General features: G+C 66.3%; 57 protein-coding genes (2 of these 57 cut by a window edge). 27 read left to right on the top strand and 30 right to left on the bottom strand.

What is annotated here, in order from left to right:
- Both HB677_RS06500 and HB677_RS06495 read right to left on the bottom strand, forming a co-directional pair.
- Positions 1-1,259, bottom strand: the beginning of a protein-coding gene (locus HB677_RS06500) for a TM0106 family RecB-like putative nuclease (protein ID WP_307852499.1). Its footprint begins 2,197 nt before the window's first position; the window shows 1,259 of its 3,456 coding nt (coding positions 1-1,259); its start codon is at positions 1,257-1,259; its stop codon lies off the left edge, out of view.
- 61 nt (positions 1,260-1,320) lie between these two features.
- Positions 1,321-2,436, bottom strand: a complete 1,116-nt coding sequence (locus tag HB677_RS06495) for an ABC transporter permease (protein ID WP_213814862.1) — start codon at positions 2,434-2,436, stop codon at positions 1,321-1,323.
- 96 nt (positions 2,437-2,532) lie between these two features.
- On the opposite strand from HB677_RS06495, the gene HB677_RS06490 reads away from it, so the two are divergent.
- Together HB677_RS06490 and HB677_RS06485 are read left to right on the top strand one after the other, a co-directional pair.
- Positions 2,533-3,126 carry a TetR/AcrR family transcriptional regulator gene (locus tag HB677_RS06490; protein ID WP_213814861.1) on the top strand — a complete coding sequence of 198 codons (594 nt, stop codon included), beginning with the start codon at positions 2,533-2,535 and terminating at the stop codon, positions 3,124-3,126.
- Positions 3,127-3,170: 44 nt separating this feature from the next.
- Positions 3,171-3,461 carry a GNAT family N-acetyltransferase gene (locus HB677_RS06485; protein WP_213814860.1) on the top strand — a complete coding sequence of 97 codons (291 nt, stop codon included), beginning with the start codon at positions 3,171-3,173 and terminating at the stop codon, positions 3,459-3,461.
- A 17-nt stretch (positions 3,462-3,478) separates the two neighbouring features.
- Here HB677_RS06485 and HB677_RS06480 read toward each other — a convergent pair whose 3' ends face one another.
- The 5 genes from HB677_RS06480 to HB677_RS06460 form a co-directional block, all read right to left on the bottom strand.
- Entirely contained in the window at positions 3,479-4,237 is a 759-nt protein-coding gene (locus tag HB677_RS06480; protein ID WP_213814859.1) for an SDR family NAD(P)-dependent oxidoreductase, read from the bottom strand.
- 192 nt (positions 4,238-4,429) lie between these two features.
- The gene (locus tag HB677_RS06475; protein ID WP_213814858.1) at positions 4,430-6,100 is read right to left on the bottom strand and encodes an MDR family MFS transporter; all 1,671 of its coding nucleotides are present in this window, start codon (positions 6,098-6,100) and stop codon (positions 4,430-4,432) included.
- A complete protein-coding gene (locus tag HB677_RS06470; protein WP_213814857.1) occupies positions 6,097-6,732 on the bottom strand; it encodes a TetR/AcrR family transcriptional regulator in 636 nt (211 codons plus the stop codon). Before HB677_RS06470 ends, HB677_RS06475 begins: the two co-directional genes overlap by 4 nt.
- Positions 6,733-6,795: 63 nt before the next feature.
- Entirely contained in the window at positions 6,796-7,680 is an 885-nt protein-coding gene (locus HB677_RS06465; protein WP_213814856.1) for an NAD(P)H-hydrate dehydratase, read from the bottom strand.
- Complete coding sequence (locus HB677_RS06460) at positions 7,664-8,404, bottom strand: histidine phosphatase family protein (protein ID WP_213814855.1); 741 nt, start codon at positions 8,402-8,404, stop codon at positions 7,664-7,666. Before HB677_RS06460 ends, HB677_RS06465 begins: the two co-directional genes overlap by 17 nt.
- 128 nt (positions 8,405-8,532) lie before the next feature.
- On the opposite strand from HB677_RS06460, the gene HB677_RS06455 reads away from it, so the two are divergent.
- Positions 8,533-9,423, top strand: coding sequence for an aldo/keto reductase (locus HB677_RS06455; RefSeq protein WP_255546276.1), 891 nt, complete (start codon positions 8,533-8,535; stop codon positions 9,421-9,423).
- On the opposite strand, the gene HB677_RS06450 is transcribed toward HB677_RS06455, so the two are convergent.
- A complete protein-coding gene (locus tag HB677_RS06450) occupies positions 9,420-10,304 on the bottom strand; it encodes a helix-turn-helix transcriptional regulator (protein ID WP_213814854.1) in 885 nt (294 codons plus the stop codon). The two genes, HB677_RS06455 and HB677_RS06450, sit on opposite strands and share 4 nt — an antisense overlap.
- A 126-nt stretch (positions 10,305-10,430) precedes the next feature.
- Here HB677_RS06450 and HB677_RS06445 point away from each other — a divergent pair, with 126 nt between their 5' ends.
- From HB677_RS06445 to HB677_RS06435, 3 genes are read left to right on the top strand one after another with little or no spacing between them, the layout of a single operon-like run.
- The gene (locus tag HB677_RS06445; protein WP_213814853.1) at positions 10,431-10,757 is read left to right on the top strand and encodes a hypothetical protein; all 327 of its coding nucleotides are present in this window, start codon (positions 10,431-10,433) and stop codon (positions 10,755-10,757) included.
- A gap of 9 nt (positions 10,758-10,766) precedes the next feature.
- Positions 10,767-11,030 (top strand): hypothetical protein, encoded by a 264-nt coding sequence (locus HB677_RS06440; RefSeq protein WP_213814852.1) that lies wholly within the window; start codon positions 10,767-10,769, stop codon positions 11,028-11,030.
- 16 nt (positions 11,031-11,046) lie between these two features.
- Positions 11,047-11,409: a hypothetical protein gene (locus HB677_RS06435; RefSeq protein ID WP_213814851.1), complete on the top strand. Its 363-nt coding sequence runs from the start codon at positions 11,047-11,049 to the stop codon at positions 11,407-11,409.
- A 39-nt stretch (positions 11,410-11,448) separates the two neighbouring features.
- Here HB677_RS06435 and HB677_RS06430 read toward each other — a convergent pair whose 3' ends face one another.
- Entirely contained in the window at positions 11,449-12,453 is a 1,005-nt protein-coding gene (locus HB677_RS06430; RefSeq protein ID WP_213814850.1) for a ScyD/ScyE family protein, read from the bottom strand.
- Between the two features lie 236 nt (positions 12,454-12,689).
- Between HB677_RS06430 and HB677_RS06425 the strand changes: the two genes are divergently transcribed.
- Positions 12,690-13,760 (top strand): PD40 domain-containing protein, encoded by a 1,071-nt coding sequence (locus HB677_RS06425; RefSeq protein ID WP_213814849.1) that lies wholly within the window; start codon positions 12,690-12,692, stop codon positions 13,758-13,760.
- A gap of 9 nt (positions 13,761-13,769) precedes the next feature.
- Here the strand turns inward: HB677_RS06425 and HB677_RS06420 are convergent, their stop codons facing one another.
- Positions 13,770-14,972, bottom strand: a complete 1,203-nt coding sequence (locus HB677_RS06420) for a 3'-5' exonuclease (protein WP_213814848.1) — start codon at positions 14,970-14,972, stop codon at positions 13,770-13,772.
- 102 nt (positions 14,973-15,074) lie between these two features.
- On the opposite strand from HB677_RS06420, the gene HB677_RS06415 reads away from it, so the two are divergent.
- Entirely contained in the window at positions 15,075-15,872 is a 798-nt protein-coding gene (locus HB677_RS06415; protein ID WP_213814847.1) for an EI24 domain-containing protein, read from the top strand.
- Positions 15,873-15,887: 15 nt separating this feature from the next.
- On the opposite strand, the gene HB677_RS06410 is transcribed toward HB677_RS06415, so the two are convergent.
- Positions 15,888-16,436, bottom strand: a complete 549-nt coding sequence (locus HB677_RS06410; RefSeq protein WP_213814846.1) for a hypothetical protein — start codon at positions 16,434-16,436, stop codon at positions 15,888-15,890.
- 153 nt (positions 16,437-16,589) lie between these two features.
- Here HB677_RS06410 and HB677_RS06405 point away from each other — a divergent pair, with 153 nt between their 5' ends.
- On the top strand, positions 16,590-17,216 hold the full coding sequence (locus HB677_RS06405) for a J domain-containing protein (RefSeq protein WP_213814845.1): 627 nt from the start codon (positions 16,590-16,592) through the stop codon (positions 17,214-17,216).
- A gap of 30 nt (positions 17,217-17,246) precedes the next feature.
- Here the strand turns inward: HB677_RS06405 and HB677_RS06400 are convergent, their stop codons facing one another.
- Positions 17,247-19,001 carry a pyruvate dehydrogenase gene (locus tag HB677_RS06400; protein ID WP_213814844.1) on the bottom strand — a complete coding sequence of 585 codons (1,755 nt, stop codon included), beginning with the start codon at positions 18,999-19,001 and terminating at the stop codon, positions 17,247-17,249.
- A 134-nt stretch (positions 19,002-19,135) separates the two neighbouring features.
- Between HB677_RS06400 and HB677_RS06395 the strand changes: the two genes are divergently transcribed.
- The 3 genes from HB677_RS06395 to HB677_RS06385 all read left to right on the top strand — a co-directional run bounded on the left by HB677_RS06395 (position 19,136) and on the right by HB677_RS06385 (position 22,327).
- Complete coding sequence (locus HB677_RS06395; protein WP_213814843.1) at positions 19,136-20,020, top strand: oxidoreductase; 885 nt, start codon at positions 19,136-19,138, stop codon at positions 20,018-20,020.
- A 101-nt stretch (positions 20,021-20,121) separates the two neighbouring features.
- On the top strand, positions 20,122-21,771 hold the full coding sequence (locus tag HB677_RS18790) for a PAS domain-containing sensor histidine kinase (RefSeq protein WP_213814842.1): 1,650 nt from the start codon (positions 20,122-20,124) through the stop codon (positions 21,769-21,771).
- A gap of 85 nt (positions 21,772-21,856) precedes the next feature.
- The gene (locus HB677_RS06385) at positions 21,857-22,327 is read left to right on the top strand and encodes a hypothetical protein (protein WP_213814841.1); all 471 of its coding nucleotides are present in this window, start codon (positions 21,857-21,859) and stop codon (positions 22,325-22,327) included.
- A gap of 13 nt (positions 22,328-22,340) precedes the next feature.
- Here the strand turns inward: HB677_RS06385 and HB677_RS06380 are convergent, their stop codons facing one another.
- From HB677_RS06380 to HB677_RS06360, 5 genes are all read right to left on the bottom strand, one after another.
- Entirely contained in the window at positions 22,341-22,895 is a 555-nt protein-coding gene (locus HB677_RS06380; RefSeq protein WP_213814840.1) for a DUF4287 domain-containing protein, read from the bottom strand.
- Positions 22,896-22,904: 9 nt separating this feature from the next.
- Positions 22,905-23,435: a hypothetical protein gene (locus HB677_RS06375; RefSeq protein ID WP_213814839.1), complete on the bottom strand. Its 531-nt coding sequence runs from the start codon at positions 23,433-23,435 to the stop codon at positions 22,905-22,907.
- Between the two features lie 61 nt (positions 23,436-23,496).
- On the bottom strand, positions 23,497-23,910 hold the full coding sequence (locus tag HB677_RS06370; protein ID WP_213814838.1) for a hypothetical protein: 414 nt from the start codon (positions 23,908-23,910) through the stop codon (positions 23,497-23,499).
- Positions 23,911-24,029: 119 nt separating this feature from the next.
- On the bottom strand, positions 24,030-25,877 hold the full coding sequence (locus tag HB677_RS18785; protein WP_213814837.1) for an alpha/beta hydrolase: 1,848 nt from the start codon (positions 25,875-25,877) through the stop codon (positions 24,030-24,032).
- Positions 25,874-26,155 (bottom strand): hypothetical protein, encoded by a 282-nt coding sequence (locus HB677_RS06360; protein WP_213814836.1) that lies wholly within the window; start codon positions 26,153-26,155, stop codon positions 25,874-25,876. Before HB677_RS06360 ends, HB677_RS18785 begins: the two co-directional genes overlap by 4 nt.
- 173 nt (positions 26,156-26,328) lie before the next feature.
- Here HB677_RS06360 and HB677_RS06355 point away from each other — a divergent pair, with 173 nt between their 5' ends.
- The gene (locus HB677_RS06355; RefSeq protein WP_213814835.1) at positions 26,329-29,832 is read left to right on the top strand and encodes a DEAD/DEAH box helicase; all 3,504 of its coding nucleotides are present in this window, start codon (positions 26,329-26,331) and stop codon (positions 29,830-29,832) included.
- Between the two features lie 14 nt (positions 29,833-29,846).
- On the opposite strand, the gene HB677_RS06350 is transcribed toward HB677_RS06355, so the two are convergent.
- Positions 29,847-30,305: a GNAT family N-acetyltransferase gene (locus HB677_RS06350; protein WP_213814834.1), complete on the bottom strand. Its 459-nt coding sequence runs from the start codon at positions 30,303-30,305 to the stop codon at positions 29,847-29,849.
- Positions 30,306-30,374: 69 nt separating this feature from the next.
- Here HB677_RS06350 and HB677_RS06345 point away from each other — a divergent pair, with 69 nt between their 5' ends.
- Entirely contained in the window at positions 30,375-31,697 is a 1,323-nt protein-coding gene (locus tag HB677_RS06345) for a GNAT family N-acetyltransferase (protein WP_213814833.1), read from the top strand.
- Positions 31,698-31,722: 25 nt separating this feature from the next.
- Here the strand turns inward: HB677_RS06345 and HB677_RS06340 are convergent, their stop codons facing one another.
- Entirely contained in the window at positions 31,723-32,367 is a 645-nt protein-coding gene (locus HB677_RS06340; protein ID WP_213814832.1) for a DUF6518 family protein, read from the bottom strand.
- Positions 32,364-32,927: an 8-oxo-dGTP diphosphatase gene (locus HB677_RS18665; RefSeq protein ID WP_213814831.1), complete on the bottom strand. Its 564-nt coding sequence runs from the start codon at positions 32,925-32,927 to the stop codon at positions 32,364-32,366. The genes HB677_RS06340 and HB677_RS18665 overlap by 4 nt, the downstream gene beginning before the upstream one ends.
- 40 nt (positions 32,928-32,967) lie before the next feature.
- Between HB677_RS18665 and HB677_RS06330 the strand changes: the two genes are divergently transcribed.
- A complete protein-coding gene (locus HB677_RS06330) occupies positions 32,968-33,567 on the top strand; it encodes an MOSC domain-containing protein (RefSeq protein ID WP_218624505.1) in 600 nt (199 codons plus the stop codon).
- 19 nt (positions 33,568-33,586) lie between these two features.
- Here HB677_RS06330 and HB677_RS06325 read toward each other — a convergent pair whose 3' ends face one another.
- Positions 33,587-34,333 (bottom strand): DarT ssDNA thymidine ADP-ribosyltransferase family protein, encoded by a 747-nt coding sequence (locus HB677_RS06325; protein ID WP_213814830.1) that lies wholly within the window; start codon positions 34,331-34,333, stop codon positions 33,587-33,589.
- Positions 34,334-34,647: 314 nt separating this feature from the next.
- On the opposite strand from HB677_RS06325, the gene HB677_RS06320 reads away from it, so the two are divergent.
- The gene (locus tag HB677_RS06320) at positions 34,648-36,048 is read left to right on the top strand and encodes an L-serine ammonia-lyase (protein WP_213814829.1); all 1,401 of its coding nucleotides are present in this window, start codon (positions 34,648-34,650) and stop codon (positions 36,046-36,048) included.
- 71 nt (positions 36,049-36,119) lie between these two features.
- Positions 36,120-37,556, top strand: coding sequence for an NAD(P)/FAD-dependent oxidoreductase (locus tag HB677_RS06315; protein ID WP_213814828.1), 1,437 nt, complete (start codon positions 36,120-36,122; stop codon positions 37,554-37,556).
- Here HB677_RS06315 and HB677_RS06310 read toward each other — a convergent pair.
- Positions 37,553-38,224, bottom strand: coding sequence for a Pr6Pr family membrane protein (locus HB677_RS06310; protein ID WP_307852498.1), 672 nt, complete (start codon positions 38,222-38,224; stop codon positions 37,553-37,555). The two genes, HB677_RS06315 and HB677_RS06310, sit on opposite strands and share 4 nt — an antisense overlap.
- 261 nt (positions 38,225-38,485) lie before the next feature.
- Between HB677_RS06310 and HB677_RS06305 the strand changes: the two genes are divergently transcribed.
- A complete protein-coding gene (locus HB677_RS06305; protein ID WP_213814826.1) occupies positions 38,486-38,977 on the top strand; it encodes a GNAT family N-acetyltransferase in 492 nt (163 codons plus the stop codon).
- Here the strand turns inward: HB677_RS06305 and HB677_RS06300 are convergent.
- On the bottom strand, positions 38,950-39,705 hold the full coding sequence (locus HB677_RS06300; protein WP_213814825.1) for a 3'-5' exonuclease: 756 nt from the start codon (positions 39,703-39,705) through the stop codon (positions 38,950-38,952). The genes HB677_RS06305 and HB677_RS06300 overlap by 28 nt on opposite strands.
- 265 nt (positions 39,706-39,970) lie before the next feature.
- On the opposite strand from HB677_RS06300, the gene HB677_RS06295 reads away from it, so the two are divergent.
- Positions 39,971-40,996: an SseB family protein gene (locus HB677_RS06295; protein WP_213814824.1), complete on the top strand. Its 1,026-nt coding sequence runs from the start codon at positions 39,971-39,973 to the stop codon at positions 40,994-40,996.
- Positions 40,997-41,026: 30 nt separating this feature from the next.
- On the opposite strand, the gene HB677_RS06290 is transcribed toward HB677_RS06295, so the two are convergent.
- From HB677_RS06290 to HB677_RS06280, 4 genes are all read right to left on the bottom strand, one after another.
- On the bottom strand, positions 41,027-41,362 hold the full coding sequence (locus tag HB677_RS06290) for a hypothetical protein (protein ID WP_213814823.1): 336 nt from the start codon (positions 41,360-41,362) through the stop codon (positions 41,027-41,029).
- An 82-nt stretch (positions 41,363-41,444) separates the two neighbouring features.
- Entirely contained in the window at positions 41,445-43,022 is a 1,578-nt protein-coding gene (locus HB677_RS06285; protein WP_213814822.1) for an HNH endonuclease signature motif containing protein, read from the bottom strand.
- Positions 43,023-43,492: 470 nt separating this feature from the next.
- Entirely contained in the window at positions 43,493-43,621 is a 129-nt protein-coding gene (locus HB677_RS18325) for a hypothetical protein (protein ID WP_255546275.1), read from the bottom strand.
- Between the two features lie 230 nt (positions 43,622-43,851).
- A complete protein-coding gene (locus HB677_RS06280) occupies positions 43,852-44,646 on the bottom strand; it encodes an SGNH/GDSL hydrolase family protein (RefSeq protein WP_213814821.1) in 795 nt (264 codons plus the stop codon).
- A 175-nt stretch (positions 44,647-44,821) separates the two neighbouring features.
- Here HB677_RS06280 and HB677_RS06275 point away from each other — a divergent pair, with 175 nt between their 5' ends.
- Together HB677_RS06275 and HB677_RS06270 are read left to right on the top strand one after the other, a co-directional pair.
- Positions 44,822-46,942, top strand: a complete 2,121-nt coding sequence (locus HB677_RS06275; protein WP_213814820.1) for a S9 family peptidase — start codon at positions 44,822-44,824, stop codon at positions 46,940-46,942.
- Positions 46,943-47,118: 176 nt separating this feature from the next.
- The gene (locus HB677_RS06270) at positions 47,119-47,292 is read left to right on the top strand and encodes a hypothetical protein (RefSeq protein WP_213814819.1); all 174 of its coding nucleotides are present in this window, start codon (positions 47,119-47,121) and stop codon (positions 47,290-47,292) included.
- Here HB677_RS06270 and HB677_RS06265 read toward each other — a convergent pair.
- Positions 47,282-47,569 (bottom strand): hypothetical protein, encoded by a 288-nt coding sequence (locus HB677_RS06265; protein ID WP_213814818.1) that lies wholly within the window; start codon positions 47,567-47,569, stop codon positions 47,282-47,284. The two genes, HB677_RS06270 and HB677_RS06265, sit on opposite strands and share 11 nt — an antisense overlap.
- Positions 47,570-47,649: 80 nt before the next feature.
- Between HB677_RS06265 and HB677_RS06260 the strand changes: the two genes are divergently transcribed.
- Both HB677_RS06260 and HB677_RS06255 read left to right on the top strand, forming a co-directional pair.
- Positions 47,650-48,651: a D-alanine--D-alanine ligase gene (locus HB677_RS06260; protein ID WP_213814817.1), complete on the top strand. Its 1,002-nt coding sequence runs from the start codon at positions 47,650-47,652 to the stop codon at positions 48,649-48,651.
- A 179-nt stretch (positions 48,652-48,830) separates the two neighbouring features.
- Complete coding sequence (locus tag HB677_RS06255; protein ID WP_213814816.1) at positions 48,831-51,170, top strand: HtaA domain-containing protein; 2,340 nt, start codon at positions 48,831-48,833, stop codon at positions 51,168-51,170.
- A 65-nt stretch (positions 51,171-51,235) separates the two neighbouring features.
- On the opposite strand, the gene HB677_RS06250 is transcribed toward HB677_RS06255, so the two are convergent.
- A complete protein-coding gene (locus tag HB677_RS06250; RefSeq protein WP_213814815.1) occupies positions 51,236-52,360 on the bottom strand; it encodes a DnaJ domain-containing protein in 1,125 nt (374 codons plus the stop codon).
- 164 nt (positions 52,361-52,524) lie between these two features.
- Between HB677_RS06250 and HB677_RS06245 the strand changes: the two genes are divergently transcribed.
- The 3 genes from HB677_RS06245 (at position 52,525) to yccX (ending at position 54,515) form a co-directional block, all read left to right on the top strand.
- Positions 52,525-52,746, top strand: coding sequence for a mycoredoxin (locus HB677_RS06245; RefSeq protein ID WP_213814940.1), 222 nt, complete (start codon positions 52,525-52,527; stop codon positions 52,744-52,746).
- A 147-nt stretch (positions 52,747-52,893) separates the two neighbouring features.
- Positions 52,894-54,150, top strand: a complete 1,257-nt coding sequence (locus HB677_RS06240) for a hypothetical protein (protein WP_213814814.1) — start codon at positions 52,894-52,896, stop codon at positions 54,148-54,150.
- 98 nt (positions 54,151-54,248) lie between these two features.
- Positions 54,249-54,515, top strand: coding sequence for an acylphosphatase (gene yccX, locus HB677_RS06235; RefSeq protein ID WP_213814813.1), 267 nt, complete (start codon positions 54,249-54,251; stop codon positions 54,513-54,515).
- Between the two features lie 26 nt (positions 54,516-54,541).
- On the opposite strand, the gene HB677_RS06230 is transcribed toward yccX, so the two are convergent.
- Positions 54,542-54,889 carry a hypothetical protein gene (locus tag HB677_RS06230; RefSeq protein ID WP_213814812.1) on the bottom strand — a complete coding sequence of 116 codons (348 nt, stop codon included), beginning with the start codon at positions 54,887-54,889 and terminating at the stop codon, positions 54,542-54,544.
- Between the two features lie 62 nt (positions 54,890-54,951).
- Here HB677_RS06230 and HB677_RS06225 point away from each other — a divergent pair, with 62 nt between their 5' ends.
- Positions 54,952-55,491, top strand: the 5' portion of a protein-coding gene (locus HB677_RS06225; RefSeq protein ID WP_213814811.1) for a type 1 glutamine amidotransferase. It continues 171 nt past the right edge of the window; 540 of the gene's 711 nt are visible here — the first part of the coding sequence; it begins with the start codon at positions 54,952-54,954; its stop codon lies beyond the right edge, outside the window.

Here is a 55,491-nt window from a genome sequence, read left to right as displayed (position 1 = left end):
TTATCGCGCAGCAGGTCGTCCACCTCGTTCTCGCACACCCCGTGGCGGGCGGCGAGCGAGAGCAGATGGGTGCGCTCGTACGAGGCGTAGTGGTAGATGTGCATCGCCGGGAATGTGCGCCTGCGGTCCCCCACGTACGCCATGAAGTCGATGAGGGCCTGGCGTTCCTCGGCATAGCTGTGCGCCCAGAACGGGCGGAACGTGCCGTCGTTCTCGATCAGTCCGAACAGGTAGTCGAGTCCCCACTCCGGTCCGTCGTCCTCGCTGTACAGCGGGTCTCCCTCGAAGTCGAAGAAGATGTCGCCGGCGTTGGGCTCGGGGATGGCACGGAGCGCCGAGGGATTGAACACGTCGTAGGCGGGAGCCGAGCCCGGGATGGTGCGGACCTGCAGGGCCGCCTGCGCGCGGAGACCTGCGAGCGTGGCATCCGCCATTCCGTCCACCGGTCCGGTCGACGCGGCCAGCTGATCGACGGAGGCAATGCCGGCGTCGGCGAGACGCTTGCGCTGGGTGAGCCTCATTCCCGCGACGAGCAGCACGTCGCGGTGCAGCTCGATCTGCTCGGCGCAGGCGGAGCATCGTCCACAGGCGGCGTAGCGCGGGTCGCCCCACTCGGTCGCCGTCGGCGAGGCGACACGCGCATCGATGAGCCGCTGTAGGCGCGCGCGTCGCTTGCGGTAGACGGGAAGGATGTCGCGAACGCGGTGGGTGCTCAGTCGAAGATCACCCAGGATCAGGTGAACCTCGTCGCCGATCGGGATACCGAGGCGCTGCAGCTGGTCGCTGTACGCGGCAAGCTGCAGCAGCGCGGTGATCTTCTCGTGGCGCGCGAGCTTGGTGTCGTACACCTCGTACACGCCGGCGTCGTTGAGCTGGATGAAGTCTGCGAAGCCCAGAAAACGACCGTCGAAAAAGGTGGCCTGGAAGAGGACATCGGCGCGGGCGATAAAGGCCGCCTCGGTAGCGGATGCCGCGGCGACGAGCTCCTCGAGTGCGATGCCCGGCCGGGGAAACTCCACGACGCTCCGGGTGCGCCGCAGCTCTTCGAGCACGCGCAGCTCGTGGGCGTCGCCCAGCTTGCCGGCGCGGGCGAGCATGGCGTCGGGCTCGTCGACGAACGCGGGGATGCGCCCCAGCTTGCCGTCGAGTTTGCGCATGAGCGCCCACTCGCAGGTGGCAGCCATCGTCAGGTCGCTGGCGCTGTACACGACGGTCGGGAGTGTCGAGGCGCCCGTGGTGCTGGTGTCGAGCAGGAACACGCGCGGCCTCCGTTCGGATCGGGTTATCCGAGGCTAACGGAGGCCGGCGACATCCCTGGTGCTACGCGGTGGGGCTGGGCTCCGGGGCAACGTGTGCTCCGACGTGCGGCGCCGTGGCAACGTGGGTGCCCTCGTGGTGGTGAGCCACCTCCGCCGCCTCGGCCTCGGCCAGCGCGGTGTGGGTCGCAGCGCCCGCAGACCGGAAGTGACCGGCGATCGACAACAGGAGTCCGAGAAGAGCCCAGCCACCGAGCACGAGCCACGGGAACATCATGTTCGAGTCGGGGAAGTAGGAGTGCTCGCGCAGCAGGGTCGCTGCCGCTCCCGGCGGAAGGAACTGACCGATGGCACCCCACGGCTGCGCGAGGAACTCCACCGGCTGGGCCGCCGACGACAGCGGATTGGCGATGAGGAGGAACAGCACCGGACCGACGGCGACGCCGGCGCGTCCGAGCAGGGCGACCGCACCGACGATGACGCCGGTGATCGACGCGATGCCCAGCGCGATGATGGCGACGTTGACGAGGTAATCGCTCTGCAGCGCGCCGAACCAGAACTGCAGGATGGCCGCCAGCGAGAAGCCGGCGATCACGGCGAAGATTCCCGCGACCGCGGCACGACGCCACACGCCGACAACGAGAAGCGACGTGATGATTCCGCCGAGCATGCCGCCGAGGACGAGCGGGAACGAGGATGCCACAAGGGCGGTGCCGCGCGCATCGGTCGATGCCAGCGGAACAACATCGGTGAGTACCACGACCGGCGCCGCAGCGCCCGTAACCGCATTCTGTGCCGCGGCACCGGCGGTCACCTGTGCCTGCAGTACGGGGGCGAGGGCGGATACCATCTGGCTGGCCACGGGGCTCGCGGCCGATGCTGTGAGCACCTCCGGCGCGTCACCGAGAACGATGGCTCCGTAGACATCGCGGGACTTGATGAGGTCGACCGCGGCATCCCGTGTACCAACGACGGTCACCGAGAAGGTGCCGGGCGCCTTCTTCTCGAGCGCCGCCGTGACCTGGTCGACGGCCTGCGAGTTACCCGCGACGGCAATGGGCACATCGTGCACGGACGACGTGATGGTCGGCCAGAGGAACGCCACCACGATGATGCTGACCACCACTCCGAGAATGACGCTGACCAGACCGACGCGGGGCCAGGGAGTGTGTGGACGCATGACAAATTCCTTTGCTACAAGACGAATGTTCGTTCTTTATTGTGAAGTGTCCGTAAACGGTTGTCAAGAATGATCATTCGTTTTTATACTGGAGGCATGCCAAAGGTGACCGATGAATACCGCTCTGCCCGCCGCGCCGAGATCGCGGAGGCGGCCCAGGCGGCGTTCCGGCGCAAGGGTTTTCAGGCAACATCGATGGCGGAGATCATGGCCGAGTCGGGCCTGTCGGCCGGCGCGATCTACAACCAGTACAAGGGCAAGGCCGACATTGTGCACGATGTCGCGAACCGCATCTCGCGGCAGCGGCTCGACGAACTGGACGAGCTGAAAGCGCAGAATCCCCTTCCCGCGCCCAGTGCGGTGGTGCGCGCGCTCATCACGGCGATGGCGAGCGATCTGACCGCGCCAGCGCAACTGCTGCAGGTGTGGGGCGAGGCCGCCACCGATCCCGACCTCGCCGAGATGTGCGGCAAGGTGTATCTGACCATGCGACAGGCGCACATCGAGTACATCTCGCTGTGGCACCAGCGCGAGCACGGACTCTCCCCCGAGGAGGCGGACGCGGTCGGCGTCGCCCAGGCGCCGCTGTTCCTCAGTGCGGTGCACGGGTACGTGGTGCAGAGCACCATCGTGCCCGACTTCGATGGCGCCGCATATCTCGACGCCATGGAGGCGCTGCTCCCCCGCTAGAACGATCCCGTGCGCGCGATTGATCGCCGACTTAGGCTGGAGACATGGCCCACGAACTCGCACATGAACCGGATGCCTCGCGCTACACGCTCACCATCGATGGCGAGCTTGCCGCGGTCGCCGACTACCGTCTGAACGGTAACCAGATCTCCTTCAACCACACCTACACGGCGCCGTCGAGGCGCGGACAGGGTCTTGCTGGCGAGGTGGTGACCTTCGCCATCGATGACGTCGAGGCCAACAGCACCCGCAAGGTGATTCCGATGTGCTGGTACGTCGGCGAGTGGTTCGACAAGCACCCGGAGCGCGCCGGGCTCCTCACCCGCGGCGAGTAGCCCGGCACCGTCTGCCGCTACGCCTGATGCGTCGGCCGGATCACGATCTCGCCGACGGCAATGCGGCGATGGTTGCTGACGATGTACGAGACGGCCTCCGCGATGTCGTCGGCCAGCAACACATCGCCGAGGGCAGCCTGCTCCGCGTACCAGGCGCGGGAGAACTCCTGCTCGTTGGCGATCTCCGTCGACACGGCTCCCGGCTCGATGGCGGAGAAACGCACCCCGCGGGTCGCGTACTCCTGGCGCCATGCCTCGGACGCCGCGGTCACCGCAAACTTGGTGGCGTTGTAAATCGCCGCGTACGGGTTGGCGACCCGGCCCGCCGTTGAACTGATCGTCACCACGTCGGTCACCCCGCGGTCGCTGGAGGTGACACCGTCGATCAGGTACGGAAGGGCGGCCTTGGTCAGGTACATGACGCCCTTGAGGTTCACGTCGACCATGCGGTTCCAGTGTTCCGTCGGCGAGCTCACGGAGTCCCCGATGAGCATCACCCCGGCCGCGTTGACCAGGGTGTCCAGCCGGCGGAGGGCGGCGATTGTGCGGGTGACGACAGCCGTGGCATCCGCTTCGCTCGAGACGTCCGCGTCGATGGCGAGGGCTCGTCCGCCTGCCGACTCGATGGTGGTGACGAGAGCGTCGAGGCGGTCGCGCCGGCGGGCGACAGCGACGACCGTCGCGCCGCGACTGGCGAGGGTGAGGGCGGTGGCGTGGCCGATGCCGCTGGATGCTCCGGTGACGATGGCGACGGTTCCGTCGAGGCGGTCTGACATGGTGATGCTTCTTTCGCTTGGGTGATTCTCACGCTAAGCGCGGCACCATCCCGGCGGCAGGGCGGCCTCATCCCCCGGTCTGCTGGACCCCCTCAGACGTAGACGGCGCCGGACAGACGGATGCCCCCGCCTCAGCTGATTGCTGGGGCGGGGGCATCCACTCGTCCTATCGGGCCGGAGCCGGTGAGCTCGCTACGACTTGGAGATCAGATCGTCGCGGTCACTGGTGTCGGGGTCGGACTTGGCGGTCGCGACCGGGGTGCCACGCTGCGCACTCTCGAGCGCCTCGGCCTCGTCGCCACCGATCGCCTCGCCGCGGGCAACGAGCCCGGCAACGTCGGAGAGCGGAATCTGCTTGAGGAGCAGCGACAGCACGAACGCGATCGCGATGAACGGCAGCAGGTACCAGAACACGGGAGCGAGGGCATCGGCGTACGCCGTCACCACTCCGTCACGCACCGCCGCGGGCAGCTGGGCCAGCGTCTGCGGGTCGAGCGATGACGTGGAGCTCGCGGCATCCCCCGCACTCGCACCGGCGCCGGTGAAGACATCGGTGAGGTTCGAGGTCAGGCGTGAGGTGAAGATGGTGCCGAACACTGCCACGCCGAGGGACGCTCCCACTTCGCGGAAGTAGTTGTTCGTGCTGGTTGCGGTACCGATCATCGACGGGTTCACCGAGTTCTGGGCGACGAGAACGCCGACCTGAAGGATCAGACCGAGGCCCGCGCCGAACACGAACAGGAAGACGCAGATGAGCCAGATCGGGGTGTCCGCGGTGAGGGTGGTCATGGCGACCATGGCGGCGGCCGTCAGCAGCGTTCCGATGATCGGGAACTGCTTGTAGCGACCGGTGCGCGTGATGAGGATTCCCGAGACGATCGAGGTGCCGATCAGGCCGACCATCATCGGGAGCATCAGGAGACCGGATGCCGCGGCCGAGGTTCCGGACGACATCTGCAGGAACGTGGGAACGAAGCCGATCGCCGAGAACATGCCGAGGCCGAGGGTGAGCCCGATCAGGGTCGCGTTGATGAACGTGCGGTTCTTGAACAGCGCGAGCGGGATGATCGGGTCCTTCGCCCGTGCTTCGACCATTACGAAGAGGATCGCTGCCAGCACCATGCCGACGCCGAACATCCACGTCTCGACGGCACCCCAGCCGTGGTCCGTGCTGCCGCCGAAGTCGGTAAAGAAGATGAGGCAGGTGGTGAACGCGGACAGAAGCAGAACGCCGAGGATGTCGATCGGCTGGGTCGCGCGCTTGTTGGGCAGCTTCAGGGTGAACCAGGCGATACCGAAGGCGATGATGCCGACCGGGATGTTGATGTAGAACGCCCACTGCCAGGTGAGGTGGTCAACGAAGAATCCGCCGAGGAGCGGTCCACCGACGGCAGACAGTCCGAAGATCGCGCCGAGGGGGCCGAGGTACTTTCCGCGCTGGGATGCGGGCACGATGTCCGCGATGATCGCCTGCGACAGGATCATCAGGCCACCGCCACCGAGACCCTGGAGGGCGCGGAAGACGATGAGCTGGGTGAAGTCACCGGCGAAGGCACAGCCGACGGAGGCGAGGGTGAACAGCGCGATCGCGATGAGGAACAGCCGACGTCGACCGAGCACGTCACCGAACTTGCCGTACACCGGCATGACGATCGTGGTAGCGAGCAGGTAGGCCGTGGTCAGCCAGACCTGGTGCTCGACGCCGCCCAGCTGTCCGACGATGGTGGGCATCGCGGTCGACACGATGGTCTGGTCGAGGCTGGACAGCAGCATGCCCGCGATGAGAGCGGCGAAGATGATCCAAATTCGCCGCTGGGTGAGGAGCAGTGGCCCCTCGGTTTTCGCCGTCGTCGTCGTTGTCACGGTGTTCCCTTTCGAGGAGCGGATGGGGCCAGCACTGCGCGCATCGCAGCAAGGCGGTCGTGAATAAGGGTGGAAAATTCCTGGGTGTTGTGGGGAGTCAGATAACGCTCGCCCACCGACTTGAGAAGGGCCGTGAGGATTTCAACGGATGCCTCGGCCCGGGGGTCATCGATCGGCACGTTCTCCCGGCGGGCCACCAGAGCGATCACCTGCTTGTCGCGCTCCCGGGACACGCCGATGAGGCGCAGCAGGAGCTTCGGTTCGCGCTCGAGGGCCGCCGCAAGTTCCGCGTGCCCCGTGGCATCCAGTCCCGCCGACTCGAAATGCTCGATGACGAGGTCGATCAGGTCGTCCATGACGGCGGTCCACGTGGAGGAGCCGCGTTCGAGGAATGCGCTTTCGATGCGCTCGAGGTCTTCGTCGGGGTGGGCGCCGATGATGGCGTCTTCCTTGGACGGATAGTAGTTGAAGAAGGTGCGCCGCGAAACGTTGACCTCGCTGCACACCTCTTCGACCGTGAAGCCGTTGAGGCCGCGCTCGGTGGTGAGGCGCCGCGACACGGACGTGAGTCGCGCCGCGGTTTGCTGCATCTTCCTCGACCTGTGGGTCTCAGAGATTGCACTAATTGTCATGAGTGCAATTATGCACGCAAATCCACAAGGTGCAAAATAGCTGAGCGTTGCTCGCCGAGAGCGCTAGTTCGTGCCGATCTCCACGAAGACCCGCGGTAGCTCCGGCAGGAGTTCGGACGCCAGGTATCCCAGCGGACCCACCGCGACCGAGAGCCGGTCTCCCGCTGCCGCGTGCGCGTGTGTGGCCCAGACGGCCGCCTGTGAGGGGGTCGCACCGCGGGCACAGAGACCGGCGATCGCGCCGGCAAGAACGTCGCCGCTGCCGGAGGTTGCGAGGCCGCTCCGGCCGGTCGCGATCTGCCAGGAGCCGCCGCCGGGTTCGCAGATCGTCCCCTGACAGCTGACGGTAGCCCCGTAGGTGTCGGCGATCTGGGCGATGTCGGACTCGCCAGCGAAGTCGTGACCGAGGAGGCGTGAGGCCTCGGTGGTGTTCGGGGTGAGCACGAGCCTGCCGCTCAGGGCGGCCGCGACATCCGCTTCCTCGGCAAGTACTCCGAGCGCATAGGCGTCCAGCACGACCACCGTGCGTGGCTCCAGCAAATCGGGCAGCGCGCGAAGGAGGTCGGCAGCCTCAGGCGCGTCGTCGAGGCCGGGGCCGACCACAACGACGTCGGCAGAACGCAGATCGCTCTCGGCAAATCGAATGCTCGACCCGAGCACGTGACGTTCGCTCGTCTCATCGAGGAAGACAACACCGCTCTCCGGGAGCGCGACGGCCACCTGTCCGGCGATCGACGAACCGACCGCGAGGGTGAGACGACCTGCACCGACGCGAAGCGAGGCGATACCCGCCAGCATCGCAGCGCCGGGCGACCGCGGGGCCCCTCCGACGACGACGACCTGTCCGCGGCCATATTTCGAATCGGCCACAGGGGGCAGGGGCCAGTCCCGCAGCAGCTCCGGCGTGACGGGCAGGCCCAGGGGTGCGTTGTCAGTGGCTTTTGTCATCGTCATCTCCCGAGTGTTCGGTTACCGGCGCCTCACTCGCCCGGACGTGGGCGTCATCGGAGAAGACGCCGAGCTGCCACGGTCCCTCGCCGCTGGGCCGTACCAGCCGGGTCACCGAGGCGTTCGTGACCGTATGAGTGAGCGCGAAGTCGAGAAGCTCGCGCTCCGACAGGCGGTTGCAGACGTAGAGGAAGATCATGATGACTGCGTCATGTGCCGCCACCAGCACTGTGCCCGGTTCGTCGTAGAGGTCGATATCCCGCAGGAATGAGCGCAGACGCAGGGCGACATCCGCCCACGACTCTCCCCCGGGCGGGCGGTAATAGAACTTGCCGAGCCAGGCACGGCGGGCCGCCTCCTCGGGGTAACGGTTTTTCACGCCGTCGCTGGTGAGGAGGTCGAGAATTCCGAGCTCCCTGTCGCGAAGCCGGTCATCCACTCGTAGCGGCAAGTCCAGGCCCGCGCGCTGCATCGCCAGGATCACCGTCTGCTGGGCACGCATATACGAGGACGACCACACCGCTCCGGGCCGCGCGTCGGTGGTATTCTCCGCCAGCCAGTCGCCGAGCGCCAGGGCCTGCCTTTCGCCCACCGGCGACAGCACCACGTCCGCGTCGCGCTGGTCGACCTCGATCACGTCCTCGCCCCGGGCCGCCGCCGCAGCGGCAGCCACGTTGGCCACGCTCTCTCCGTGTCGAACCAGCCACAACTCCGTTGCTCCCATGCCAACACGCTAATGAGCGTGTATCCGGTCTGCGGGCGGCTTGCTTCGATGGGCCTGGTGAGGTAGACCGTCGTACCACGTACTGACAGGGCCCCTCTCGGCCGTGCGTTCGGACGTAGCCTGACGGTATGACAGATTTCCTCACTCTCAACAACGGCGTGCAGATGCCCGCGCTCGGCCTCGGCGTCTTCCAAAGTTCGAAGGACGACACGGCGTCCGCCGTCGAGTCGGCCCTGCGCACCGGATACCGCCACATCGACACCGCTGCCGCCTATTACAACGAGCGTGAGGTCGGCGAGGGCATCCGCGCGTCGGGTGTCGACCGGGACGAGATCTTCATCGAGACCAAGGTGTGGATCAGTCAGTACGGCTACGACGAGACTCTTCACGCGTTCGATGTGTCAGCGGCGAAGCTCGGCGTTGATCGCATCGACCTGCTGATTTTGCACCAGCCGGCACCCTGGCAGTTCGAAATCACCCTCGAGGCCTACCGCGCGCTCGAGACCCTCCTGGCGGACGGCAAGGTGCGGTCCATCGGCGTCAGCAACTTCCGGCCCGTACACCTCGATCACCTGTTCGAAAACAGCACTGTGGTGCCTGCGGTCAACCAGATCGAGCTGCACCCCTACTTCACCCAGAAAGAGACGCAGCGAGCGGATGCCTCGCACGGCATCATCACGCAGGCATGGTCTCCCATCGGTGGAATCAACGTGTTCCCCGGCTACAACAACGAGGGTGCGAAGAACCCGTTGCACGACCCGACGATTGAGGCGATCGCGACGGCTCACGGAAAGAGCGCGGCCCAGGTGATGATTCGGTGGCACCTGCAGCAGGGCCGCAGCGCCATCCCGAAGTCAGTGCGTCCCGAGCGCATCGCCGAGAACTTCGCGGTCTTCGACTTCGAGCTGAGCGACGCCGAGCTCGAGGCCATCGACGGCCTGGACGTGGGCATCCGTCGCGGACCCGACCCCGACGAGGTGCGTCCGCCGTCGCGCTCGTTCGTCATTCCCGAGAGTTAGTGCGCGGAGGCTGTCGTGACGTCTGCGAGGGTCGCGCGGGCGGATGACTCGGGCGCATGCATTGACGCCAGCAGGCGCATCCGCTCCTCCGACACCGACCCGGGCTCTGCGCTGTAGACGCACAGTCGCTGCTCGTTGTCGCCGGGAAAGACCAGCGCCTCGTAGTTGAGGATCATCTCGCCGACCTGCGGGTGATTGCACGACTTGGTGCCGAAGGCGCGCGACCGCACGTCGTGCGCGGCCCAGAAGTGCACGAACTCGGGGCTCCTCAGCGAGAGATCGCCCACCAGGCGGCTCAGCTCCGGGTCGTCGGGGTGGCCGCCGGCGTAGAGCCGCAGCATGGCGACGGTCTCCTCGGCCACGGCGGACCACTCCGTGTGGATGTCCCGTGCCGACGGGTCGAGAAAGATAAACCGGGCGAGGTTTCGCTCGTTGGCTGGCACGTCCATGAACCCACCCATGAGGTCGTGGGCGATCGAGTTGATGGCGAGCACATCCATCCTGTCGCCCATGACGAAAGCCGGCTGCAGGTCCAGCGCGTCGAGCAGCATGGCAACCGCGGGGCGCACGCGTTGCCTGCGCGGGGATGCCCTGCGCTTCAGCGGTGCGGGCTGCGCCAAGTCAATGAGGTGCTGGCGCTCCGCCTCATCCAGTTGCAACGCCCGCGCGACCGCGTCGAGAACAGACAGCGACACGTTGCCGCCACGCCCCTGTTCGAGCCGCACGTAATAGTCGACGCTCACGCCCGCCAGCAGCGCGATTTCCTCGCGGCGAAGCCCGGGAACGCGACGGGATGCCCCGTCTGGCAGTCCCACGTCCGCCGGCTGCAATCGCGCCCGCCGCGTGCGCAGGTAATCGCGGAGCTCTTCTTTGGCGGGCATGTTCCCATTGTCCGGGAGTCCGCGTCAGCGCGGGAGGTCCTGTCACACCCCCGCAGACGCTGTGAGCGAAGCGGATGCCTCAGGCGGCTCCTTTCCCGAAGTCCCCGCACGGTCGTACCCTGAGGCATGACCACTCTTGATGACATCACCGACCTGCGCCCCGAGGGCATCGACTACGAGTTCGAGGGGCACACCATCACGATCATGCCGTCCGGCACCTCCCGCCGGCTGGGCATGGGCGAGCCGGACGTAGCGCTCGACTGGGACGTACTCTCCGACGGCTACACGGTGGGTTACCTCGAGCGCGGGCAGGACGAGCTGCTCGCGTGGAAGCCCACCCAGCTCGACGACGGAACCCCGGCCACCACGAACAACGTCGACGACGCCGTGCGCTTTCTCGTCGGAGACGTGCCCAAGCCGCAGCACCACCATGGCAAAAAGGGCCATCACTAGGCTCGAACCATGACTACTGCAGTTCAACGTCGAATGAGAGTAGAGCAGGAGCGCTCCTGGGCACCGTGGTTGATCATCTTCGGGGCCGTCTACTCCGCTCTGTGGATCGTCTTTCTGATCACCGAGAGATTCACCTGGTGGCGCGTCGCCTCCGTCGTGGTCGGGCTTGCTTTCATCGCCCGCGGTATCTACGGCTACGTGCGGGCACGCCGGTACTACGCGGAGGAAGACGCCCGCGTGGCACACGAGTCCGGGACATCCGCCCCGCAATAAATAAAGGGGACAGTGGATGACCCGGGCGGCGCCCACGACGGATGTGGGATGGTTGCTCGTGCTCTCGAATCGAATCTGGGTGATGCCGCAGCGCGACCGCGCGGCCGATCCCGCGGCCAGCGATGTTCTCTACCGGTGCGGAAGCCAGGCAGGAAAGGTTGCCGTGCAGTTGCCTGTGGACACCTCCGAACACGACTTTGACGCAGCGACGGCGGGTTTCGTCACGGCCCAGGTAGCCGAATACCGTGCGATGCGCCGGTCGAAGCAGAAGAATCCCGCACGGCTGCTGAAGAAGTATTTCGATCGTGAGCAGATCCAGCTGATTGACGATGGTCTCGACGCCCGTTCCGACGAGGAACTGGCCGCGTCACTGGTCTAACGCGGCCAGTCGCTCTGGTGCTGCCGCGCGGCGCGGCGGCTACCTCGTCGACACGTGGGTGACCTTCACTACCTCTCCGCCGAGGGTGACGATGTAGGCGGTGTCCCGCACGAAATCGACCGAGGTGGGAAGGTTCAGCCCGCTCGCGACGACGCTGAACGTGCCGTTGTGGGTGACCTTCAGCAGCTCACCGCTGGTGGGTAGCGCCGGCGATCCCGCGGGAACCTCACCCGGAGAATCTCCCTGCGACAGGGCGTACAACCCTCCCGGTCCGAACTCCACATCCACCAGCAGACTGTATCCGGCCGCGACGGTGCGGGCGGACGACGGGTGCTTCGCGGCGAAGGCGATGACCTTGCCGTCCGCGGGTGCGTGGGGAACGGGTCCGGCCTCGGCCAGGTACACCGTGCCGTTCCTGACGTCCAATCCCGTCGGCACAGTGTTGCCGAACGCAATCAGCTCGCTGATGACACCGCTCCGCGTTACGTGGAGAACCCGGTTGTGGTGGCCGTCCGTCACGAGAAATCCGCCGCGAACGGGCTGGAATGCGAACTGCACGCCGCGATCGAGGAAGAAATCGGTAGCAGGAGGATGGGTCCGGCTCCATTCACCCAGGTCCGCAACGAGGGTCGCGCTGTCCGGGTCATCCACCCGGTAAATTCCGTCGACGGCGGTGCCGCCGGCGTCCGGGCCAACGACGGAGACCAGGGCGTAGGCAGCTTTGCCGACGAACGCGACGTCGATGGCGCCAGCGATGTCGGCGACCCGGGTGGGCAGACCCGTGGTGAACGTGGTCTTCTCGCCGGTGGTCGTGTCGACGCGCGTGATGGAGCCGGTGATCGCCTCCGTCACGTACAGGGCGCCGTCGGGTCCTATCGTTCCGCCCGTGGCGCCCTGCAGTCCCGTTGTCAGAACGGTGGTGTGGCTGCCATGGCCCCGACCCGGATGGCCGCCGTGCGCTATGGCGGCGGAGGGAACGAGAAGCGCGGTCGCAACGAGAGCGGTTGTCGCCGTCGCGCTGAGCAGTAATTTTCTGAGTTTCATGACGAGATGTTCCTTTCGAATGACGTAACCGCGGCGGGAGGATCTCGCCGCAGGGGGTGCTGCACGTCGTCGGGTAACGGGTCGTCGTTAATCCGGTGGTTTGCGGCCATGTTTCTCTGCGTATTCGCGTGCGGTCAACCCGGAACACTACGTATTGCGCCGGGCGCCGGGGGCGAGGACTCTCCCTTGTGTCCGCCCGGACCCGGGCGGCTTACCCACTCGATGAGGAGTACGAAATGCGTAAATCACTGGTGATTTCCGTCGTTGTCTCGAGCCTCGTGGTGGTCCTTGGCGGAGTAGGTGCTTCGGCTGCCTCCGCGTCCGAGCACCCCACGACGGCCCACCATTCCGCTGGCCATGCCAGCTATCTCGCCTGGACCCGATTCGACGACTTCGAGACGGGTACCGCCCGCATCGTCGTGTCAGATCCCGCAGGGAAGCATGTTGTCCCGATCAGCCACCCACCGGCTGGCGTGCAGGACATCGACCCACGCATCTCCCCCGATGGACGACGCATTCTTTTCGAGCGTGACTTTCCCACCCGGTCGGCGGCGTTCATGATCAATGCCGATGGAACGGGTGAGCACGAGATCAATCTCGGTTGCACCGATCCCTGTGGCGGAACGAACACTCCGACATGGACGCCGGATGGAAAACACCTCCTCTATGACCGAGTGACGGGTCCGTTCGACGAGAACGGCAACGCCGTGTCGGCGCTTCTGTGGAAGTCGACGCTCGACGGCAGCCGCCAGGTGCGGTTCTCGGAGCCGGGCATCGATTCCCTGTACGAAGAGACGAATGCGAGTTTCTCACCGCACGGCTACGTGATTGTCACGCGGGTCAAGGCCGACGGCAGCGGGGTGGCAGTGTTCCGGCTCGATCTTTCGGGGCGCAACGCCCGGCAGCTGACACCGTGGTCGCTGCGGGCGGACCTTCCTGACATCTCTCCGGCAACGTCCGGGCCGTCGAGTGATCTGGTGGTCTTCGAGACGACCGAGCGCCAGGGGGCGGATGTCTCGCAGCCGGGTGCGGCGATCGCCACGGTGCCGGCTACCTGCCGGTCGCTCGCGGACTGCGCCTCGAAGGTGCGCTTCCTCACAGCACGATACTCGGCGACCGAGCACTTCAACCCCGCGTGGTCCCCGGACGGACGCAGGGTTGTCTACACCCAATTTGTCGCGGGAACCGAGACCTCGCTGCCGACGGGAGACATCTGGACGGCGCGCTACGACGGACGTCACCCGGTGGCGGTGTCGACTGACCCGCGATTCGAGTTCCGTCCGGATTGGGGTAGGCAGCGCCGTTAGCGCGGAGGGTTACAAGTCCAGTAGTCGGGTGAGCCACGCTTCGTCAACAACTGGAATCCCGTAGTCTCGCGCCTTTTTGGCTTTGCCGGAAAGCGAGTCTGGATCTGCTGCAGCAACGACCTTGACCTTCTTCGTGACGGCTCCCCAAGGCACGTATCCCCCAGCAATCAGGTGAACATGCCATTCATCCCGATTGCGATGCATGTCTCCCGTAAGAACGATGAGGTCCCCAGGCGCAAATGTGAACTGGTGAGCCGGGGGCGCCGACACCAAGGTCGCTGCTCGTGGCTCGAGTGCCACGGCGGCCACGGCATCGGGAATGCTGAGCAGCGCCGCCACTGCTTGGAGATCAGCTGCTTCGTGGGGGCTAAGAATTCCGTCTTCCCACGCCACGGCAGCGATCTCTTCGAAGTATCGAAGGTGAAGTGTTTCGCAAGTGTCTCTACTGATGCCGAGGTCTTCCGCCAGAGAAACAAGTGACGTTGCTTCATGAACGGACAACTGTCGATCAAGCAAACAGCGATCGAGCAAGGCGAGGTAGTCGAGCTGCTCGGTAGGGCCGCTGAACTCAGGGAGCTTGACAGTAATACGTTCCAAGAACGATTGGGCCTGGTGGAATCCTTCCTGCCGCGGCATCCAGGTGACAGCTGGTGCAACGAAACTCTGCCAAATCGGCGGTTCGCTGTACTTGAGCCATCCCGTCCAATTGGGCGAGTTGAGCAGATACGCCTCAAGCAGTCTTGCGGTCGCCATTGCGTCGGCAGCCGCTCGATGAGCGCCATCGATCTCAATGTCGAACGCAGCACAGCAGTCCGCCAGGGAACGTCCGGACCCGGGCAAGAGTTGCGACGCGATCTGCATAGTGCACAGCGCGGCAATGCCTTCCCACCTCTCGTACCCGGCTCGAGCAAGTTCCGCCACGAGAAACCGCACGTCAAAGCTTGCATTGTGCGCGACTATCGTGCGCCCGGAGAGAAGTTCGACTAGGCGAGATGCGATTTCAGGGAATGTCGGGGCGGCCAGAATCTCAGAGGAACGTATTCCGTGAATGTGTTGAGGTCCCAGGTCGCGTTGTGGATTGACGAGGGTGTCCCATGCGCCCTCGACCATGCCAGTTTCATCGACGTGAACCACCGCAAGTTCCACGACTCTGTCATGTCGACCGGGAAACAGTCCGGTAGTTTCAAAATCGATAACGGCGTACCCGCCCATGTGAGCCTCCTACAGAACAATTAGGCCAACGGTAGCAATCACTCGAGCAATCGTTGAATGAATCTCGATTTCTGGAGAGAGCGCTGCCGCTACTCTGATGCGATGCAGACGCCACCGACCGATACATCGCCAGCCGGCGTCTGGAGGCAGGTGTTCGCGGGCGCCGGGTACCTGGGCAAGGGGTTCGGCATGTGGATTACCTCGCCGCGGCTGATGTTCCTCGGCGCGCTGCCCGCACTCATCGTGGGGATCGTCTACGTCGCTGCGCTGGTGCTGCTCGCGGTTAACCTCGACTCGGTGGCGGTGTGGGCGACGCCGTTCGCGAACGACGTGAACGAGACATCCCGAACCGTCATCCGGGTCGCGGCGGGTATCGCCATCGTCATCACCGGCATTTTTCTCGCGGTCTACACCTATGCCGCCGTCACACTCGTGGTCGGCGATCCGTTCTACGAGCGCATCTGGCTGCGCGTCGAGCGCCAGCTGGGCGACGCCCCCGCGGAACGCGACCTCGGGGTGTGGCGGTCCATCCTGCGCGGCATCGGCGACGGGATCCGGCTGGTCATTCCGGCCGTCGGGGTTGGCATCCTGGTGTTCGCGTGTGGACTGATCCCGGTGGTCGGAACAGTGCTCGCGCCCGTGGTGGGTGCCCTGTTCGGAGGACGCCTCCTGGCCGTCGAACTGACCGGGCTGGCTTTTGACGCCCGCGGTTACACGGTGCGGCAGCGCCGGGCTGTGCTCCACCAACGCCGGGCCCTGACCGCCGGCTTCGGGACCCTCACCTACCTGCTGTTCCTCGTGCCGGTGCTTGCGGTGGTCGTGATGCCATCGGCGGTGGCGGGTGCGGCAATGCTCAGTCGCGATGTCCTGACGACCGCGAAGGCGCCACAGGTCTCCTGACGCTGCGCTGCGGCGTTATGGCTGCGCGAGCATCGCGTCGAGGTGTGCGCCAACCCACCGGTTTTGCCAGTCGAGGACTGCCTCGGTCTGCTCATTTGTGGACAACGGGATGAGCACCGTTGCGCAGAACGGCCGCTGGGTGGTCGTGTGTAGCTCGGCGAAGGCCGCGTCGACCCCCGCGGTGAGGTGCTTCACCAGGTCCGTCGCGAGCGTGCTGGTGAGGAACACGTCGAGGATGTCCGCGTCATCGTCCGGCTCGGCACCGGAAACGACCGCGGCCGAGGTGACGATCTTCCCCGCCGTCCAGATGGAGAGGATGACGCGCCCGCCCCTGGCCGTGGCATCCAGCGTGTATTCGTCCGTGCCAATCGTGAACGTCTCGTGGATCTTGCCCTGCGCGCCCACTCCGACAAGCGACGCGTCGGCGACGCCAACGCGTCCGTCGAAGATAATCGCACCGTCGGGGAAGAACACCGTCGAGTGAAATCCGCCGACAATGGGTGGCGCGGCCGGAGCCTCGGCAGCGGGCGCTGAACGCGTGGATTTCCGCCTGAAGATCGCCATGACTCCCCCATTTCGGTTGCTGAACACGCTAGCAGCGGGATGCCTCGCGGCGATGCGACCCCGCACCCGAAGGCCCCGTCGATGGTGCAGCCGTGCCGACGATTGTGCCGCACGCTCTAACTTTTTCACGCCGAAAGTGCTTACGATTCGTGGATGACCCCCGCCGAAGCCGCCTCGATTCTGCGCGTGTCTCCCGATGCCAGCGCAGCGGAGATCGAACACGCCTATCGCGTTCGGGCCCGGCAGTGTCATCCCGATCGCATCCCCAACGCGTCCCGGGCCGAGGCGTCTGCGGCGACCGCGGAATTCATCCGCGTCGCCGACGCCCGTGAGGTGCTCAGTCATCCGCATGACTACGCGGCGGCCGGGCCGGGCCGTGTGCCGTTCACCGCTGGCCCTGCTGCCGCGCGCCCCACCTCGTCGGCGCCGCCGTACGAGCCGTACTACTTTCCGCCGCCGCGCTGGTTCGCCATCGTCGCGTGGTCGGCGATCCTTCCACTCGCGATCGCCCTGTCGTTCACCGGTGGGCCGCTGCCGTATTCGGCCCTCGACCTGCTCCTCCGGCTGGTGCCTCTCGGGGTGGTGTCGGTCGCGTTCGCGATCACCGGGCGTCGCGGTCTGTTCTTCGTGCTCGCGTTTCTTGTCGCCGTGAGCGCCATTGTCACCTTCGTCGGCGCGTCGTTCGGCACGCTTCTCGTACTGGAACTGCTGCTCGTTCCCGTGATTGGGCTCGCGCTCATCGGTCGCCGCAAGGGGCGTCGGGCCACACCGGCCCGGTGACCGCGAAGGATGCGGGCGCGTGCGCCGTCGCTACAGTCCGGGCACGTGGCGGATGTTGGACCGCAGCATCTGCACTGCCTCGCCCACTCCACCGTTGAGCACGAGCTTGGAGACACCGAGCGCGAAGCCCTTCACCTGCTCGGCCGTGATGGACGCGGGAAGCGAGAGCGCGTTGGGGTCGGTGACGATGTCCACGAGCGCGGGACCCTCGTGTGCGAAAGCGGACGAGAGCGCACCCGCGAGCTCGCGGGGATCCTCGACGCGCTGCCCGAAGATGCCGAGGGCGTTGGCGACGGCGGCATAGTCGACCATCGGGACATCCACTCCAAAGTCCGGAATCCCGCCGACGAACATCTCGAGCTTCACGAGTCCCAGGGTGGAGTTGTTGAACACCACGATCTTGACCGGAAGCTTGTAGGCGGCGATGGTGACGAGCTCACCCATGAGCATGGAGAGCCCACCGTCGCCCGACATCGAGACGACCTGGCGTCCCGGATAGGCGATCTGGGCTCCCACGGCGTGCGGCATGGCGTTGGCCATCGACCCGTGAAGGTAGGAGCCGATCAGTCGGCGGCGACCGTTGGGCGTGATGTACCGGGCCTGCCAGACGTTGCTCATGCCGGTGTCGGCAGTGACGATCGCGTCGTCCGCCAGCGCCTCGTCGAGGACAGTCGCGGCGAACTCGGGGTGGATCGGCGTCATCCTGTCGACGTCCGTGTACGTGCCAACGACAGAAGTGAGCAGGTGTTCGTGGTGCTTGAGCGTCTTCTCGAGGAAGTGCCGGTTCGTCTTGCGCTCGACGAGAGAGGTCAGCGCCGCCAGCGTCGGCAGCACGTCGCCGTGGATCGGGTGAGCGACATTGGCGCGGCGACCCAGGTGGGATGCGTCGGAATCGACCTGCGCGATAACGACCTTGTCGTCCTCCGGAAGGAACTGCTCGTAGGGGAAGTCGGTGCCGAGCAGGATGAGCAGATCGGCATCGTGGATGCCCGCGTGCGCGGCGCCGTATCCGAGGAGCCCAGTCATTCCCACGTCGAATGGGTTGTCGTACTGGATCCACTGCTTGCCCCGCAGAGAGTGTCCGACGGGAGCGGCAATGAGGTCCGCGAAGGCGATGACCTCGTCGTGGGCACCCTCGACCCCCGCACCCGCGAAAATCGCGACGGTCTTCGCGGCATTGATCGCCTCGGCGAGGGACGTGAGGTCCGAGGCATCCGGCACCAGCGTCGCCCGCGATGGCACGACGAACGCGGGAGTTTCGCCGACGGCGTCGAGCTCGGCAATGTCGCCCGGGATGGTGATGACCGCGACCCCGCCAAGGCCGAGCGCGTGGCGCATGGCGGAATTGATCACGCGCGGGGCCTGCACGGGGGTCGAGATCAGCTCCGCGTAGTTCGAGCACTCGACGAAGAGACGGTCGGGGTGCGTCTCCTGGAAGTAGCTGCTGCCGATCTCCTTGCTGGGGATGTGGCTGGCGATGGCGAGCACCGGCGCACCGGAGCGGTGTGCGTCGTACAACCCGTTGATGAGGTGGAGGTTTCCCGGTCCGCACGAGCCCGCGCACACGGCGAGCTCGCCGGTCAGCTGGGCTTCCCCGCTGGCGGCGAAGGCGGCGGCTTCCTCGTTGCGCACGTGGATCCAGTCGATCCCGCCCTTGGCCGACCCGCCCGAGCGGCGCACCGAGTCGACGATGGGATTGAGGCTGTCGCCGACGATCCCGTAGATGCGGCGTACTCCCGCTTCGATGAGTTGGGCGATGAGCTGGTCTGCAACGGTCTTTGCCATGACTTCAGTAAACCTCCTCGCGACGCAGAGCGATACGAAAGGCGAGCCGTGATCGGTTTCATTGCGCGGATCCTCATAAACTTTGCACCACGCACTCAGCTTTGTGAGAAGAGCGCCGAGAGGATGACCCGTCCGTGACCGACTGGACCGCAGCAGACATTCCCGACCAGCGCGGGCGCGTGATCGTCGTCACCGGAGCCAGCAGCGGGCTCGGCCAGATCGCCGCACGCGAGCTCGCGGCCCACGGCGCCACAGTGATTCTCGCCTGCCGTGACATCCGCAAGGGACAGGACGTCGCCGCCGCGATGACCGGAGACGTCAGCGTTCGCCTCCTCGACCTGGCCGACCTGGCGTCCATCCGCGCCTTCGCTGACGGCACCGGTGACATCGACGTGCTCATCAACAACGCCGGGGTGATGGCAACGCCGCAAGCAACGACCGTCGATGGATTCGAACTGCAGCTGGGTACCAACTTCCTTGGCCCCTTTGCGCTGACGGGTCTGTTGCTGCCCCGCATTCGTCAGCGCGTCGTAGCCCTCGGATCCGTTGCTCACCGGGCCGGACACATCGATCTCGACGACCTCAACTGGCGACGCCGCCGGTACCGGCCGTGGGGCGCCTACGGCCAGTCCAAGCTCGCGGACGTAATGTTCGCCTACGAGCTCGACAGGCGCCTGGTGGCGGCGGGCTCCCCCGTGCTGTCGGTGGCAGCCCACCCCGGGTACTCGTTTACCCAGTTGCATACCCACATGGCCTCCGGCACCAACCCCGTTGTCACGGCTGCCATCAGGCTGACCGCGCAGAGTAGTGAGGTGGGGGCGTTGTCGGTTCTCTACGCGGCGACAGCTCCCGACGTGGTGGGTGGGGCGTACTACGGGCCGGGCGGGCTCGGAGGGCTTCGCGGGCACCCGCGCCGCGTGGCATCCACCTCCGCATCCCGCGACGACAAGGTTGCCAGCCGCCTGTGGGACAGCGCCAGCGAACTGACGGGCGTCGTGTTCCCCCTGCCGCCGCGGTAGTTCGCGGGATCGGCAGCGCCGGTCGCGCTTGGGCCGTTGGTACCCTGTAGTACCAATCAGTGTGTACTGGGACTTGGTTGCGACCGAATGAGGAGCGCCGCGTGTCACCAGCAACCCCGCACGTGAGCAAGTTCTGGGTCGCGCATCGTGCGAGCCTCTTGTTGTACGTGCAGGTGCCGATGATCGGCAGCATTGCCATCGTCATCACCATCGCGACCGCAACAAGCTCGGCCAGGGCCGTGAGCGACGCGTTCGTCGCCGCCGTCGTGTTGCTCGCCGTCTCGGTGATCGCGCTCATGGTCGGGTGGCGCGTCAATCACAACTGGTTGATCCTCGTTGCCGTTGCGGACATCCTCGTCATCACGTTCCTGCGCGGCGCGCTCACCGGCGAACAGCCGGGGCTGTCGGTGCTCGTGCTGATTCCCATGCTGTGGCTGTCGTATTCCTTCGGGGTGTGGGCGCTGTTTCTCGGTCTCGTCAGTCCCTTTTTTGTGGCGCTGTTTCCGTTCATTGTGGGGGGCGGATGGCCCGACAGCCCGACTGACTGGGGCAACGCCACGCTGCTTCCGGCCATTCTCAACGTCGTTGCCCTTGCCGTGTTCGCGGCCGCGCGCCAGCAACGCAGGGATCGCACGGCCCTGACGGTGTCGAACGAGCTGCTGCGCATCTCGGAGGCGCAGGGCCTCGACACCACCGCGACCACACTCGCCGTGGTCGACACCGTCGACGCGGGAATTACCTACTACAACACCCAGGGTGAGATCCTCATCAGCAATGCGGCGGCGCAGTCGGCCGCGGGAACTGGCGGAAGCCCCTCGCTCACGAACCTCGCCCCGTGGTCGATGGTGTTCGAGGCCGACCGGGTCACCCCGGTGCCGCGGGAAGACCAGACCGTCGCGCGCGCCGCCCGCGGTGAACTGACCACCCGCCACCTGTACTGGATTGGCGAGGCTGCCGACCAGCGGGCGATGCTGGTGACGTCCCGATTCGTGCGGCGAGCGTCCGGCGAGATTATCGGGACGGTGGTCGCCAGCAGCGACGTGACGTCGTTGGCCGAGGCCATTCGAGCCCGGGACCAGTTCCTCACCACGATCAGCCACGAACTGCGCACCCCGCTGACATCGATGATCGGCTATCTCGAACTCATCGAAGACGAGCTTGACCTCACCGGCCTCGGGGTCGATCGCGAATTTGCCGTTGTGCAACGCAACAGCCAGCGACTGCTGGCGCTCATCACGGACCTGCTGATGTCCGCCGGCGAACAGGCGTTGTCCCTCCGCATCCGGGTTGACCTGGGCGCTACAGTCCGCACCGCGCTCGACGCCGTCCGTGCGGGGGCTGCGGCCCGGGGCATCCGCATCATTGATCCCGCACTGCCCGAGCTCCATGTCGAGGGCGATGCAGACCTGTTGGCGTCGGCGTTCGACAAGGTGCTGTCCAACGCCGTGAAGTTCAGCCGATCGGGCGGGACGGTATCGGCCACGGGCGGTATCGAGGGACAGGACGTTGTCATCCGCATCACCGACACGGGAATCGGCATTGCGGAGGCGGACCAGCCCCACATTTTCGAGAGGTTCTACCGCGCGCCCTCGGTGCGGGACGACGAGATCCCGGGCACGGGGCTCGGCCTGTCGATCGTGAAAACCGTGGTCGAGGCGCACCGCGGCACCGCCTCCGTCAGCAGCGAGCTGGGAGTCGGCACCGTCATCGAGGTTCGTATCCCCCGACCGGTGGCCTCAACCGGAGTATGACGCGCGTGTGCAACCCCCGATGTGGGTCGGTGGCGAGCGCTACGCTCGACGGAGTCATCCGCCTTATAGATAAAGGACTACTCCATTGGCGACTCTCGCACTCCTCGGATATAACGACGAACCGTCCGCGCGTGCGGCCTTTGAGCGCATCCTGCACCTGCATTCGGTTGCACTGCTGACACTTGAGGGCGCGGCCCTGCTGGAGCGCATGCCCGGTGGCTCGCTCGAAATTGCCGACACCCCGCCCGAGACCGTGGGGCTTGAGCGCGTGGACTCGACCGAGCTCTTCGATGAGGTAATCAAGAACCTGACGCAGGATGTTCCGGTCGACGCGATCGCGGGCACCATCCTGGTCTCCCTCCGCCTGCCGGTAGCCGATCACCCCGCTGAGCTGGCGAACCTGACCGACGCTCTTGGATCGACCTGGGTCATCGCGAATCTGGCGGACGACGTCGCCGAGGCAGCCGTGGCGAAGCAGTTGGAAGACCTCGATGGCACCAGCGCTCTCATCAACTTCACCAGCGTGGCGGACGAGACGCCCATGTCGAAGGGCTGACCAGCCCCTGTGGCTATGCCGCGTCGTAGGCGCGGCGCAGCCAGTCGAGGACGTCGGCGTCGATCTGTGTGGGATCACTGATTCGCACGCGGTGGGTAACCATGGAGTTCCATGGTCCGGATGCCTCGAACCGCTCGATCGGTTCGACGCCCTTGAGCTTGATACCGATGTCGAGGCGGTCGGCGGTGACGGCAACAATCGCGAACTTCGCGGTGCCCTTGAGCAGGCTGATGTAGGTGTTCGTGGGCGCAATGTCGACGTGGCCGTTCTCGGCGAGTTTGAGGAGCAGGTCGTCGTACGTCGCGCGCCAGTGGGCTTTCGCGCCGGTGAACTGCTTATCGACCACATCAACGGGGTCGCGCCCACCGGCGCGGCTCTCACGGAACGTCGCCACGAGCGCCATCGCGTGGCCGCGTCCGAGGCCGTAGTCGTCGGCGAGCCAGGCGACGATCTGTGCCGGCTTTACGTCGTCGGCGAGGAGTCCCTTTTCGGCCGCGATGGCGCGAAAGTCACCCGGTCCGAGGCCGGTCTTTTCCTTGATGGTGTCGAGGTACGCCTGGAAACTCATGGCACGACTTTAGTCCTTGGCGGCGAGTTCCTTGTTGACGATATCGACCCATTCGCTGATGTCTCCGGCGCCGCACGCTCCCTGACCCTCGAGGTACATTGCGTTGTCGGAGAGGCCGAACGTCAGGGTGTTTTCCGGATCCGACGGGGACGTGGCGATGACCAGCCGGTAGGGGGCGACATCGTCTTTCATCCTGGTGGTGAACCCCATTCCTTCCCAGAGGGAAGCAACCTGTGCACGCATCTCTTCGGCGACGACGTCGTTCGACCCACGGTTTCCCGTAAACGTGACGCCGGAGCTGGAGCCGGCCGTGCATTCCATCGGACTCGGGTCATCCGCGTTGTCCCACGCGCCGCCCAGGAGAGCCTGAGCCTTGTCGAGCTGTTTGTAGAGGTCGGTTCGGACCTGAGCGGGATCCGCGATTGCGGTCTCCTGTGAGTTGCTCGACGAGGTGGTCGGCTGCGCAGCGCAGCCCGCGAGAACGACAAGCAGACTGATCACTGTCGCAACTCCGGCGATCGGGATCGCGGTGCGGCGCATGTCTGACTCCATCGTTGCTGGATATGAGCCGGCAGCTGACGGCGTCGGGCTAGGGCGAGGACTAGTCCTTCGCCGCGAGTTCCTTGTTGACGATATCGACCCATTCGCTGAGATCTCCATCGCCGCACGCGCCCTGGCCCTCGAGGTACATCGCCTTGTCAGCGAGCCCGAAGGTCAGAGTATTTTCGGGATCGACTTTCGACGTGGCGATGATCAGGCGGTAGGGCGCAACGTCGTCTTTGGTTTCCGTGGTGAACCCCATGCTTTCCCAGAGGGCGGCGACCTTCGCCCGGGTCTCTTCGGGCACCGTGTCGTTCGACCGGCGGGTGCCAGTGAACGTCACACCGGTGGTGGATCCGACGGTGCAATCCGTGGGACTCGGGTCGTCCGCGTTGTCCCACGTGCCGCCGATGAGCTCCTGTGCTTTGTCGAGCTGAGAATAAAGGTCCGTGCGGACCTGTGCTGGATCTGCCATTGCGGTCTCCTGAGTGACGCTTCCGGATGGACGGGGGGACGACGAGGTCGCGCACCCCGCGACGGCCGACACCAGGGTGAGGGCTAGCGCCACCATGGCGGACCGGGGCGATATGCGAATCACAGTGCTCCATCGTTGGGTGAAGAACCCAGTGGTCCCGGCGCGAGTGCCGGTCCCACGGGGGTGGAAATGAGTTCTGGCTTCCCGATCGTGACTGCTGCCATGTTGTGCAGCGACGCGGTGTCTTTGACCATGTAACCAGAGTGGGTGTGGGCGCTCTCCACATACTCCAGCTTGTGCGTGGAGGGGTTTTCCCAATAACCGGACTGGGAGTCCAGCGACTGCGAGGACGGATCCAGTGCCGGGGAAGGACGCCCGCCGGTGATCTGTCCTATCTTTGCCCACGGATCATCGGGTGATTCCGTCTGATACCACCCGTCGTTCAGCTCGGGGTGCGACCCAATGATCTCTCCCGCGGAACCGTAGGTCACGAGGGTGTCCACGTCCATGTCCTTCGACAGTGCCGCCATTGCGGTCGTAGACCCATAGGAGTGGGCGACCACTCCGAGAGTTCCGGACGGGTTGTGGATGTCTCGCTGCGCTGTAGTGCCCTCGATGGACGCCTGCAGCTTCTCAGCTCCGATGATTGCCTGAATGGGAGATCCAACGGTGAGCGGGTTGGGTGTGTCGTAACCAATCCAGGACACCACGGCGACCTGCTTCTGCGCCTCTGCCGCGTCCATTCCGTCGGCGATGAGGAGATTGACCTGCTCGTCGTAGAACCGCTTGGAGTCTTTTCCCCAGTTGGTCATGGAGTCATGAACGTTCGTGTTCATTCCGGGAACGTTGTACGAGGCATGGTCGGCGTTGTCGAGATCGCCGTACACCACGGAGGCCAGCACCTGGCCGCTGGTGTCGAGCGAGTGCAGGGAACGCGGCGGCTTCGCAGTCATTCCGGCTCCCAGGGAATCGACGATGTTGTTCAACGTCTCCAGCCGGGTTCGGAATCTCTCCTTATCCGCGGGAGTAGTGGCCGAGTCCAATCCGCGCTGTGCGCTTGCAAGTTCCCTGTCGAGCACAATCTTGTTGGCGATCCCCCGGTCGAACGACGACGCGCCCTCGAGGTTGCCGACAACGTCGGGATGGTCCTTGGCGACCTCGGTACCGCCCGCGCCCAGCGAGGTCCACAACTTCGCAATCGCGTCCGCGTTGTCCGGGTTGCCGTCGGCGAGGGCGTTCAGCAAGTCCGGATGACTGTTCAGATACAGGGTGGCCTCGGTGGGAGACATCCCGTCCAACAAGTCAAGGATCTCCTTCTGGGAGAGCCCATCGCTGGATTCGACAGTGCTGAAGGGTCCGCGGGCCTCGCTCGATGAGAGCGCATCGGCGCAGGTCTTGTCGGCTGCGGCGCGGTCGGCGACCAGCGCCTCCAGCGCGGCCTTGGCGGTGGCCATCGTCGCCTCCGCCTCGTCGATATATCCATCGAGGGCAACGGCGCGTTCCCAGTCGGCCTCCTCGTACAGGCCGGGAGGAGCACCGATGATGGGCGTGTACTCGCGCGGAGTGGGGTAGCCCACCTCGATGTAGTCACGCTGACTTCGCCAACCCACGATGTCATCCGAGGCGGACGTGTACGCGGCCGCCTGGGGAGCCGCCGCATCTCGAATGCGTTCCACCTCGGTGGCGTAGGTGGTGAGCGCCTCCGCGTGCTTCTCGTACGACGCCTTGAGCACTGTCAGGTCCGGCACGAGTGCCTGGGTCGCGTTGAGATTCATTGAGGCGGCGTACCCGGTCCAGTGTGACGGCAGGTCCCCGGTGATGGTGGATATCAGCGCGATCGCGTCGCCGACACGACCGGCGTTGGTGGTGCGGGACGTGGCGATGGCCCGCAGATGGGCGGTGTCGCCCTTGCCCGGATCGGGGACATCGTATCCGAGGGTGAACGGAGACGGATTGACGATCGTCACTTGTCTCCCGCCGCCTTGGCGAGGCTGGCGTCGAGCGCCGCAATTTCCACGCTCGTCGTTCCCGCGTGCTCGCTGAGCGCCATGGCGTTGAGCGAGGCGATCGATGCGCGGGACAGCTGCAGCGTTGCCGTCTGGTTGCCGGCCGTCGCGACGAGGTCGGAACCGCACGAGCTGTGATCCACAGCCGCATCGTCCTCGGTCGAGGTGAACGCCGCGAGAGCGGTGAATTGGGAGCGCAGTGAGTCGAGGTACTCCCCCGAGATCGATAGATCAGCCATTCGAGCCCCCTTGATGGTCTGTACCCCCACCCTAGGGGGTAGTGAGGAAATATCGTGAGGATTTTAGCCAAAGTGTTACCAAGAGCTGACGAGGGGGTGCCGCCGGACGCGCAGGGTGACGGAGGCCGCACACGGGGCACCCCCGTGTCATCCGCTCGTGGGACGATTGACCAATGTCCGCTGACGCTTACCCCCTCGTGGACTTCGGCGACATGGTGAGCCTTGTCGGTCCGGGCACCTACCAACGGGCGCGGGAGTATTCCCGCAGCGGGGCCGTGACCGCCGTCACGTGGGACGACTCCACCGGCATGCTCAGCGCTTCCGTGCAGGGATCAGCCGCGTGGCCCTACAACTGCAGCGTCAAGCTGGCGCCGGCCGTGGGCGAACACCGCAAGCCCATCAGCAGCTTCTGCACCTGTCCGGTCGGTGCCAATTGCAAGCACGTTGCGGCCGCGCTGCTCGAGAGCAACGCACTCCACATGGCCCGCCTCGGTGGCAATGACTTTTTCGGCGGCATCGGGGTGGGCAAGGCAAGTGGGCTCACCAAGGACGGCATCGCCACGGGCAGTCGGTCGGGTGGGGCACGGGGCGGGATGTCCCAGCCCGCCGTTCCCGAGCTGCCGGCGCAGCCCAGCTGGAAGACCGCGTTCTCCGGGTTGACTGCGCAGCCCGGGTCATCCGCTTCCGATGGGCGTCGTTTTCCCGGCAGCCCTCCCCCGACGGCGGGCACGCACACGCCGATGGCGCTGCTCTTCGAGCTCCGCGAGCAGACGCCGCGCAGCAGGGACCGCTGGCGGGGGCCGACGGCGAAACCCGCGGGACGTTCCACCGGCAGCGATGGTGAGCTCCGGCTCGGGGTGCGCCCGGCGCTGCTGAGCGCCACCGGCAACTGGGTGCGCGGCAACATCACGTGGAACTCGATGGCCTTCCAGTCGAATCGCCTCAGCCTCAGGCCCGATCAGCAGCGTTGGTTCGCGCAGTTTGCGGCGCTGCACAAGGCGACGCGCGTGCCGCACGGCGTGCAGGAGGCCGACTGGCTGTATCTCGATGACTTCCACAGCCCGCTGCTGTGGCGGTTGCTCGAGGACGCCCACACACTCGACATCCCGCTGGTCGGGGCGAAGAAGGGGTCCACGGTGGAAATCGCCGGCGAGGCACGGGTCAGTATCGACCTCACGTCCGATGACGAGCGTGGCCTGCTGCTGACGACGTTGCTCGCCATCGACGGCGAGGAGCGGCCCGTGGCATCCGCGTCCACCATCGGCGAGCACGGAATCTATGCCTGGCGCATGACCCCGCTCGCGCAATTCACGATTGCGCCCACGGCCGGGCCACTGACCCAAGAGCACAAGCGCCTGCTCGCCCAGGACCCCGTCGCGGTGCCCGCGGAGGACGCCGACGAGTTCATGGGCGAGTACTTCCCGCGCCTGCGGCGCACGGTGACGGTGACCAATTCGGATGACTCGGTGTCGATCCCCGACGTGGTGCCGCCGCAGCTCGTGCTGACCTGTACGTTCACGCCGAAGCAGAGCGTCAAGCTCGTGTGGGAGTGGGAGTACTCCGAGGGTGGCGCCGCCGAACGAAAGCGCCTGTGGATCGGTGACAACGCGGACGGTGACCGCGATCCGGCGCTCGAAGCGGCCGTCATCGCGAGCGTCGAGCGCGTGCTCGAGAGCGGTCCCCTGCAGTCGCAGACCACGCTGCAGGGGCTCGGGGCCGCCGAATTCACCGACAAGGTGCTTCCCGTCGTGCAGCAGCTCGCGAGTGTGCGGGTGGACATCATCGGCGAGAAGCCCGAGTACACGGAGCTCACGGAAGCACCCACCCTCGTCTTCACGACCGTCGAGACCGACCAGCGCGACTGGTTCGACCTCGGCGTGCTCGTGAGCATCGAGGGGCGCAAGGTTCCGTTCGCGCCGCTGTTCAAGGCGCTGACCAAGGGCGCAAAGAAGCTCCTGCTCGTCGACAACTCCTACCTGTCGCTGGATCACCCCGCGTTCGAACAGCTCAAGGACCTCATCGAGGAGGCGTCGGCGCTCTCCGAGTGGGAGACCGGGCTGCGCATCAGTCGCTACCAGGCGAGCCTCTGGGCAGAGTTCGAGGATCTCGCCGACGAGACCGAACAGGCGGTGTCCTGGCGCGCGGCCGTGCAGGGACTCCTCGAGCTCGAGCGCGTCAATCCGACTCCCCTGCCCGCCGGTCTCAACGCGACTCTGCGTCCCTACCAGCAGGATGGCTTCGACTGGCTCGCGTTCCTCTGGGCGCACGGGCTCGGCGGCGTTCTCGCCGACGACATGGGCCTCGGAAAGACGCTGCAGACGCTGGCGCTGATTGCTCACGCGGTCCAACAGCAAGACACCGCAGTACAGCACGACGCCGCAGTACAGCACGACGCGGCCCAGCAGGTTCCGGATGCCCCGGCCCGGGCTCCCTTCCTGGTGGTGGCTCCCACGTCCGTCGTTGGCAACTGGCTGGCCGAGGCCGAACGGTTCACCCCGTCGCTCGTGGTGCGAGGGATCACCACAACCGAGGGAAAGAGCGCCGGCTCCCTGCACCACGACATCGCGGGGGCCGACATCGTGGTGACCTCATATGCGCTGTTCCGCCTCGACGCCGCGGTGTACCAGGCCGAGTCGTGGTCGGGACTGATCCTCGATGAGGCGCAGTTCGTCAAGAACCCCGCGTCGAAGGCCCACGAGGTCGCCGTCGAGCTCGAGGCGCCGTTCAAGCTCGCCATCACCGGCACTCCGATGGAAAACAGCCTCACCGACCTGTGGTCCCTCTTCAAGATCGTGGCGCCGGGCCTGTTCCCCTCGCTGCGCAAATTCACCGAGGAGTACGTACGGCCCATCGCCCGCAACGTTGACGAGAAGAACAGCGCCCAGTTGGTGTCACGTCTGCGCAGGCGCATCCGCCCCCTCATGATGCGCCGCACGAAAGACCTGGTCGCCACCGAGCTGCCCGACAAGCAGGAGCAGGTGCTGCGCATCGACCTGTCGCCGCGGCACAAGAAGCTCTACGACGCGTACCTGCAGAAGGAGCGGCAGAAGCTGCTCGGGCTCATCGATGACATGGACAAGAACCGGTTCATCGTCTTCCGGTCGCTCACCCTGTTGCGCATGCTCGCGCTCGACGCGTCGCTGGTCGACGAGAAGTACTCCGACATCCCGTCGTCCAAGCTCGATGCGCTGTTCGAGCAGCTCGAAGACGTCGTGGCCGAGGGGCACCGGGCGCTCATCTTCAGCCAGTTCACCTCGTTCCTGAAGATCGCGGCAACCCGCCTCGACCTGGAGGGCGTCGAATACGAGTACCTGGACGGGTCGACGCTGCACCGCCCCGAGGTCATCAAACGCTTCAAGCAGGGGGATGCCCCGGTGTTCCTGATCTCCCTGAAGGCGGGTGGCTTCGGTCTGAACCTCACCGAGGCCGACTACGTGTTTATGCTCGATCCGTGGTGGAACCCGGCCAGCGAGGCGCAGGCGGTCGACCGCACGCACCGCATCGGGCAGACCAAGAACGTGTTGGTCTACCGCATGGTCGCGCGCGGCACGATCGAGGAGAAGGTGATGACGCTCAAGGAGCAGAAGTCAAAGCTCTTTGACGCGGTGATGGACGACGATGCCGTGTTCAGCAGTGCGTTGACCGCCGAGGACATTCGCGGGCTGCTCGAGGGCTGAGCGAGCCGTTACAGCTAGGCGGGCAGTCCGGCCGGGCGCCGCAGCAGGAAGTGCGTCTCGGTCTCGCCGGCAGGCTCGTAGCCCAGGCGCTCGTACAGACGTTTCGCTGCCGGGTTGAGCTTGTGTACCTGCAGGACCGTGCCGCGGCCTTCGCGCTGCGAATACTCGGCGACCCAGTTCAGAACGGATGTTCCGAGCCCCTGCCCCTGCTGACCTGGAGTGATTTCGACCAGCGCCACGAAGGTGTCCTCGTCGCGGGTGCCGAGGTACAGCGATCCGATGGGCTGGCCCGCGGATTCGACCACGTACGCGTCGTAGTCCGTGATCAGCGCCGCGAAGAAGTCACTTTGCTGCGCGTCATCCCAGGGTCCATACGCCTCCTCGACGAGCGCGCGGTGGGCGAGTTCGTGCAGCGTGTACAACCACTCGTGGTCGTTGTCGTCGGCGAGGCGGATGTCGGTCGCTGTCGTCATGCCGTCCACGGTACGGCACCTCCGAGACCCGCTGCCCGGCGCGTCGGTGCCGGACGGTACCCTCGATAGGTGAACCACGACTACCAGCACGCTCCCATTGACCCCCAGTCCGCCGCACTGCTCGCCACGCAGGGACTCGAATTCCGTGTCGTCGACTCGACGAACCGCGAGGAATTCGCGAACTGGGTACAGGCCGAGGCACGTGGGTTCCACGACGGCGTCGAGCCGGAAGACACCATTGCCGCGCAGTTCGAAGGACTCACCTACCGTCGGTCGACGGGAGTGTGGGATGCCACGGCCGCGGAGCCTCACATGCCGGTGGCCTCGGTCAGCTCGTTCCCCACGGACATCACCGTTCCCGGACGCCGCGCCGTCAACGCGTGGGCGATCTCCGCCGTGACCGTCTCCCCCACCCACCGCCGCAAGGGAATCGCGCGCGCGATGCTTGAGTCCGAGCTGCGCACCGCGGTGAGCCTCGGTCACTCCATTGCCGCGCTCACCGTGTCGGAAGCGACCATCTACGGCCGCTTCGGGTTCTCCCCCGCCGCGCTGGCCGCGAACTATTCGATCGACTCGCGCCGGGTGAGCTGGACCGGCGCCGAGGCATCCGGTCGCGTGCATTTTGTGTCTCTCGAGGAGATCCGTCGCACCGGCCCCGCGCTCATGGAGCAGACCCGGCTGGACACCCCCGGTGAGATCGCGCCGTGGCCCCTGCTCTGGGACCGCTGGCTCGGCGTCTTCGGCGACCCGGCCGTCGCCAAGAAGCTGCGCGCGGTGCGCTATGACGACGCCGATGGCGTGACCCAGGGCTTCGCCATCTACTCGATGCTTGAGTCCGAGACCGTGCCGTTCGGGTACTCCCTCGACCTCAAGTACCTGTCGGCGATCACGCCCGACGCGTACGCGGGCCTCTGGCAGTTCCTGCTCGCGATCGACCTCGTCAGCGAGATCCGCGCGCCGCTCCGCTCGACCGACGAGGCGTTCCGCTGGCAGGTTTCCGACTTCCGCGGCGTCGCCAAGACCCGGGAAACGGATCACCTGTGGACCCGCATCCTCGACGTACCCGCCGCCCTCACGGCGCGGGCCTACGCTGCGCCCGGCACGCTCGTGCTCCGGGTGTCCGACCCGCTCGGCTTTGCCGAGGGCGACTTCGTTGTGACCGTCGGTGCGGACGGCGAGGCGACGTCGGAGTCGCTGTCGGGCGACGTTCCGGATGACGCGGCGGTCGTATCCCTCTCGGTCAACGATCTCAGCTCGCTGTACCTCGGCGGTGTCTCCGCGGTGACGCTGGTGCGCGCGGGACGCATGACCGAGGAGACCCCCGGTGCCGCCGTCGCGGTGGATGCGGCGTTCCACTCCCCCGTCACGCCCTGGCTGAGCATCTGGTTCTAGGCCGGGTCCGGCTCTCGCAGCAGATTCAGCCCAGCCCGAAGCCCACGGCCGTCATGAGCGCCGGCGCGGCAGCCGCCACCAGGATGGCGAACCCGAACGCCCACAGTCGTGCCGACCGCGTGCGGGGAATCACGAAGATGATGAGCGTCGCGAACAGCACGTCGACGATGGCCTGCACCGGATGCATGGGGAAATCCGCGGGCAGTCCCCCGTTGATCAGCAGCCAGAACTGCCAGATGGGACCCTCCCCGAGGATCGCGCCCGCCATCGTTCCGAGCACGAGGCCGGCGAGCACACCGCGGCGACGGATCGCCTGCCAGGCGAGAGCCGTGAGCGCGGGACACAGGGTCACGGCGAGCAGGCCCCACGCGAACACATACAGCGTCGGGTCATACCCGAGCACCAGTACCGACCAGCCGTAGTACGCGACCACCATGGGCACGAAGAACGCGACCGCCCCCAGCGCGGCATCCGTCAGGGTGGATGCCACGAGCCCGACGACCGCCATCACCAGGATCCACAGGGCGGGGTAGGTGCCGAGGTCGCTCGCCCACCGCTCGCCCCAGTTGTCTGCCGCCTTGGCGAGGACGCCGAACAGGAAACCGACGACACCGACCGAGAACAGCCAGGCGGGAAGTGGCCGGCGTTCGGTGACGGCGAGGGCGGTCACGCCGATTCCCCCGGGAGTGCGGGTGTGTCCGGCAGGGCGGAAGTCTCCAGCAGCGCGGGTGTCTCTGGCAGGGCGATAACGAAGGCCGGATGATCGGATGCCGCGACCGTCGCCAGGTCTTCGCCGAACTCGAACGTGGCCGTCACATACCGTGACTCGAGCGCGTCGTGAAGCCAGTACTGCGCGTCATCCCACATCCGCTCGACGGGGACCGCCGACACCGGAAACCACTCGGGCACGAGTTCGTCCGACTCGACGGGCTCACCGGTCCAGGCACGCGTGAGGAACACCCAGGACTTCTGCGTCCACGCGGGCTTGAACGGGAAAGGATACGTGAGCTCCCCCACGAGGCGCAGGTCGGCCGGGGCTACGACGACGCCCGTCTCTTCCTCCACCTCGCGCACGATTGCCTGCAGCGGCGTCTCACCGGGCTCGAGCTTGCCGCCGGGACCGACGAGATTGCCCTCGCCCAGCCCGAACTTCTTGCGGCCGAGCAGAACTTCGTCGCCTGAGTCGCCCGACCTGATCAGGTAACAGACACAGACCTCGGGCATCGACATCCGACCAGCCTAGGGCGGGGCGCGTGTAACAATTCATCCCATGGAAAACCCCGGCGCGGCAGAGCAGGTTGTGGACGACGCGATCGAGGCAGACGGCGCCACGGGAACCATCACCTCGGTCAGTCGTAGCGCGACACACGACTTCAGCAAGGCGCCCGTGGCATCCATTCGTCTCATCACTGGATGGGGCATCGAGGGCGACGCGCACGCGGGCCACACCGCCCAGCACGTCTACATCGCGAAGAAGGATCCAACGCGGGCCAACCTCACCCAGGTGCACCTGCTGCCCGAGGAAGTCTTTGCTGAGGTCGCGGCCCTCGGTCACGACGTCACGGCGGGCGGTCTCGGCGAGAACGTGACAACGCGCGGTCTCGTGCTGCGCACGCTGCCGCTCGGCACACGCCTGCACCTGGGGGCCGACGCCATCGTCGAGGTCACCGGGCTGCGCAGCCCGTGCAGCCAGATAAACCGCTTTCAGAAAGGCCTGATGAAGGCCCTCATTGCGAAGGATGCCGCGGACAGGGTGATCCGCAAGGCGGGAATCATGTCCGTGGTTGTTGCCGACGGGGTGGTCTATCCCGACGACGAGGTGCGCGTGGAATTACCGGCGGGCGAGTTCATCCCGCTCGGCACGGTCTGACCGCACGCGCCCGAGGTGTCTACTCGTCGTCGTTCTCGACGCGGTGGAACCATGGCGGGTACACGGCCACCTTCGGGGTGTGCCAGTAGTCGCGCAGCAGCGGACGAACGACGTCGCGCGCCTTGTCGTTGGCGACGCCGATGAGGGTCACGAGTTCGATCGGGAAGGTGTCCTTGACGAGGAACTCGGCCTCGAGGATGGCGGGCGACTCGGAGTCCGCCCGCAGCCGACGCACGATGCGCTCGTAGTCCTCGCGGGTGGCGCCGAACGACGTCGTCGTGGCGGCGGCGTCCGCGTTCGTGGCGACGATTGCCGCGGGGTGGGCTTCCTCGGCGGCGGCGATGGCGTCGACGGCCTTCTTGATGGTGCTGACGAGCATGACGTAGTCGGCGGGGATGGCTCCCCGGACCGCGACCGAGAGGCGCGGGTCATCCGCTCCGCTCAGGATTCCGTCCCACACGCTCGCGTTCGGCGACAGGAAGAACGGCACGTAGGAGGCGACGGCCCCGTCAGCGGTGTCCGAGCCCTCGATGGTGCGGCTTCGGCGGGTTTCGCGGGTCTCGGCCGACGAGATGTCGACGGCGGGAGGCGCCGTGCGGCTCTCGCTGAGGTCGGCCAGGAGGGCGCCGGACTCGAGGATCGCCGCGAGGTTGTCGACGTGGGTGAGGTGGTAGATCCGCTGTTCGCCGATATCGGCGACGGGGCGGCGCAAAGAGCCGGTTGACGCGGCGCGAGTCGCGGCCGCGCGTGAGGAGGAAGCACGCATCGGTGCCACCTTAGTGGACAGACGTGACGCCGCGACCTTGCGGGCGGCAGGCACCTTGGGCGCGATCACGGGAGCGGGCTTCGGGCTGCAGGAATCGCAACGCGATAGTTCCAATCCGTGGATGCATTCGACGGCCAAGTCTGAACCTTTCGTTACGCGGCATCGCAGTCCATGAGCTCGAGTGCTCGGATGCCACCTGCCCACGTTACGTTGTTTTGGCCAGCCACATCGCTGTTGCACAACTTTGCAGTAGATAGTCGCGATACTGGAAGGAGTCGCTCACGAGGCGGCGCAACCGGAGGGAACTTCTCACCATGTCCGTAGGAGTGTTTGACCTCTTTTCCATTGGCATCGGGCCGTCGAGCTCGCATACCGTCGGTCCCATGCGTGCCGCGGCCGCCTTCGCCGACGAACTGAACGCCCGCGGTGACCTGGATGCGGTGCGGGGGCTCCGCGTCGACCTCTACGGTTCACTCGCGGCGACCGGACGTGGGCACGGCACCATGACCGCGATCCTGCTCGGTCTCGAGGGCCGTCACCCCGAACTCGTGCTTCCCGACGAGGTGGACGAGCGCCTCGCGGCCATTGCCACGTCGGGCATTGTCCAGCTCGGGGGCAGTGTGCCCGTGGCCTACGGGGTGAACGAGATGGTGCTGCACCCGCTCACGGTGCTCGCCCACCACACGAACGGCATGACCTTCGGTGCAGTGGATGCCTCGGGCGCCGTGCTGCACGAGGTAACCTTCTTTTCCGTGGGCGGTGGGTTCGTGGAGCGCCAGAGCGATGAACCGGGTCACGACGTGCTGCCGGCGACCGGGTCATCCGCCCCGCTCCCCCTGCCCTTCCGCACGGCCGCGGAGCTCTTGCAACACTGCTCAGAGCAGAACCTGGACTTCAGCGGCGTGATGCTGCGCAACGAGCTGGCGAGCCGGCCCGAGGCGGAGGTAGTTTCCGGCCTGCTGCACATCCGCGATGTGATGGACGCGTGCAAGGACTCCGGCGTCCGTCGCACGGGTGTGCTGCCCGGTGGCCTCAGCGTCAAGCGGCGGGCGCCCGCCTGGTACGCGCGGCTGCTCGCGGAAGACGTCACGCGCGATCCCGGCTACTGGCAGGAGTGGGTGAACCTCGTGGCCCTCGCGGTGAACGAAGAGAACGCGTCCGGTGGGCGGGTCGTCACGGCGCCGACGAATGGCGCGGCGGGCATCATCCCCGCGGTGCTGTTCTATGCGATGCACTATGCCCCGTCGATGATCGGCGCGACGGCGGAACAGAAGGATGCCGCGACGGTGCGCTTTCTGCTGGCCGCGGGTGCGGTCGGGGTGCTCTACAAGGAGCAGGCGTCCATCTCGGGTGCCGAGGTCGGGTGCCAGGGTGAGGTCGGATCGGCGTCGTCCATGGCGGCGGCCGGACTGGCTGAAATTCTCGGCGGAACCCCCGAGCAGGTCGAGAACGCGGCCGAGATCGCGATGGAGCACAACCTCGGACTGACGTGCGACCCGATCGGCGGGCTCGTGCAGATCCCGTGCATCGAACGCAACGCCATAGGTGCGGCCAAAGCCGTCAACGCGGCGAAAATGGCGCTGTGGGGCGACGGTACGCACCGGGTGTCGCTGGACGAGGTCATCCTGACGATGGCGGAGACCGGACGCGACATGAGCTCCAAGTACAAGGAGACCTCGATGGGCGGCCTCGCGGTGAACGTGGTGGAGTGCTGACGTGACGCGTGCTGACGTGCCGCGCAGCGCGTTGATGGCTGCCCGCCAGCCGAGTGTGGTTGAGTTCTGAGATGCCGTTCACTCGCCGCAACCTGATCGTCGGAGGTGGCGCCGGCCTGTCGCTGCTGGTGTTGAGCGCGTGCACGAGCCCCACTCCCGCTCCGACGAAGTCCGCGTCGGCCACGCCCACGGTGACGCCGACCGGCACGCCGACGCCCACCGGGGTTCCCACCCCGATCGCGATGCAGCGCAGCGAGTGGTCGAAGGATCCGTTCGCCCGCGGATCCCACAGCTTCATGGCGAATGGCTCGACCCCCGATCATCGCGCAGCCCTGCGCACACCGGTGCTCGACCGCGTGATCTTCGCCGGCGAAGCCACCGCCGTCGATAACGTCGGCACCGTTCTCGGTGCCCGCCAGTCGGGTGCCAGGGCCGCCGCGGCGATCACGGCGATCTCCTCCCCGGGTGAGCGTGTCGCCGTCATCGGTGCGGGCATCGCCGGTGCGGAAGCCGCCCGCTTGCTGGGCGACTTCGGCGCCGAGGTCATGGTGATCGAGGCACGCGACCGCGTCGGTGGACGCATCCACACGATCTCGGCCGACAACTTCAACGGACGGGTCGAGCTCGGTGCCTGGCGCCAGGGCACGAAGACCGACAAGGTCATCCTCGACGAGCTGCTGGAGCTGCACGTGACGACCTCGCCCCTCGCCACGACCGAGCTGCGTGCGTCCACCGGCACAACAAGCGCGACCGCGAGCAGAAATCGCACGGGCGCAGAAGCCCTCGCGTCGGCCACGTCGTGGGCGGCGAAGCAACTCACCGACAGCTCGCTGGAGGATTCACTTTCGGGTTCGGGTGCGACAAAGTCCGCGGCATCCGCCACCCAGGACGGCATCGCCGGCGACCAGCTCCTGGCCGCCGAGCTCGCCGCAGTGGCGACCATCGCCGGAGCCGATGCCGGGGCGATCTCGAGCTGGTACGGGGTGCCGGACCCGGCCGCCGCCACCAGTGTCGTGACCGGCGGCTTCAGCGAGCTGGTGACGAGCACCCTCAAGGGAACGAAGACCTTCCTGTCGACCACCGTCGTCGGGATCACGTACACCTCCACGGGCGTGAGCCTGCGCCTCGGAACCGGCGAATCGCTGAGCGTCGATCGCGTGATCCTGACGGTACCGCTCGGCGTGCTTCAGGACGGCAGCATCGAGTTCTCCCCCCTGTTGCCGTTCGAGCACCGCACCGCGATCGCCGAGCTCGGCTTCGGCGCCATCGAGACGGTCTGGCTCAAGTTCGACACCCATTTTTGGGGAACGGATGCCTCGCGCTGGCAGGTGGTCGGAACCGACGATCTCATCACCAACTGGATCAACCTCTCCCCCCTCACCGGAGAGAACGTGTTGGTCGGGCTCGTCGGCGGAGATGACGCCACGGCGTTCGCCGCGCTGGATGACGACGCGCTCGTGCAGTCCGCGATGGCGAGCCTCGCGCCGTTCGTCAGTGGTGCCGTCTAGCGCTGTGGTCTAGCTGACGCTTCGACCCGCGCCTGGATCCGGGTCGCGAGCGGTGTGGTGCGGCTGACCCCGACCACGCCGGAACACACGGCGCTGAACGTGGTCAGGGCGATGCCCGAGTACAGGGCGAACTGCGCGAAGCTGCCCACCTGCTGCGGGTCGAGGAAGAAGTATGGGTACCACCCGACGATCGATCCGCGGATCAGCGTGAAGACTCCCCACAGAACCGTGTAGGCGATGACGATGAGGATGATCCGCCACGGAACCCGGTGGCGCCCCGGTGCCGCGTACCACTCGAGCAGCGAGAACGCGGTCAGCCAGAAATGCAGGATCTGGTCGGACCACGGCACGTCGATGCGGAAGCCGCGCGCACCCGCCTGCTGGATGAGGAACCCGAAGACGACGCCGGCCGACAGGGTCATGCTGAGCACCGTTGCACGCGAGATGGACAGCCACCGCGGGTCATCCGCCGTCCGAAACGCCACGACGGCGGCGATCAGCGTGACGATCAGATACGCGATGTTGCTCTGGATCGTCAGGTACGAGAAGAAGTTCTCGGGCGTCGCCGTCACCGACCCGAGGCCCCAGCGCAGCCGGAAGACGAGGGAGACGGCGCACACGGCCGCAAAGATGATTCGGGCGATGCCGAAGGCTCTGCGGACCGTCACAGCGCGCTTCACCTCCGACGCGACGTGCACACGGGTGGGATGCGCGGCGCTGTAGGGAAGTCTACGAACGGTTCCTATGATCCGTCCGCTCCGGGTGCGCGCGGCGCGAATGGCGGCGCCGTCACCGCTGGCCCACAACACCGCATCCGCCATGCACGACGCCGGCCCCGTCCCGCGGTCCTGTCTCACCACCGCATGGGCTGGGCCCGTCCCACCCCGCGCATGGGCTGGCCCTGTCCCACCCCGCGGTATCGTGCTCGGATGGTAGACATCCTCACCCCGCGCATCGTTCTCCACCCGATCCGCCCCGCGGAGGCCGCCCGCATCATCGCGCGCGAACCGCTGCCCGACGACGCGTGGGCACCCGGCTACCCTTTCGAGGACGAGCTCGACGTCCTCCGCCCGCTCGCGGCATCGCCCGCGACCGCCGGTGCCGGGCCGTTCGCCACCTACATGATTCGTGAGCGGGAATCCGGGCTCGCGATCGGCGGTCTCGGGTTCGTTGGGGAACCGGATGCCACGGGCGCCGTCGAGATCGGATATGGCCTGATACCCGGCGCCCGGGGTCACGGTTTCGCGACCGAGGCCGTGCGCGGCGCGGTCGAACTCGCCCGGATGGCGGGCGCAACGTCGGTGACGGCCGACACCGCGGTGGACAACGGTGCCTCGCAGCGCGTGATGCAGCGCGCAGGTTTCAGTGAAACCGCGCGGGACGAGAAGCTCGTCTACTGGGCGATCCTGCTCGAGAGCTGATCCGCGGCTTCGGTCGTCTGCTCGGGCGTGCGTCCCGTTGGCTCGGCCACGGGGTGATCCTCGGTTCCCACCGGAAGCTCGGTGCCGTCGGGAAGGATGAGGGGAAGTTCCGAGGTGTGCAGCTGCGGGCGCGGCACCCAGTAAATGCCCGTGGGCGGGAGGTTGGGCCAGCGGGAGTCATCCGCTCGCTCTAATGCAGCCCGCCAGTCGTCGCAGCCGGGGTCCGCTGCGATGCACGTCGTCAGGATCCGCGCCGCGACCCAGGCGTTGGCGGCAGCGCGGTCCGTCGAGCCGAGGTCGATGCCGAAGGTGGCTGCGGACTGCGAAATGGTGCGTCCGGTGCCCGGAAGGTAGCGCTCGGTGAGGGCAATCGTGGACAGCCAGTGGTGCGGGATGCCGAGCTGGGGTTCGGTCATGCGGGCGAACTCGGCGCCGAGGAATCCGCGGTCGAAAGTCGCGCTATGGGCGACGACGGCTCGTCCCTCGAGGAGGCCGCACAGCTCGGGTGCGATCTGTTCGAAGGTGGGAGCGAGGCGCACATCCTGGGGGCGGATGCCGTGTGTTGGTTGCGCGCCGAGATCGCGTTCGGGGTTGACCAGCGTGGTCCAGTTGCCCGTGATCGTGCCTGCGGGATCGACGTGCACAACGGCGAGTTCGACGATTCTGTCGGCGCCAGCGGCGAACAATCCCGTCGTGACGAAGTCAACGACGGCGTACCCTCTGGCCACTGCTCCCCCGTCGATCGTGAATGAGATTTCATCACACTCTGGGCCGCGCGCCTACACCCCCGATCGGGAGGTACGCGTGGCTGTGCCAAGCGGAGTGCCCGTCGGGTGTGCCGGTCGCTGTGCCCGGCGCTGTGCCGGTCGCTGCGCCCGTCGTCGTGCCCGGCGGCGTGCCGGTCGCTGTGCCCGTCGTCGTACCCGGCGCGGTACCCGGCGCTGTGTTCGGCGGCGATGCGCCTTCGTGAAATTCCCTCGCTAGGCTCGGTGCATGGGACTGTTCTCTCGCGGACTCGGAAAAGACAAAGACGCCAACTCCACCTCGCCTGCCGAGGCGACCGGGCCGGTTGCTGCCGAGGCTGCGCCCGCTGCGGAGCCGGCACCGCCGAGCCGTCCGGCGCCGGAGAGTTATCTCGCACAGCGCCCACAGGCACCCGAGGTACCGCTGGCTGCTGATGTGACCGCCGCCCCGGGGCATCCACTCGTCGACAACACGGAGGTGGCCGAAGCTCTGCAGCGAATGGCTGAGGATCCGAGTGCCCATTCGTTCTACGACATCATGCGACGGTGTGCGACGGGCGAGTTGCTGTTCGACATCACCGCGTCGACGCTGAACCTCGATGGCGGCAGCATTCAGGCGGGCTCGACCTTGGCGCTGCGCACCCACCAGGTCGACGATGGCCGGGAGTTCCTGCTGGTGTTTACGTCCAACGCCGAAATCATAAAGGCGAACCCGCCCGGAACCGAGATCGCGTCGTTGGCGCAGCCCGCCCTCGACTCGCTGCGGATGGGGGCCGACAAGCCGTACGACGGCGTCATCTTCAACGCGGCTGCTGGGCCGGCCAGCTGCATCGTGGAGGCTGCCGAGATCTGGCGCGGGCTCCCAGCGGTTCCAGGTTCGAACGAAGGCTTCAAGACTCTGCTCGCTGCTCCCAGGGACGAAGAGTGGTCGAATGCTGCGCTGGCGGCCTTCGTCAATGCGCCGGTCGTGTACATCCCGATGGATCACCACACGACGGACACCGGCGAGGATGCGGGCGTTTCCGTGCCCGGTGCGCGGGGGCCCGACGGGCGTGCCTTCGCGGTGGCGTTCACGTCGCCGGCGGAAGCCTGGGCGTGGTCGGAGGGCAGTGAGGCGTATCCCACGGGTGCGTCGAACGTGATCTCGGTGACGCTCGATAATCCTGATCAGGCGGGAATCATCATCAACCCGATGGGGCCGTCACTGATCATCCCGCGGGAGCTGCTTGCGGTTATTGCTCCGGGCGCTCCGGGTGCTACGGATACAACTGCCTGAGTTGCGCGGCTGCGGACGCGGATGCCGCGTCTACAGTTCCAGTGACCGGGAGTGCTCGTAGGCACGCTCGACGTACTCGGCCCAGCGATGAGCTTCGTTTGAGTCGAATGGCACGAGCAGCCAGTCTGCCGATACGTGAGCTCCGCTGGAGTGATACGGGAGCCCATCCCCCACGATGATGGCCGCATCGACCGCGTCGCGTCCGAGCTTCACGACGAGGCCGTCGTCCGAGAAAAGCGCGAAGATGCTGCCGTGGAACGCGAGAGCGGGACTCTTCAATGAACGTCGAAGGTCGACGCCCTCTCGGGCGAGATAGCGCTCCTCGATGGAGGAGTAGTAGACGTCGGGAGTTTCGTGACTGGTCATCGGGCACCTTCCTCCTTCGGAGAGTATCAGCGGCACAAGTTACTGAACGGCATTGCACTCGTGGGTTGACGACTGACGATTTTCATCCCGTGTTCGGCGGGGAGGGCGGATGATCTGCCTCAGGTGGGACGGTGGGAGGATCGATGGTTGCGTCGCTGGGAGGATCGCAGAAGCTGTTGGATTCGTCGGGGGTACCGAACTCGGTGGGCCGTTGGGGTGTCGTTGGCTCGGCTGTTCCGTTCGGTCCATCTGCGCTTGGTTCATCTGCGCTCGGTCCATCTGGCCGAACTCCCCCGCGCGGTGCTTCGGGCGTCGGGCCCTGCTGCTCGGGTCCTTCCGCTCCGCTGGGCTCATCAGGCCAGGTGAAGGGCGTCGGCTCGATGAAGCTGTTGGGTTCGGTGATGTAGGAACGTCCGCTGGGCGAGGTCCATTCGAGGCGGCCGTCGGCGAGATGGCGATACGTCCACTCCGTGAACTGCTTGAAATTGTGGTGGCTCTGGCAGAGGTGAGCCAGATTCTCGGCGTCGGTTTCGCCACCGTACTGCCAGTCGACAGTGTGGTCGACGTCGCAGCGCTCGGCGATTGTGGCGCAACCTGGTCCACGACAGGTTCCGTCTCGCAGCTGGAGCCACCGACGCAAGTCCGCGGGCACCCGGTAGGTCTTTCGGCCGAGCGAGAGCACCGCACCGGTGTCGGGATCAGTGAGGATGCGCTGAAAACTGGGTGCCGTCGCGGCCAGCCTGCGCGCCGTCTCGGGATCGATGGGGCCGTAGCCCTGCATCATTCCGGGTTCGGCTCCCGTACCCATGGCAGTGAGCACGGGTACCGCAATCAGCACGGTGGGTTTCACGCCCTTGTCGTAGTCATCGCTCGGCTTGCCGTTCAAACCGAGGTCGGCGAGTGCGTCTGCCCTCAACTGGGGAAGGGTGCGGTTCTCTTTGGGGCCTTGTAGGAGGCGAGCCGTCTTATCAATCCGGTTGTAGATGGGTACGACCTTGTCCGCACCATCTGTGTACGTGAGAGTGGCCATGCCGTCGGGCGCAATATCGAGGATGACGCTCCGTTCTTTGAGGGCGTGCTGGTGGCGCTCTTCCAGTGGGACGGGGTGGAGCCTTTCCCGAATCTTCTTGATCCGCTCGCGGAACCGGGGCGGGGTCTTGGTCATCGCCTCGGGGACCACAGCCTCCTCGAACTCGGGGCGAATCGAATCAGGCAGGAACCAGACCTCATGCGTGATGGTTTGGGCGTTCTGATAGCTGATGTCTCCGTTGGCGAGAGCCGCGTGGGTGGCAGGGAGATCGTGGACCAGCGTCAGTGCCTGATCGATCATGATTCCGGCGGCCTTCTCGCTGATCTTCAGCGCGCAGGAGATTTCCATGGCGGTGTCGCGCTTTGCGCGAGTCGCCTGGTCCCACCTGTCGCCGTCCTTCGGGCGCAGGAGCCGGTAACGCTGGAGGACCAGCTGGCTCAGCTGGTCGATTCGATCAGCGCGCCGGGCAGCGATCCAGCGGGTGAGACGCTCGTCATCGACGATTTCGTCGACAAGGGAACCAACGCGCATGTCGATCTCTTCGACCTGGGCCATCCGTGCCCGAGCTGCGGGATCGCTGGACTCGCCGGCGTCACCGGTGGGCTCCACGGGGTCCTGGTCGAAGGTCATATGACTATTCAACGCCGCCCCGAAATGCCGGGACGGGTGTTCGACACATCTGTGGAACTGGGGATGAATCTGGCGCCTGTGGAGGGGAAGACGCGTTGCCACGTTCGACTACGACGAGTCTGCCCAGCGGTGTGGACGCGGGCACGCTGCGACGTCGTTAACGAGAAAGCGCCGCCGGATCCCCAGGGGGTAAGAATACGGCGGCGCTTGTCGGAGGGACGCTGCTCTAACCCAGCGTCCGTCTCGCGGAGCTATCCGATCACTCGGGTGGACCCAGTTCAGGAAAACTTCTGACGTTGCTGCGTTCGCAACCTCATGTCACTAACAATGCGCCCCGAACTTCGGAGCCAGCTAGCCAAGCGATGCACGTTCCATGCGAGCCAGCTATGAGACTGCCGAGGACGGCAGACAAACGCCGCCGGTCACGGGGAAGATGACCGACGGCGTTCGGGGTGGTGCGGACCGGTCCGCTAAATAATGGCGGACCTGTCGATGATGAGGGCGGATGCACCGTGCGGAGCGATGTCGATGATCCGCGCATCCCGGCGGAGCGACGAACGGTTCGCAATCATTGCCTCTGGAGTGATGATCTCGATCATGAGTTTCTCTTTTCCTTCGGTGGCATCTGCTCGGTGCGCGATGCCATGTCTCAAGGATCGGTTCGCTCCGTAGCAGCAGGCCATGACCGCGGTCCACGAACACCGCGAAGTGGGTGTGAGGACGCTATGGATGATCGAATGAGCGAATCAGCGAACGGGTGGCAGCCGAGAAATGCGCGGCGTTCGGGCGGGGCGGCCGTCAGGTGCGTGGCGTCCGGGCGGAGCGGCCGTCAGGTGACGTCTGCGTCCGGTGAGGCGGGCGCAGAGGCATCCACTTCCACCGACCCTGTCGTACCGGGCGCGACTCTGGGAACCCGCGACGGGAAGGTCACCGACCTCTGGTGCACTGCAGAGACGATCATGTTCGCCCAGTGCGAGTAAGTGTGCCGGGTCCAGTAGCTGTTGCGGTGCCGAGGCGTACTGCGATCAGAACGTTCCTCGATGGTTCGCGAGATGGGCGCGTAGACGACGCCACAGTGAAGGGCAGCGACCGCATGGGATGCCTCGTTGAGCGCGAGCGCGTGACGGTTGGCCAGCTGCGACAGAACTTCCGGAAAGGCGGTGATCGCCTGCATGGGCGGAACCGAGATCAGGATCGTGACGAACCCCTTCGGTTTCTTGCGGTCCACGTAGTCGAGCAGCGCCGTCAGTTTCTTGCGCCAAGCCCGGAGGGACGACAGTCGGTGTGCCTCGTTCAGGCCGATCGCGAGCACGAGCGCGTCGAAGTCACTCAGCCGCACCCGCTCCACGAGGCGCAGCGCTCCCTGGGCCGTCATGTCGGGGTCGGTGAGGATGTCGATCTGCACGCCCCGCCCAGTCTCCGACGACAGCTGCCGCGCGATGTGGCCGGCGAGCGAGAGGTCGTGGGTGAGCACGCCGTACCCCATGGCAACGCCGTACCCGATGAGAAGCACGCGCAGCGGATCCGGGCCCGGTGCGGTGGCGTGCGGGCTGTCCAGCGGCTGCGGAATCCGTCGCCACGATGGTGCCCGGTATCGCACCCAGAAACTGGCAAACGGGCGCATCGAGGCAGTAAACAGATTTACTCCCACAGCGGCCTCCTGACCAGGTGGCGCGAACTGCGGGGTCTGGGCAGGTCAGCTTCCTACGAGAATTCTATGCGGTCCCCGAGGGTTACGCCACGAGCGGCATTCGTCCCCAGCACAGCGACCGGTGATGCCCCGGCGATACCCTGAACGCATGACTCTGCTACCCCCGGTCGCCGCACAAATCCCCAGCACACGAACCCACCACGGAGATGTTGTCATCGACAACTACGAGTGGCTTCGCGAGAAGGAGAGTCCGGCGGTCGTCGCCCATCTCGAGGCGGAAAACGCCTACACCGATCAGCAGACCGACGATCTCGAGCTCCTGCGCGAGCAGCTGTTCGAAGAGATCAAGGGACACACCCTCGAGACCGATCTGTCGGTGCCCGTGCGCCAGGGCGAGTGGTGGTACTATTCCCGCACCGTCGAGGGCCAGCAGTACGCCATTCACTGCCGCGTGCCGATTTCCGGAGCGGATGACTGGACGCCGCCGGTCCTCGGAGACGCCGGGGCAGCCCTTCCAGGCGAAGAGATCGTGCTCGATGACAACGTCGAAGCGGAGGGCACGGAGTTCTTCTCCCTGGGCAGCTTCGACATCAACGGCGACGGCACCCAGCTGCTGTACGCCGTCGACACCATCGGGGACGAGCGCTACACCCTGCGCATCCGCGACATCGCGACGGGAGAGGACCTCGCCGATGAGGTATCCAACACCTCGGGTGGCGCACTGTTCGATGCCACGGGCCAGTTCGCTTTTTACACAACGGTGGATGACTCGTGGCGACCCGACACCGTCTGGCGCCACGAGATCGGCACCCCCTCGACGGACGACGTGACGGTCTTCCACGAACCCGATGAGGCGTTCTGGACCGGAATCGGACTCACCCGCAGCCGCCGGTACCTCGTCATCGAGGCCGGTTCCAGCGTCACGAGCGAGGCGTGGATTCTCGACGCCGCAACACCGACCCAGGAATTCCGCGTGGTCTGGCCGCGTCGCGATGGCATCGAGTACTCGATCGAGCACGCGGTTCTCGGCGGCGAGGACCGTCTGCTCATCGTTCACAACTACAACGCGATCGATTTTGAGATAGCGGATGTCCCGGCCGACGACCCCACGTCCGACCCCCGCGTGCTCGTGCCGCACAACCCCGGCACGCGCATCGAGAGCGTCGACGCGTTCGCGAACCACCTGGTGCTGGCGTATCGCCGCGACGCGCTCTCGCGGGTGGCGGTAGCGAAGGTGGACGGCTCGGCGGAACCCGTGTTCGAGGAGGTCCACTTCGAGGAGGAGCTGTTCTCCGTGGGCGCCGGCGGTAACCCCGAGTGGACGCAGCCGACCGTGCGCATGTACTACGGAAGCTTCGTGACCCCGTCGACCGTGTTCGACTACTCCGTGGCATCCGCGTCCCTGACGCTTCTCAAGCAGCAGCCGGTGCTCGGTCACTACGACCCGGCTCTGCTGTCGCAGCGCCGCGAGTGGGCAACGGCCGAGGACGGCACCCGCATCCCGATCTCGCTCGTCTACCGCCACGATCTCGTCGTGCCCGGAGAGGTCGCGCCGACGCTGCTCTATGGCTACGGGTCGTACGAGCACAGCATCGATCCTGGGTTCTCCATCGCGCGCATCAGCCTGCTCGATCGCGGGGTCGTCTTCGCCGTCGCTCACGTGCGCGGAGGCGGGGAGCTCGGCCGGGCCTGGTACGAGAACGGCAAGACACTCACCAAGAAGAACACCTTCACCGACTTCGTTGCCGTCGCACGTCACCTGATTGACGAGGGCTGGACCACCCCCGAGCGTCTCGTCGCCGAGGGCGGCAGCGCCGGCGGACTGCTGATGGGCGCCGTTGCCAACCTCGCGCCCGATACGTTCGCGGGGATTCTCGCCGCGGTGCCGTTCGTCGACCCGCTGACGAGCATTCTCGATCCGTCGCTGCCGCTGACGGTCATCGAGTGGGACGAGTGGGGTGACCCGCTGCACGACCCCGAGGTGTACGCGCTGATGAAGTCGTACTCGCCCTACGAGAACGTGGCCGAGGTTGCGTATCCGCAGATCCTGGCGGTGACCAGCATCAACGACACTCGCGTGCTGTACGTCGAGCCGGCGAAGTGGGTCGCGCGTCTGCGGGAAGTGGGCGCTCCAGTGCTCCTGCGCACCGAGATGAGTGCCGGGCACGGCGGCGTCAGCGGTCGCTACGAGGCGTGGCGCAAGAAGGCCTTCGAGTACGCCTGGGTGCTCCGGGTGCTCGGACTGCACTGGTCGCCCACCGACGTCTGAGCTGCGCCGAGTTCAGATGCGCGGAGTTCGGGTGCGGGCAGCCGGCGATAGCGTACGTCGGCTCCCCGGCCCCGGCCAGCCCTTGCCGGGCGGCGGTGGCCGTCGTTGAGTGGGACGAGCGCGAACGGCCCCGTTCGCGACCGAGTCTCGAGCACTGTTCTTCAGGAGGGCACCCCATGAGCGACACAACACCCGCATCGACACCCAGCTTTGATGAAGTACCGGCCGTTCAGACCGACGACGGGTTGGGCGACGAGTCAGCGCTGCCCGAAAACTACGAAGACGCCAGGGTGGTGGATGACCCGGGCGCCGATGCCGACCCGGACGTCGAACCCACCCTCAGACCCTGATCCATCGGCCCTGCACACGCTCGGTGACCGCCCAGGTGTCGACCCGCGCGAGTGAGGCGGTGACGGAGGTGACGTGTTCGCCGATCTGAAGCGCCAGCTCCGGGTCATCCGCCATGAATCGCACCGTCAGACGGGCCGCGCCGGCCACTACCGCGACGTCTGACGCCTCGACGATGGTGAATTCCGCGGCGGCAGCAGCAGCGGCGGGGAGGACCACGGCTGGAGACACTCCCGGACGCATGGCGCCGACGGTCATCATCACGCGGTACGAGGGCACCCCTCCAGCGTAGGGTCTGGGGTCGGCGTGTCCGAAATCATTGTGAGCGCCACTCACGCAAAACCTCCTACGCTGGCCACATGCGAATTGCTGTGCTATTTGGTGGGGAGTCCGAAGAGCGGGATGTCTCCATCGCAAGTGCCGCCCAGGTGACGCCCGCGTTGCGGTCCCTCGGCCACGACGTCGTGCTGGTCGATGCGGCCCGCGGTGTTGTGCTTGCAGATCGCGAAGAACGCATCCTGGGCGCGAGCGTGAGCATTGCGCCGCCCACCGAGCTCGAGCTGGTGACGATCCGCGGCACGTCCCGCATCATGGACCTGTCGGCGAGCCTCGTCGATTTTGACGTCGTGTTCATGGCCCTGCACGGCGGGCGGGGTGAAAACGGACGGGTGCAATCCCTCCTCGAGATCGCCGGCATTCCGTACACCGGGTCTGGTCCGCTCGGCAGTGCTCTCGCCATGGACAAGGACATCTCCAAGAGGCTGTTTCGCGTGGCGGGCATTCCCACCCCGCACTGGATCATGGGATCCCCCGATGCCGAGACCGTGGAGACCCACCTCGGCATTCCGGTGATCGTGAAGCCGGCCTCCCAGGGGTCGACGGTGGGACTGACCCTCGTGCGCAATAGCGCGGATCTCGCCGCCGCCTACGCCGTCGCCGGACAGTACGGCGAGGTCATTGTCGAGCGGTACATCGCCGGACGGGAAATCACCGTCGGTGTTCTCGATGGCGGCGCTTTGGCCGTCGGGGAGATCCTGCTCGGAGGCGATGAGCCCTTCTCCTACGAGGACAAGTACCTCCCGGGTACCGTGCATGAGGTTTTTCCGGCCGATCTGCCGAGCGAGGTGGCCGAGGAGGCCCGCCGGATCGCGGTCGCCGCCCATCGCACCCTCAAGCTCGATTCCTACAGCAGGTCGGACTTTCGACTGGATGACTCGGGGCAGCTGTGGCTCATCGAGGTCAACACCCTGCCGGGCATGACCGCCACGAGCCTACTCCCCCAGTCGGCGGCCGCCGTGGGCGTGGATTTCCCCGCCCTGTGCCAGCGCATCTGCGAACTCGCGCTCCGGGGACACCGCTAGCACCCCAAGCTTGGACTTCTCCTCAATTAAGGTTAGGCTAACCTCACCTGCTCCTGTGAGTCCCCCAATGACCGGCGCCCGCGCCACCTGTCATACACGCGGCGTGGACCGGTGCATCCAACCGCCCGGCGGTGCTTTTTGCGCGCCCGGACGCGGCTCATCCATCCCCCGGAGAACCAGTGAAATCACGTTTCATCCCGCGTATCGTCGCCACGGCGTCGGTCACCGCGGTCATCGCAGCAGGACTGCTTGCCGCAGCCCCGACGTACGCGGCGGACTCGCCCGCCTATGCGATCGGCGGCACGACGCCCGCGGGCGCGCTCGTCCGCAGCCAGGCCCTCGACGGTGCCGCCAACCGGCTGTACTTCCCGTTCGACCGCGGCTCGTCGAAGACCGGCGCCATCGGCTGGATGAACACCGAGACCGGCGAAGTCTCCCCCACTACCATCGAGCTGGCCGACTCCGAGCCCGCACTGCTCGCGGTGAGTTCCGCGGCTCACGAGCTCTACGTGCTCGGCTACCGCTCCGGTGATCTCACGGTGATCAACACCCAGACCAACGCGGTGAAGAAGGTCATCGAGGGCGCTCCGACGCTTGCCGGTCGCATGAACCTCGACACCGACACCGGTGAGCTCTACGTCACCGACGCCGGCATCACCACCATCGATCCCGCTGCCGGCACCGTTTCCGCCGAGGTGAGCATCACCACGGAGACCTACCCGCTCATCAAGGACACGGTCTACGACTCGAAGAACCGCATGCTGTGGATCGCGGAGGGCCGCGCCGGCGTCATCACCGGGTACAACACCGTGACCAACTCGTGGATGTCGAGCATCGCCACCCCGATCACGACCTTCAAGGTCGATGGCGTCGCCTCGAGCGGTCGCCCGACGAACCTCGCCGTGGACGAAAGCCTCGGTCACCTCTACGTGGGCGTCGCCCCGAAGCTCGCCGACACCTGGGTCAACACCAAGCTCATGGTGCTCGACACCGCCACCATGCTGCACGTGGGTACCCCGATCGAATTGGGAAGCACCACGCGCGAGCTGTCGGTAAACCCCGTCACCCACGAGATCTACGCGGGCAACGGATTCTCCATCACGCTCTCGGTCGTGAGCCCCGCCACCTGGACTGTCAGCACCACGATCGACTTTTCCGCGGCGGGCGTCACCAGCGGAACCGGCACCGCCAACGCGAACGTCTGGGCCGTGACAGCGGATGACTCGGGCACGCGCGTCTTCGTCAGCCACCCCTACAACACCGCGCGCATCAGCTACATCGACCGCACCGGTGCGATTGCCGCTCCCACGACGCTTCCGGTCGCCCCGGGACAGACGGTGACCGAGCCTGAGGTTCCCCCGACCACACCGTGGGTGGGACCTGCCACGAAGGCCGTCGCCGCAGCTCCGGCCGGCGCTGTCGCGACATCCGCCACCACCCTGCGCTGGTCGGTATCCAACTACGCGAAGGAGTGGACGCGCGACCTGTTCGGCGCCGTCACGCTCGATGCGACGAAGCAGTTCGTCTTCGCCAACGGCACGGGCTGGACGGATCCGGCCACCGGCGAGACCCAGGTCTCGTGGGCCGACGGCTTCCGCCTGCGTCCGTACCCGGGACTGGCTCCCGACGTGCAGATGACCTTCGGTAACCCGTACCTGACGGTCTCCGCCGCCGGTGCTGGCACCCTGAGCTTCGATGTTTCATGGGGACTGAGCTCCACCTCCACGAGCGCGGGTTACACGCGGGTCGTTGTTGCGACCTTCGGCAAGGGCGCCGCACAGGACGTCGACGGCGTGCGCACACTGACCTGGACGCCCGACTACACGGGCCGGGCGTACACCCTGCCGAACGACGGTCGCACGATGCCGGACTCCTTCCCCGCCGAGTACATCGACTACCTCGACTCCGGCATCCGCGCCTGGTGGTACTCGAGCGGATCGACCCTCGACCCGACGAAGAAGCCGAACCCGGTGAGCGTCTCCTACTCGCTCGCCGCGACGGGAGCTGCGACGAACGAGCCCACGCCACCGCCCACGAGCGTGCCGACCGAGACGCCGACTCCGGTCGCGACGGATGACCCGGCAGCGCCCGTCATCGCCCTGTCGACCGACACCGTCGAGGCCGGTTCCACCGTGAGCATGCACGCGACAGGGTTCGCTCCCGGCGAGACGGGCGAGATCTGGCTGCACTCGACTCCCCTGTTGCTCGACAGCGCCCTCGCGGACGCCGCAGGAACCGTCGACTCAGTCGTCACGATCCCGGACGGCACAACGGCCGGTGCCCACCGCATCGAGCTGCGCATGGCCGAGTCGGGTTCCGTCTTTGCTGACATCACCGTCGCGGCGGCTGGCGACGGCACCGACGAAACCGGAACCGGTGCTGACGACGACGCCGCGGGATCAGGCGACCTCGCCTCGACCGGAGTCGCGGTCGCCGTACCGCTCGGAATCGCGCTGACGGTGCTGCTCGCCGGTGCGGTCCTCGTGATCGCGCGTCGTCGCCGGGCGGCCCAGCACTAGCGCCAGGCACTGATTGCACTCCGAAACCCCCGGTGGCCACACGGCTGCCGGGGGTTTCGCACGCGTCAGACGAAGCGGATGGTCTTCTGCAGCCGCTCGCGGTAGTCGAAGATTCTCGTGGCGGTCAACTGCGCCTTCTCGCTGACTCCCGTGCGAATGAGGTCGAGCAGTGCAGAGCGGCGCACAAGAAGAATCGGGATGCCCCGGGACTTGCCGATCAGTGTGACCGGTTCGGGATATGCCTCATCCTCGATCACCATCAGATACGCCCCGAAGTCGACCTTGGAGGCACGGGAGATCCACCGCGCGCGACGGGTCAGCGAGTGCACGGGACGCTCCCCCACGCCGAGTCCGACGCCGGTGAGTTCACCCTTGCGGATCTCGACGGGACGTCCCCAGTCCTCGGACAGCAGGGCGAAGAGACCGGATGGACCCAGCACGATGTGGTCAAGCTTTTTCTCGGGACCCGGCTCCGAGACATCCGTCGCGACATCGTGCCAGAGCGTATAGGTGATCCCGAGCGTCGACAGCGCCTTCGCGGTCTCCTCCTCGGCGACGGCGTCGGCAAGCAGGTGGCGGATCTCCCGCGGCGCCGCGCGCACCATCGCCCCATCGAACGGGTTGTCGAGGGGGGACCCGCGTCCCATCCACTCACGCATGAGCAGGAAGTACTGTTCGCGATACCACCCACCCGGATGTCCGTAGGCGCGCGCCGGCGCCGGACCCGTGCGGTTGACGTGCGGCGCGGGCTCGGGCTCGGGAAAACGCGCCGACCCGGTGGGAGGAGGCGGGGCGGATGACCCGGAGCGGGCTTCCTCGCGCGGTGCACCGGTCGCGCTCCCGGTGGCTCCCGCCGCCCGGGTTCCGGTCGGGAACGTTCCCCCGGCCGACGCCCCCGGCGCCGAAGAGCCCGCGGCGGCGGCGGACGGAGCTCCGGCCTCCGGCGAGGCATAGCTCGTGCGGAACTTCTCGAATGGTGTGCGCTGGTTGTCGTAGCTCGCGCGATCTTCGGGGGTCCCGACCCGCTGCCATGCCAGCTGCACGGCGTGGAACTCGACGGCGAGACCGCCCGTATCGGGGTGGGTCTCGCGCAGGCGCTTGCGATAGGCGCGGCGGAGTTCGTCCATTGTGGAGGTGGGACTCACACCGAGCACGTCGTACGGCGAGGCCGGGGCAGGACTGTCGGGCATCCGGTCGCTTTCGTCATGGACAAGTGAGATGAAGAATACTGGATCACCGTAAGAGGAACCTTCACGCGGGCCAGCGGCGCGGCACGGGGAATAAATCACGGTGTTTCGGGGTCAGTACTGGTGTGAACTCGTCGACCTACACGCCAGAAGCTGGATCCGTTGTGATGTTCAGCACCAGTTGGTGCGGCTATTGCCGGAATCTGAAGGGTCAGCTGGATCGCGCCGGCGTTCCGTACACCGAGGTCAATATCGAAGAGGTCGAGGGCACCGCGGAGCTCGTCGCGCGGGTCAACGGTGGCAACCAGACGGTGCCGACCCTGATCTTCCCCGACGGCAGCACGGCAACAAACCCCTCTCTCGCCGAAGTGCAGCGCCGCCTGGCCTAACAGGGGTTGTGGGCGTGATCAGACCGTTACTCCACACATGAGTTTTTAACGACAGTTGTGACGTAGTCTGCGAAAGCGGCCACGGCTATCGACCACCTCGGGATCCCCGTCGCATCATTTCTGCCCCTGATCCCAAGGAGTCCCCGCTTGTCCACGAACCCTCGCGCGCGAAAGCTCGCCCCGTTCCTCACCGTCGCCACGGTCGCGGCCCTTCTCGTGGGTGGCCTCGCCACCCCCGCGTTCGCGTCGCCCGTTGTCCCGGTGGATCCCACCTCCGCGGTCCCGAGCAGTGACCCGACGGTCACCGCCGACCCGACAGAGTCCCCGGCGCCGATCCCCTCGACGGAACCCACCACTGCGCCGGTGCCGACCGTTGAGCCGACGCTCACTCCGGACCCGACTGCCTCCCCCGCGCCCACCGTCGCTCCGGATCCCGCCGTCACGACCGCGCCGACCACGGTCCCCGACCCGGCAGTGACGAGCGACCCGACCGTCGTTCCCGACCCCGCCGTAACTACAGCGCCGCCAGTTGTGCCCGCGCCGACGAACTCGGTCGACCCGACTCCGACCCCCACTCCCGAGCCCACCTCCACCTCAGTGCCGGTGCCGCCCGTGACCGCGCTGACCGGGCTGACGCTGAAGGCGTCCACCTCGGTCTTCCCGTCGCGCGACGGCTACCGCGACACCGCGACCGTCGTGGTGACCCCCTCCACCGAGAAGGGCGCCAAGATCGCGATCACCGGTGACGTCGTCATCTCGACGCAGACCAAGAAGACGGTTGCCACCTGGCCCCTGACCAGTTCCTCGCCCCGCACCATCGGGTGGAGCGGACTCGTCGGCGGCAAGATCGTGCCCGGCAAGTACATCGTCACCGTCGCGGCCAAGGGTACGACCGGAAAGTCCTTCGTCCGCAGCGCCGTCATCGTCGTGTCCAAGCAGAAGCTCGTCGCCAAGGTCTGGTCCAAGTGGGTCGACGCGAACGCGGTAGTCACCGAAGCCTTTAGCTTCGACGACAAGACCCACTGCTCGTTCTCGGGCAACGTCGTCTGCTCGGCCGACACGACGGCCAACCTGTTGCAGTTGGGCACCATTCTTGGTGGCTATGTCCCGCTGCCCAAGGCGATCGTCGAAAGCGCGGCCTTCACCCTGCCGTCCGTCCGCGTGACCATGGACGTCGACAAGTTCACCCGTGGTGCATCGCTGAACATGTGGACCATCTCTGGGGACAGCGACGACCTCGCACTTGCTGCCCTGAAGAAGGGAAACACCCGCCTCGGCTGGACGATGTTTGACCCCCGCGACCCCGATCTCGGAATCCCGGCAGTATCCGCGATCCTGGGAGTTGGTTCGTCCATCACCATCGACCGGTTCCTCGTGGAGTACAGCTACAAGGCGCTCTCGTAATTCGGAAACAGGCAGCCGCACCCGGCTGTTTCGGGCCGCACGCAGCAATTGCGTGCGGCCCTTTCTCATTTCACTGCCCGCTGCGGCAAGCTGGATCCATGATCCGCAGACGAGCAGTCATCACCGGACGCGTCCAGGGAGTCGGCTTCCGGTACAGCACCGCCCAGCGCGCGGCAGATCTCGGTCTCACGGGATACGCCCGCAACCTCTTCGACGGCTCGGTCGAGGTGGAGGTCGAGGGCGATGAGGCCTCCGTCTCCGAGATGCTGCAGTGGCTGGCATCCGGTCCTCCCACCGCGGCAGTGAAGACGGTGGATGTCACGGACAGCACGCCTCGCGGAGAATCCGCGTTTCGCGTGCTGTAGCGCCCGGTCGCCGAGACCCCGCGCGATTAGTCCTCGTCGATCTGGTCGAGCAGCGCTCCGACCGCGTCGCGAATGTCACCGTGATTGTTTTGCGCGGCGCGCGATTCGATCGCGATGATGGCGCAGCGGTGAACCCGTGCGAAGTCGCCGTACGGAAAGCTATAGCGCCCCTTTGTCTCCTCGGACTTCTCCTCGTCAATCCCGAGGTGCCACAGCGCGTAGTCGCCGAAGCCGTGCTTCTCGATGAACGAATTCTCGTCGTCCGCCGACGGGGCGTGCTCGCTCCAGTCGTCGCGGGAGTCGTGGGTGTCCTTGCCCTCCCGGATCAGCGAGCGGGCGTGCGCGAGAGCCTTCGGGTTGAGTTTCACAGTCATGACGACAGCACAGCAGCACCGCGGCAACACGGCCACCCGTTGCATCCGCCAGAATATTGTTCATGACCCGCCCCACCCTCATTTTGCAGCACGTGCCGTACGAACGTCCCGCCCTGCTGGGCGACATCCTCAGCGAGAACGACGTGCCATGGCGCCTGGACAACATCGTGTCGGCAATCTCCTCGGCGGTACTTCCTCCGCTGGAGGAGCTGGGCGGCATCGCCATCCTCGGCGGCCCCATGGGCGCACTCGACTTCGATATTCACGCCGGCCTCGCGGTGGAAGCCGATCTCGTCCGCCGCGCCGTGGACGCGGGCGTCCCGCTGCTCGGTATCTGCCTCGGACACCAGATCATTGCGACAGCCCTCGGCGCCACACTGCACTCGGGCGTCGCGGCCGAGTTCGGCATCGGCACCATTGAGGTTGTAGCGGATGACCCGGTGTATGGTCCCCGCGGAACCCTTCAGCCAGTCCTGAACTGGCACGGCGACGTGGTCGAAGCTCCCGCGGGCGCGACGATCCTCGCCAGCACCCCGCAGACACCCAACCAGTCCTTCCGGATCGGTGATGCCGTCTTCACTACGCAGTTCCACCTGGAGACC

The organism is Glaciihabitans sp. dw_435, from assembly GCF_018449675.1.
Lineage (GTDB): Bacteria > Actinomycetota > Actinomycetes > Actinomycetales > Microbacteriaceae > Glaciihabitans.
This window is presented reverse-complemented; position numbering and strand designations above follow the sequence as displayed.

Coding starts and splice junctions, on each gene's coding strand:
- HB677_RS06495 (WP_213814862.1), bottom strand. CDS start 2,436: ATGCGTCCACACACTCCCTGGCCCCGCGTCGGTCTGGTCAGCGTCATT.
- HB677_RS06490 (WP_213814861.1), top strand. CDS start 2,533: ATGCCAAAGGTGACCGATGAATACCGCTCTGCCCGCCGCGCCGAGATC.
- HB677_RS06485 (WP_213814860.1), top strand. CDS start 3,171: ATGGCCCACGAACTCGCACATGAACCGGATGCCTCGCGCTACACGCTC.
- HB677_RS06480 (WP_213814859.1), bottom strand. CDS start 4,237: ATGTCAGACCGCCTCGACGGAACCGTCGCCATCGTCACCGGAGCATCC.
- HB677_RS06470 (WP_213814857.1), bottom strand. CDS start 6,732: ATGACAATTAGTGCAATCTCTGAGACCCACAGGTCGAGGAAGATGCAG.
- HB677_RS06465 (WP_213814856.1), bottom strand. CDS start 7,680: ATGACAAAAGCCACTGACAACGCACCCCTGGGCCTGCCCGTCACGCCG.
- HB677_RS06460 (WP_213814855.1), bottom strand. CDS start 8,404: ATGGGAGCAACGGAGTTGTGGCTGGTTCGACACGGAGAGAGCGTGGCC.
- HB677_RS06455 (WP_255546276.1), top strand. CDS start 8,533: ATGACAGATTTCCTCACTCTCAACAACGGCGTGCAGATGCCCGCGCTC.
- HB677_RS06450 (WP_213814854.1), bottom strand. CDS start 10,304: ATGCCCGCCAAAGAAGAGCTCCGCGATTACCTGCGCACGCGGCGGGCG.
- HB677_RS06445 (WP_213814853.1), top strand. CDS start 10,431: ATGACCACTCTTGATGACATCACCGACCTGCGCCCCGAGGGCATCGAC.
- HB677_RS06440 (WP_213814852.1), top strand. CDS start 10,767: ATGACTACTGCAGTTCAACGTCGAATGAGAGTAGAGCAGGAGCGCTCC.
- HB677_RS06435 (WP_213814851.1), top strand. CDS start 11,047: ATGACCCGGGCGGCGCCCACGACGGATGTGGGATGGTTGCTCGTGCTC.
- HB677_RS06430 (WP_213814850.1), bottom strand. CDS start 12,453: ATGAAACTCAGAAAATTACTGCTCAGCGCGACGGCGACAACCGCTCTC.
- HB677_RS06425 (WP_213814849.1), top strand. CDS start 12,690: ATGCGTAAATCACTGGTGATTTCCGTCGTTGTCTCGAGCCTCGTGGTG.
- HB677_RS06420 (WP_213814848.1), bottom strand. CDS start 14,972: ATGGGCGGGTACGCCGTTATCGATTTTGAAACTACCGGACTGTTTCCC.
- HB677_RS06415 (WP_213814847.1), top strand. CDS start 15,075: ATGCAGACGCCACCGACCGATACATCGCCAGCCGGCGTCTGGAGGCAG.
- HB677_RS06410 (WP_213814846.1), bottom strand. CDS start 16,436: ATGGCGATCTTCAGGCGGAAATCCACGCGTTCAGCGCCCGCTGCCGAG.
- HB677_RS06405 (WP_213814845.1), top strand. CDS start 16,590: ATGACCCCCGCCGAAGCCGCCTCGATTCTGCGCGTGTCTCCCGATGCC.
- HB677_RS06400 (WP_213814844.1), bottom strand. CDS start 19,001: ATGGCAAAGACCGTTGCAGACCAGCTCATCGCCCAACTCATCGAAGCG.
- HB677_RS06380 (WP_213814840.1), bottom strand. CDS start 22,895: ATGAGTTTCCAGGCGTACCTCGACACCATCAAGGAAAAGACCGGCCTC.
- HB677_RS06375 (WP_213814839.1), bottom strand. CDS start 23,435: ATGCGCCGCACCGCGATCCCGATCGCCGGAGTTGCGACAGTGATCAGT.
- HB677_RS06370 (WP_213814838.1), bottom strand. CDS start 23,910: ATGGCAGATCCAGCACAGGTCCGCACGGACCTTTATTCTCAGCTCGAC.
- HB677_RS06360 (WP_213814836.1), bottom strand. CDS start 26,155: ATGGCTGATCTATCGATCTCGGGGGAGTACCTCGACTCACTGCGCTCC.
- HB677_RS06355 (WP_213814835.1), top strand. CDS start 26,329: ATGTCCGCTGACGCTTACCCCCTCGTGGACTTCGGCGACATGGTGAGC.
- HB677_RS06350 (WP_213814834.1), bottom strand. CDS start 30,305: ATGACGACAGCGACCGACATCCGCCTCGCCGACGACAACGACCACGAG.
- HB677_RS18665 (WP_213814831.1), bottom strand. CDS start 32,927: ATGTCGATGCCCGAGGTCTGTGTCTGTTACCTGATCAGGTCGGGCGAC.
- HB677_RS06330 (WP_218624505.1), top strand. CDS start 32,968: ATGGAAAACCCCGGCGCGGCAGAGCAGGTTGTGGACGACGCGATCGAG.
- HB677_RS06325 (WP_213814830.1), bottom strand. CDS start 34,333: ATGCGTGCTTCCTCCTCACGCGCGGCCGCGACTCGCGCCGCGTCAACC.
- HB677_RS06320 (WP_213814829.1), top strand. CDS start 34,648: ATGTCCGTAGGAGTGTTTGACCTCTTTTCCATTGGCATCGGGCCGTCG.
- HB677_RS06315 (WP_213814828.1), top strand. CDS start 36,120: ATGCCGTTCACTCGCCGCAACCTGATCGTCGGAGGTGGCGCCGGCCTG.
- HB677_RS06305 (WP_213814826.1), top strand. CDS start 38,486: ATGGTAGACATCCTCACCCCGCGCATCGTTCTCCACCCGATCCGCCCC.
- HB677_RS06295 (WP_213814824.1), top strand. CDS start 39,971: ATGGGACTGTTCTCTCGCGGACTCGGAAAAGACAAAGACGCCAACTCC.
- HB677_RS06290 (WP_213814823.1), bottom strand. CDS start 41,362: ATGACCAGTCACGAAACTCCCGACGTCTACTACTCCTCCATCGAGGAG.
- HB677_RS06285 (WP_213814822.1), bottom strand. CDS start 43,022: ATGACCTTCGACCAGGACCCCGTGGAGCCCACCGGTGACGCCGGCGAG.
- HB677_RS18325 (WP_255546275.1), bottom strand. CDS start 43,621: ATGATCGAGATCATCACTCCAGAGGCAATGATTGCGAACCGTTCGTCG.
- HB677_RS06280 (WP_213814821.1), bottom strand. CDS start 44,646: ATGCGCCCGTTTGCCAGTTTCTGGGTGCGATACCGGGCACCATCGTGG.
- HB677_RS06275 (WP_213814820.1), top strand. CDS start 44,822: ATGACTCTGCTACCCCCGGTCGCCGCACAAATCCCCAGCACACGAACC.
- HB677_RS06270 (WP_213814819.1), top strand. CDS start 47,119: ATGAGCGACACAACACCCGCATCGACACCCAGCTTTGATGAAGTACCG.
- HB677_RS06260 (WP_213814817.1), top strand. CDS start 47,650: ATGCGAATTGCTGTGCTATTTGGTGGGGAGTCCGAAGAGCGGGATGTC.
- HB677_RS06250 (WP_213814815.1), bottom strand. CDS start 52,360: ATGCCCGACAGTCCTGCCCCGGCCTCGCCGTACGACGTGCTCGGTGTG.
- HB677_RS06245 (WP_213814940.1), top strand. CDS start 52,525: ATGTTCAGCACCAGTTGGTGCGGCTATTGCCGGAATCTGAAGGGTCAG.
- yccX (WP_213814813.1), top strand. CDS start 54,249: ATGATCCGCAGACGAGCAGTCATCACCGGACGCGTCCAGGGAGTCGGC.
- HB677_RS06230 (WP_213814812.1), bottom strand. CDS start 54,889: ATGACTGTGAAACTCAACCCGAAGGCTCTCGCGCACGCCCGCTCGCTG.